General features: G+C 64.1%; 60 protein-coding genes and 3 tRNA genes (1 of these 63 cut by a window edge). 34 read left to right on the plus strand and 29 right to left on the minus strand.

Annotated elements, in window-relative coordinates; all coding sequences use genetic code 11:
• Positions 1-93: 93 nt before the first annotated feature.
• The 11 genes from OO12_RS08160 to OO12_RS08210 form a co-directional block, all read right to left on the minus strand.
• Positions 94-1,416 carry a bifunctional folylpolyglutamate synthase/dihydrofolate synthase gene (locus tag OO12_RS08160; protein WP_034158191.1) on the minus strand — a complete coding sequence of 441 codons (1,323 nt, stop codon included), beginning with the start codon at positions 1,414-1,416 and terminating at the stop codon, positions 94-96.
• A 37-nt stretch (positions 1,417-1,453) separates the two neighbouring features.
• Positions 1,454-2,311 (minus strand): acetyl-CoA carboxylase, carboxyltransferase subunit beta, encoded by an 858-nt coding sequence (gene accD, locus OO12_RS08165; protein ID WP_034158192.1) that lies wholly within the window; start codon positions 2,309-2,311, stop codon positions 1,454-1,456.
• A complete protein-coding gene (gene trpA, locus OO12_RS08170) occupies positions 2,308-3,108 on the minus strand; it encodes a tryptophan synthase subunit alpha (protein WP_034158193.1) in 801 nt (266 codons plus the stop codon). The genes accD and trpA overlap by 4 nt, the downstream gene beginning before the upstream one ends.
• 199 nt (positions 3,109-3,307) lie before the next feature.
• Complete coding sequence (trpB, locus tag OO12_RS08175; RefSeq protein WP_443024557.1) at positions 3,308-4,531, minus strand: tryptophan synthase subunit beta; 1,224 nt, start codon at positions 4,529-4,531, stop codon at positions 3,308-3,310.
• Between the two features lie 62 nt (positions 4,532-4,593).
• Positions 4,594-5,232: a phosphoribosylanthranilate isomerase gene (locus tag OO12_RS08180; RefSeq protein WP_034158195.1), complete on the minus strand. Its 639-nt coding sequence runs from the start codon at positions 5,230-5,232 to the stop codon at positions 4,594-4,596.
• Positions 5,233-5,333: 101 nt separating this feature from the next.
• Positions 5,334-6,008: an orotidine-5'-phosphate decarboxylase gene (gene pyrF, locus OO12_RS08185; RefSeq protein ID WP_034158196.1), complete on the minus strand. Its 675-nt coding sequence runs from the start codon at positions 6,006-6,008 to the stop codon at positions 5,334-5,336.
• The gene (locus tag OO12_RS08190) at positions 6,005-6,367 is read right to left on the minus strand and encodes a lipopolysaccharide assembly protein LapA domain-containing protein (protein ID WP_034158197.1); all 363 of its coding nucleotides are present in this window, start codon (positions 6,365-6,367) and stop codon (positions 6,005-6,007) included. Before OO12_RS08190 ends, pyrF begins: the two co-directional genes overlap by 4 nt.
• A gap of 38 nt (positions 6,368-6,405) precedes the next feature.
• Complete coding sequence (locus OO12_RS08195; protein ID WP_034158198.1) at positions 6,406-8,700, minus strand: patatin-like protein; 2,295 nt, start codon at positions 8,698-8,700, stop codon at positions 6,406-6,408.
• Positions 8,700-9,395 (minus strand): endonuclease/exonuclease/phosphatase family protein, encoded by a 696-nt coding sequence (locus OO12_RS08200; RefSeq protein ID WP_034158199.1) that lies wholly within the window; start codon positions 9,393-9,395, stop codon positions 8,700-8,702. The genes OO12_RS08195 and OO12_RS08200 overlap by 1 nt, the downstream gene beginning before the upstream one ends.
• A gap of 404 nt (positions 9,396-9,799) precedes the next feature.
• Complete coding sequence (locus OO12_RS08205; protein WP_034158200.1) at positions 9,800-10,117, minus strand: hypothetical protein; 318 nt, start codon at positions 10,115-10,117, stop codon at positions 9,800-9,802.
• A 205-nt stretch (positions 10,118-10,322) separates the two neighbouring features.
• The gene (locus OO12_RS08210) at positions 10,323-11,390 is read right to left on the minus strand and encodes a LysR family transcriptional regulator (protein ID WP_235364714.1); all 1,068 of its coding nucleotides are present in this window, start codon (positions 11,388-11,390) and stop codon (positions 10,323-10,325) included.
• Between OO12_RS08210 and OO12_RS08215 the strand changes: the two genes are divergently transcribed.
• Positions 11,364-12,350 carry an amidohydrolase family protein gene (locus OO12_RS08215; RefSeq protein WP_034158202.1) on the plus strand — a complete coding sequence of 329 codons (987 nt, stop codon included), beginning with the start codon at positions 11,364-11,366 and terminating at the stop codon, positions 12,348-12,350. The genes OO12_RS08210 and OO12_RS08215 overlap by 27 nt on opposite strands.
• A 131-nt stretch (positions 12,351-12,481) precedes the next feature.
• Here the strand turns inward: OO12_RS08215 and OO12_RS08220 are convergent.
• From OO12_RS08220 to OO12_RS08240, 5 genes are all read right to left on the minus strand, one after another.
• A tRNA-Thr gene (locus OO12_RS08220) sits at positions 12,482-12,557 on the minus strand.
• 49 nt (positions 12,558-12,606) lie between these two features.
• Positions 12,607-13,467, minus strand: a complete 861-nt coding sequence (locus OO12_RS08225) for a hypothetical protein (protein ID WP_034158243.1) — start codon at positions 13,465-13,467, stop codon at positions 12,607-12,609.
• Positions 13,457-13,807 (minus strand): hypothetical protein, encoded by a 351-nt coding sequence (locus OO12_RS08230; RefSeq protein ID WP_034158203.1) that lies wholly within the window; start codon positions 13,805-13,807, stop codon positions 13,457-13,459. Before OO12_RS08230 ends, OO12_RS08225 begins: the two co-directional genes overlap by 11 nt.
• Entirely contained in the window at positions 13,804-14,172 is a 369-nt protein-coding gene (locus OO12_RS08235; RefSeq protein ID WP_034158204.1) for an MmcQ/YjbR family DNA-binding protein, read from the minus strand. Before OO12_RS08235 ends, OO12_RS08230 begins: the two co-directional genes overlap by 4 nt.
• The gene (locus OO12_RS08240; protein ID WP_034158205.1) at positions 14,169-15,497 is read right to left on the minus strand and encodes a replication-associated recombination protein A; all 1,329 of its coding nucleotides are present in this window, start codon (positions 15,495-15,497) and stop codon (positions 14,169-14,171) included. Before OO12_RS08240 ends, OO12_RS08235 begins: the two co-directional genes overlap by 4 nt.
• A 269-nt stretch (positions 15,498-15,766) precedes the next feature.
• Here OO12_RS08240 and OO12_RS08245 point away from each other — a divergent pair, with 269 nt between their 5' ends.
• Positions 15,767-16,372 carry a PadR family transcriptional regulator gene (locus OO12_RS08245; RefSeq protein WP_052215674.1) on the plus strand — a complete coding sequence of 202 codons (606 nt, stop codon included), beginning with the start codon at positions 15,767-15,769 and terminating at the stop codon, positions 16,370-16,372.
• Positions 16,369-16,686, plus strand: a complete 318-nt coding sequence (locus OO12_RS08250) for a DUF2218 domain-containing protein (RefSeq protein ID WP_034158207.1) — start codon at positions 16,369-16,371, stop codon at positions 16,684-16,686. The genes OO12_RS08245 and OO12_RS08250 overlap by 4 nt, the downstream gene beginning before the upstream one ends.
• 21 nt (positions 16,687-16,707) lie before the next feature.
• Here OO12_RS08250 and OO12_RS08255 read toward each other — a convergent pair whose 3' ends face one another.
• Positions 16,708-17,856 carry a glycosyltransferase family 4 protein gene (locus tag OO12_RS08255; protein WP_034158244.1) on the minus strand — a complete coding sequence of 383 codons (1,149 nt, stop codon included), beginning with the start codon at positions 17,854-17,856 and terminating at the stop codon, positions 16,708-16,710.
• Between the two features lie 61 nt (positions 17,857-17,917).
• Here OO12_RS08255 and OO12_RS08260 point away from each other — a divergent pair, with 61 nt between their 5' ends.
• From OO12_RS08260 to OO12_RS08295, 9 genes are all read left to right on the plus strand, one after another.
• A complete protein-coding gene (locus tag OO12_RS08260) occupies positions 17,918-18,622 on the plus strand; it encodes a glutathione S-transferase N-terminal domain-containing protein (protein ID WP_034158208.1) in 705 nt (234 codons plus the stop codon).
• A gap of 104 nt (positions 18,623-18,726) precedes the next feature.
• Positions 18,727-20,100, plus strand: coding sequence for a DNA repair protein RadA (gene radA, locus OO12_RS08265; RefSeq protein WP_034158209.1), 1,374 nt, complete (start codon positions 18,727-18,729; stop codon positions 20,098-20,100).
• A complete protein-coding gene (locus OO12_RS28485) occupies positions 20,093-20,266 on the plus strand; it encodes a hypothetical protein (RefSeq protein WP_160296763.1) in 174 nt (57 codons plus the stop codon). Before radA ends, OO12_RS28485 begins: the two co-directional genes overlap by 8 nt.
• Positions 20,266-20,838: a CvpA family protein gene (locus OO12_RS08270; RefSeq protein WP_034158210.1), complete on the plus strand. Its 573-nt coding sequence runs from the start codon at positions 20,266-20,268 to the stop codon at positions 20,836-20,838. The genes OO12_RS28485 and OO12_RS08270 overlap by 1 nt, the downstream gene beginning before the upstream one ends.
• Positions 20,835-21,269, plus strand: coding sequence for an iron-sulfur cluster assembly scaffold protein (locus OO12_RS08275; RefSeq protein ID WP_034158211.1), 435 nt, complete (start codon positions 20,835-20,837; stop codon positions 21,267-21,269). The genes OO12_RS08270 and OO12_RS08275 overlap by 4 nt, the downstream gene beginning before the upstream one ends.
• Positions 21,269-23,035 carry a cation:proton antiporter domain-containing protein gene (locus OO12_RS08280; protein WP_034158212.1) on the plus strand — a complete coding sequence of 589 codons (1,767 nt, stop codon included), beginning with the start codon at positions 21,269-21,271 and terminating at the stop codon, positions 23,033-23,035. Before OO12_RS08275 ends, OO12_RS08280 begins: the two co-directional genes overlap by 1 nt.
• Positions 23,032-23,409, plus strand: coding sequence for a diacylglycerol kinase (locus OO12_RS08285; protein ID WP_034158213.1), 378 nt, complete (start codon positions 23,032-23,034; stop codon positions 23,407-23,409). Before OO12_RS08280 ends, OO12_RS08285 begins: the two co-directional genes overlap by 4 nt.
• Positions 23,385-23,912, plus strand: a complete 528-nt coding sequence (locus OO12_RS08290) for a hypothetical protein (protein WP_152616322.1) — start codon at positions 23,385-23,387, stop codon at positions 23,910-23,912. The genes OO12_RS08285 and OO12_RS08290 overlap by 25 nt, the downstream gene beginning before the upstream one ends.
• Positions 23,909-24,250 carry a DUF423 domain-containing protein gene (locus OO12_RS08295; RefSeq protein WP_034158215.1) on the plus strand — a complete coding sequence of 114 codons (342 nt, stop codon included), beginning with the start codon at positions 23,909-23,911 and terminating at the stop codon, positions 24,248-24,250. Before OO12_RS08290 ends, OO12_RS08295 begins: the two co-directional genes overlap by 4 nt.
• Positions 24,251-24,279: 29 nt before the next feature.
• Here the strand turns inward: OO12_RS08295 and OO12_RS08300 are convergent, their stop codons facing one another.
• Genes OO12_RS08300 through OO12_RS08310 form a run of 3 tightly spaced genes read right to left on the minus strand, consistent with a single transcriptional unit; the run spans position 24,280 to position 26,435 of the window.
• Positions 24,280-24,753 (minus strand): nuclear transport factor 2 family protein, encoded by a 474-nt coding sequence (locus OO12_RS08300; RefSeq protein ID WP_034158216.1) that lies wholly within the window; start codon positions 24,751-24,753, stop codon positions 24,280-24,282.
• A 33-nt stretch (positions 24,754-24,786) separates the two neighbouring features.
• On the minus strand, positions 24,787-25,899 hold the full coding sequence (gene aroB, locus OO12_RS08305; protein WP_034158217.1) for a 3-dehydroquinate synthase: 1,113 nt from the start codon (positions 25,897-25,899) through the stop codon (positions 24,787-24,789).
• Positions 25,896-26,435, minus strand: a complete 540-nt coding sequence (locus OO12_RS08310) for a shikimate kinase (RefSeq protein WP_034158218.1) — start codon at positions 26,433-26,435, stop codon at positions 25,896-25,898. Before OO12_RS08310 ends, aroB begins: the two co-directional genes overlap by 4 nt.
• 98 nt (positions 26,436-26,533) lie before the next feature.
• Here OO12_RS08310 and OO12_RS28900 point away from each other — a divergent pair, with 98 nt between their 5' ends.
• The 4 genes from OO12_RS28900 to OO12_RS08325 all read left to right on the plus strand — a co-directional run bounded on the left by OO12_RS28900 (position 26,534) and on the right by OO12_RS08325 (position 30,407).
• Entirely contained in the window at positions 26,534-26,671 is a 138-nt protein-coding gene (locus OO12_RS28900; RefSeq protein WP_200887416.1) for a hypothetical protein, read from the plus strand.
• A gap of 25 nt (positions 26,672-26,696) precedes the next feature.
• Positions 26,697-28,478 (plus strand): hypothetical protein, encoded by a 1,782-nt coding sequence (locus tag OO12_RS08315; protein WP_235364722.1) that lies wholly within the window; start codon positions 26,697-26,699, stop codon positions 28,476-28,478.
• Positions 28,479-28,549: 71 nt separating this feature from the next.
• Positions 28,550-29,446 carry a tyrosine-type recombinase/integrase gene (locus OO12_RS08320; RefSeq protein ID WP_235364723.1) on the plus strand — a complete coding sequence of 299 codons (897 nt, stop codon included), beginning with the start codon at positions 28,550-28,552 and terminating at the stop codon, positions 29,444-29,446.
• A 13-nt stretch (positions 29,447-29,459) separates the two neighbouring features.
• Positions 29,460-30,407, plus strand: a complete 948-nt coding sequence (locus OO12_RS08325) for an acetyl-CoA carboxylase carboxyltransferase subunit alpha (protein WP_034158220.1) — start codon at positions 29,460-29,462, stop codon at positions 30,405-30,407.
• Positions 30,408-30,507: 100 nt separating this feature from the next.
• Here OO12_RS08325 and OO12_RS08330 read toward each other — a convergent pair whose 3' ends face one another.
• Both OO12_RS08330 and OO12_RS08335 read right to left on the minus strand, forming a co-directional pair.
• Entirely contained in the window at positions 30,508-30,675 is a 168-nt protein-coding gene (locus OO12_RS08330) for a Flp family type IVb pilin (RefSeq protein WP_034158221.1), read from the minus strand.
• 142 nt (positions 30,676-30,817) lie between these two features.
• Complete coding sequence (locus OO12_RS08335) at positions 30,818-31,006, minus strand: Flp family type IVb pilin (protein WP_235364716.1); 189 nt, start codon at positions 31,004-31,006, stop codon at positions 30,818-30,820.
• Between the two features lie 55 nt (positions 31,007-31,061).
• Here OO12_RS08335 and OO12_RS08340 point away from each other — a divergent pair, with 55 nt between their 5' ends.
• Together OO12_RS08340 and OO12_RS08345 are read left to right on the plus strand one after the other, a co-directional pair.
• The gene (locus OO12_RS08340) at positions 31,062-31,490 is read left to right on the plus strand and encodes a (deoxy)nucleoside triphosphate pyrophosphohydrolase (RefSeq protein ID WP_034158222.1); all 429 of its coding nucleotides are present in this window, start codon (positions 31,062-31,064) and stop codon (positions 31,488-31,490) included.
• A gap of 62 nt (positions 31,491-31,552) precedes the next feature.
• Positions 31,553-32,707, plus strand: coding sequence for a sterol desaturase family protein (locus OO12_RS08345; protein WP_034158223.1), 1,155 nt, complete (start codon positions 31,553-31,555; stop codon positions 32,705-32,707).
• A 109-nt stretch (positions 32,708-32,816) separates the two neighbouring features.
• Here the strand turns inward: OO12_RS08345 and OO12_RS08350 are convergent, their stop codons facing one another.
• Together OO12_RS08350 and OO12_RS08355 are read right to left on the minus strand one after the other, a co-directional pair.
• Positions 32,817-33,554: a pentapeptide repeat-containing protein gene (locus OO12_RS08350; RefSeq protein WP_034158224.1), complete on the minus strand. Its 738-nt coding sequence runs from the start codon at positions 33,552-33,554 to the stop codon at positions 32,817-32,819.
• Between the two features lie 96 nt (positions 33,555-33,650).
• A tRNA-Cys gene (locus OO12_RS08355) sits at positions 33,651-33,724 on the minus strand.
• 186 nt (positions 33,725-33,910) lie between these two features.
• Here OO12_RS08355 and OO12_RS08360 point away from each other — a divergent pair.
• The 13 genes from OO12_RS08360 to OO12_RS08415 all read left to right on the plus strand — a co-directional run bounded on the left by OO12_RS08360 (position 33,911) and on the right by OO12_RS08415 (position 48,670).
• On the plus strand, positions 33,911-34,579 hold the full coding sequence (locus tag OO12_RS08360; protein ID WP_052215670.1) for a protein-L-isoaspartate O-methyltransferase family protein: 669 nt from the start codon (positions 33,911-33,913) through the stop codon (positions 34,577-34,579).
• Positions 34,580-34,594: 15 nt separating this feature from the next.
• Complete coding sequence (locus tag OO12_RS08365) at positions 34,595-36,088, plus strand: TolC family outer membrane protein (protein ID WP_034158248.1); 1,494 nt, start codon at positions 34,595-34,597, stop codon at positions 36,086-36,088.
• A gap of 40 nt (positions 36,089-36,128) precedes the next feature.
• The gene (locus OO12_RS08370; protein WP_034158225.1) at positions 36,129-36,596 is read left to right on the plus strand and encodes a DUF2497 domain-containing protein; all 468 of its coding nucleotides are present in this window, start codon (positions 36,129-36,131) and stop codon (positions 36,594-36,596) included.
• A gap of 276 nt (positions 36,597-36,872) precedes the next feature.
• Positions 36,873-38,918 (plus strand): S9 family peptidase, encoded by a 2,046-nt coding sequence (locus OO12_RS08375; protein WP_034158226.1) that lies wholly within the window; start codon positions 36,873-36,875, stop codon positions 38,916-38,918.
• 49 nt (positions 38,919-38,967) lie between these two features.
• Complete coding sequence (locus OO12_RS08380) at positions 38,968-39,177, plus strand: hypothetical protein (RefSeq protein ID WP_152616324.1); 210 nt, start codon at positions 38,968-38,970, stop codon at positions 39,175-39,177.
• Positions 39,149-39,487, plus strand: coding sequence for a hypothetical protein (locus OO12_RS29090; protein ID WP_235364717.1), 339 nt, complete (start codon positions 39,149-39,151; stop codon positions 39,485-39,487). The genes OO12_RS08380 and OO12_RS29090 overlap by 29 nt, the downstream gene beginning before the upstream one ends.
• Positions 39,484-39,789 carry a hypothetical protein gene (locus tag OO12_RS29095; RefSeq protein ID WP_235364718.1) on the plus strand — a complete coding sequence of 102 codons (306 nt, stop codon included), beginning with the start codon at positions 39,484-39,486 and terminating at the stop codon, positions 39,787-39,789. The genes OO12_RS29090 and OO12_RS29095 overlap by 4 nt, the downstream gene beginning before the upstream one ends.
• A 53-nt stretch (positions 39,790-39,842) precedes the next feature.
• Positions 39,843-42,533 carry a valine--tRNA ligase gene (locus OO12_RS08390; protein ID WP_034158228.1) on the plus strand — a complete coding sequence of 897 codons (2,691 nt, stop codon included), beginning with the start codon at positions 39,843-39,845 and terminating at the stop codon, positions 42,531-42,533.
• Positions 42,533-43,981: an MATE family efflux transporter gene (locus OO12_RS08395; RefSeq protein WP_235364719.1), complete on the plus strand. Its 1,449-nt coding sequence runs from the start codon at positions 42,533-42,535 to the stop codon at positions 43,979-43,981. The genes OO12_RS08390 and OO12_RS08395 overlap by 1 nt, the downstream gene beginning before the upstream one ends.
• A 411-nt stretch (positions 43,982-44,392) precedes the next feature.
• The gene (gene hemB, locus OO12_RS08400; protein WP_034158230.1) at positions 44,393-45,385 is read left to right on the plus strand and encodes a porphobilinogen synthase; all 993 of its coding nucleotides are present in this window, start codon (positions 44,393-44,395) and stop codon (positions 45,383-45,385) included.
• Complete coding sequence (locus tag OO12_RS08405) at positions 45,382-45,918, plus strand: GNAT family N-acetyltransferase (protein WP_034158231.1); 537 nt, start codon at positions 45,382-45,384, stop codon at positions 45,916-45,918. The genes hemB and OO12_RS08405 overlap by 4 nt, the downstream gene beginning before the upstream one ends.
• The gene (locus OO12_RS08410; protein ID WP_034158232.1) at positions 45,915-46,445 is read left to right on the plus strand and encodes a GNAT family N-acetyltransferase; all 531 of its coding nucleotides are present in this window, start codon (positions 45,915-45,917) and stop codon (positions 46,443-46,445) included. Before OO12_RS08405 ends, OO12_RS08410 begins: the two co-directional genes overlap by 4 nt.
• Complete coding sequence (locus OO12_RS08415; protein WP_034158233.1) at positions 46,445-48,670, plus strand: spermidine synthase; 2,226 nt, start codon at positions 46,445-46,447, stop codon at positions 48,668-48,670. Before OO12_RS08410 ends, OO12_RS08415 begins: the two co-directional genes overlap by 1 nt.
• Here OO12_RS08415 and OO12_RS08420 read toward each other — a convergent pair whose 3' ends face one another.
• Positions 48,671-49,216 carry a hypothetical protein gene (locus OO12_RS08420; RefSeq protein ID WP_034158234.1) on the minus strand — a complete coding sequence of 182 codons (546 nt, stop codon included), beginning with the start codon at positions 49,214-49,216 and terminating at the stop codon, positions 48,671-48,673.
• 85 nt (positions 49,217-49,301) lie between these two features.
• Here OO12_RS08420 and OO12_RS08425 point away from each other — a divergent pair.
• The 3 genes from OO12_RS08425 (at position 49,302) to OO12_RS08435 (ending at position 50,393) form a co-directional block, all read left to right on the plus strand.
• A tRNA-Arg gene (locus tag OO12_RS08425) sits at positions 49,302-49,378 on the plus strand.
• Positions 49,379-49,388: 10 nt separating this feature from the next.
• Complete coding sequence (locus OO12_RS28490; protein WP_160296765.1) at positions 49,389-49,670, plus strand: hypothetical protein; 282 nt, start codon at positions 49,389-49,391, stop codon at positions 49,668-49,670.
• A gap of 204 nt (positions 49,671-49,874) precedes the next feature.
• Positions 49,875-50,393, plus strand: coding sequence for a DUF3617 domain-containing protein (locus OO12_RS08435; RefSeq protein ID WP_052215671.1), 519 nt, complete (start codon positions 49,875-49,877; stop codon positions 50,391-50,393).
• 71 nt (positions 50,394-50,464) lie between these two features.
• Here OO12_RS08435 and OO12_RS08440 read toward each other — a convergent pair whose 3' ends face one another.
• From OO12_RS08440 to cysN, 4 genes are all read right to left on the minus strand, one after another.
• Positions 50,465-52,123 carry an FAD-dependent oxidoreductase gene (locus OO12_RS08440; protein ID WP_200887417.1) on the minus strand — a complete coding sequence of 553 codons (1,659 nt, stop codon included), beginning with the start codon at positions 52,121-52,123 and terminating at the stop codon, positions 50,465-50,467.
• Positions 52,123-53,091 carry a magnesium/cobalt transporter CorA gene (gene corA, locus OO12_RS08445; protein WP_034158250.1) on the minus strand — a complete coding sequence of 323 codons (969 nt, stop codon included), beginning with the start codon at positions 53,089-53,091 and terminating at the stop codon, positions 52,123-52,125. The genes OO12_RS08440 and corA overlap by 1 nt, the downstream gene beginning before the upstream one ends.
• A gap of 88 nt (positions 53,092-53,179) precedes the next feature.
• The gene (locus OO12_RS08450) at positions 53,180-53,944 is read right to left on the minus strand and encodes a 3'(2'),5'-bisphosphate nucleotidase CysQ (protein ID WP_235364720.1); all 765 of its coding nucleotides are present in this window, start codon (positions 53,942-53,944) and stop codon (positions 53,180-53,182) included.
• Positions 53,941-54,019, minus strand: the 3' portion of a protein-coding gene (gene cysN, locus OO12_RS08455) for a sulfate adenylyltransferase subunit CysN (protein ID WP_082006422.1). The gene runs 1,964 nt beyond the window's last position; 79 of the gene's 2,043 nt are visible here — the last part of the coding sequence; its start codon lies off the right edge, out of view; its stop codon occupies positions 53,941-53,943. Before cysN ends, OO12_RS08450 begins: the two co-directional genes overlap by 4 nt.

The following is a 54,019-nucleotide window of genomic DNA, read 5'->3' on the forward strand; positions in this document are numbered from 1 at the left end:
GGGGTCGACATCGGGGCGGGGGTCATTGGACGACTCCGTTGAGAACCCGATGATCGTCGCGTGTCCGTTATTGCAAGTCAATAGCAATAAGAGCTAATCCGGTGCTTCATCGTTTGCGGCGAGCACTTCACCGGAAAGGTAAAGCGAGCCGAGGATTAGGACGGTACGCGGACCCTCGGATTCGCCGGCGATCGCGGTCAGTGCGGCAACAGGACCTGACGCGACAAAGGCGGGAATGTTCATGCCGCGCGCGAGGGCGGCAAGCTCTTGCGGCGCGTGGCACTCGTGATCGGGCACAGGCACTGCGTAGAGCGACGCAATGAACTCCCGGATCGGGGCGAGCAGTCCTTCCGGGTCCTTATTGGCGAGCATGCCGAGAACAAGCTGGATGCCCGGTCCGGTCCCGACGATCTCGCGAAGCGCCGCTGCGACGGCGATACCCGCCGCCGGATTATGACCCCCGTCGAGCCAGAGCTGGCTGCCGTGCGGCAACAGCGCTGTCAGCGGCCCCTGGCCCAGGCGTTGCATGCGCGCGGGCCAGCGCGCTGCACCCGCTGCGTCCCGATACGCTTCGGACGGGATCGGCAACGCGCGCTGATGGCGCAGCATCGCGATGGCAAGGGCCAGGTTTTCTGGTTGATGTGGTCCGGTCAGCGCGGGGAGCGGCGTCTCGATCCGGCCGGCTTCGTCCTGATAGGTAAAATGCGGGCCAGCGACGCTGAACCGCCAGGTTCCGCCGGCGGGCGATACTGGCGCGCCGGCTGCACGCGCGACGCTTGCGACGCGCTCCGCGATCGAGGTCGGATAGCGCATGGTGACGAGCGGCACGCCAGCCTTGGCGATGCCCGCTTTCTCGCCGGCAATCTCCTCGGCGGTGTTGCCGAGAAAGGATTGATGATCGACGCCGAGTTGCGCAATGCCGGTCGCGACGGGGGTGGCGATGACATTGGTCGCGTCGAGCCGCCCGCCCAACCCGACCTCGATGATGCAGGCATGGGCGGGTGTGCGTGAAAAGGCCAGAAAGGCGGCGGCGGTGGTGACTTCGAAGAAGCTCGCACCGATGCCGTCGGCATGGTCGAGCACTTCGCTCAACAAAGCGGCAAGCGCATCGTCATCGATCAGGCGTCCGGCAATACGAATGCGTTCATTGAAGCGGACGAGATGCGGGCTGGTATAGACATGAGCGGTCAGCCCGGCCGCCTCGATCGTCGCGCGCAGAAACGCGCAGGTCGACCCCTTGCCGTTGGTGCCGGCGACATGGAACACCGGCGGCAACCGGTCCTGAGGATTGCCGACGCGCGCGAGCAACTCGGTAATGCGGCCAAGGCCGAGAATGTCGGCCCCGGGGGAAAGCGACCAAAGGCGGTCGAGCTGGGTCTGCACCGCCGGAGAGGCGGAGATCGCGTGGTCGGGCATCAATTCCCCTCCGGCAGTGACAAGATTGGGTCGAAGGCTAGGCGGCCTTTTTCACACAGAGATAGTCGATCACGCCGGCAAGCGTTTCGCGCAGATCCTTGCGGTGCTTCACCATGTCGAGCATCCCATGCTCGAGCAGATATTCGGCACGCTGGAACCCTTCGGGCAATTTTTCCCGGATCGTCTGCTCGATCACGCGCTGTCCGGCGAATCCGATCAGCGCACCGGGCTCGGCGATCTGGATGTCGCCGAGCATCGCATAGCTGGCGGTGACGCCCCCGGTGGTCGGGTCGGTCAGCACGACGATGTACGGCAGGCCGGCATCGTGGAGCATCGCGATCGCGACCGTCGCGCGCGGCATCTGCATCAGGCTGAGAATACCCTCCTGCATGCGCGCGCCACCGGCGGCGGTGAAGATGATATAGGGGCAATTATCCTCGATCGCGTTCTCGACGCCGCGCACGAACGCCTCGCCGACCGCCAGGCCCATCGACCCGCCCATGAAGGCGAAGTCCTGCACCCCGACCACCGCCTTGTGACCACGGATCGTACCGCGCGCGTTGATCAGCGCATCGCCCTCGGAGGTCGCCACGCGCGCTGCCTTGATACGATCGACATAACGCTTGGTGTCGCGGAACTTCAGCGGATCATCCTGCACCTTGGGCAGCGGGATGATGGTATAGCTGCCCTCATCGAAGACATAGGAAAAGCGCGTGATCGGCCCGATGCGATCATGATGGTCGCAATGCGGGCAGACATGGAGATTCTCCTCCAGTTCCTTGACGAACGTCATCGTCCCGCATCCCTTGCACTTGTGCCAGAGATTGTCGGGCGTGTCCTTCTTGGCCGGGACGACGAACGAGAGCGCGTTGCGGACGTTGGTCAGCCAGCTCATATGAGTTCCTTCCGTGCGGCGCGGATCGCCGTCGACAGACTTTCTATATAGGCGCGAACCGGGCCGGGTGCAGCCTCGCCATGTTGCGCAATGAGATCGACGATCGCCGAACCGACCACGACGCCGTCCGCCACTTTCGCGATGGCGGCGGCCTGTTCGGGCGTGCGGATGCCGAAGCCGACCGCGACGGGCAGGTCGGTCGAGGCCTTCAGCCGGGCGACCGCTTCGTCGATCGACACCTGTGCTGCCTGTTGCAGGCCGGTGATGCCGGCGACCGAGACGTAATAGAGAAAACCGCTTGCGCCATCGAGCACGGTCGGCAAGCGCGCCACGTCGGTGGTGGGGGTGGCAAGGCGGATCGGATCGATCCCGGCGGCGCGTAGCGCCGGGCCCAATTCCTCATCCTCCTCGGGCGGAATATCGACGCAGATCACGCCATCGACGCCCGCATCCTTTGCCGCGGCAGCGAACCAGTCGGCGCCGCGGATGGTCATCGGATTGGCATAGCCCATCAGCACCAGCGGCGTTTCCGGATGGCGTGTGCGAAACGCCTTGGCGATGGCGAGGATATCGGCGGTCCTGGTGCCGGCACCCAGGCTGCGCAGATTCGCGGCCTGAATCGCCGGGCCATCGGCCATCGGGTCGGTGAACGGCATGCCGAGCTCGATCACGTCCGCACCGCCCGCGACCAGCGCGTCGAGGATCGCGCCCGTGGCGGCCGGCGTCGGGTCGCCGGCAGTAACGAAGGTGATCAGGGCGGGATGGCCCTTGGCGAAGGCAGTTGAGAGGCGGGTCATTCGGCCCACCCCAGCATCGGCTTTGGCCAAATTCGGGCAAAAAGCCTAGGTCCGAAGAAGGCGAGCGCAGCGCTGACCCCCGCTATCAAATAGGAACGATTGTCCGGAGACAAGTTTGTCATCGCTGCGATGACCCTGACTGCCGTCACAGCTAAAGTCAGAGCAGCAAGCCAAAAGCCTATTAGAGCAAGTGTGCGCTTCACATCGACACTCCCAGCGCTTCGGCGACGGTGAAGATGTCCTTGTCGCCACGTCCGCACAGGTTCGCCAGGATGATCTGGTCGCGATCCATTTCGCGCGCGCGTTTCGCGACGGTGGCAATGGCATGGGACGGTTCGAGCGCCGGGATGATACCTTCGGTCCGGCACAGCAACTGGAATGCGTCGAGCGCCTCGACGTCGGTCGCGCTGGTATATTCCACGCGGCCGATCGAGTGCAGCCAGCTATGTTCCGGGCCGATGCCGGGATAGTCGAGACCGGCCGAGATCGAATGCGCCTCGGTGATCTGGCCGTCCTCATCCTGCAGCAGATAGGTCTTGTTGCCGTGCAGGATGCCCGGTGCGCCGCCGGCGAGCGATGCGGCATGCTCCTTGTCGAGGCCATGCCCGGCCGCTTCGACGCCGAGCATCTTGACCTCGGCATCGTCGAGGAACGGGTGGAACAGGCCGATCGCATTGGATCCGCCGCCGATCGCCGCGACCAGCAGGTCGGGCAAGCGGTTGATCCGCTTGAGCATCTGTTCGCGCGCCTCGCGGCCGATCACGCTCTGGAAATCGCGCACCAGCTCGGGATAGGGATGTGGGCCGGCAGCGGTGCCAATGATGTAGAACGTGTCGTGGACGTTCGCGACCCAGTCGCGCATCGCCTCGTTCATCGCATCCTTGAGCGTATGTGCGCCGCTCTTCACCGGGCGGACTTCGGCGCCGAGCAGCTTCATGCGGAACACATTCGGCGCCTGACGCTCGACGTCCTTCGCGCCCATATAAATGACGCAGGGCAGGCCGAAGCGGGCGCAGACGGTGGCGGTGGCGACGCCGTGCTGGCCGGCGCCGGTCTCCGCGATGATCCGGGTCTTGCCCATGCGCATCGCCAGCAGGATCTGCCCGACACAATTATTGATCTTGTGCGCGCCGGTGTGATTCAACTCGTCGCGCTTGAACCAGATCTGCGCGCCTTTGCCGTCGGGCGCGGCCTCGCGCAGCGCCTCGGTCAGGCGTTCGGCGTGATAGAGCGGACTCGGCCGGCCGACATAATGTTCGAGCAGGTCGTCGAACTGTGCCGCAAAGGCCGGGTCAGCCTTGGCCGCGCGGTACGCCTTGTCGAGATCGAGCACGAGCGGCATCAGCGTTTCCGCGACATAGCGGCCGCCAAAGTCACCGAAATGGCCGCGTTCGTCGGGCTGAGCCCTGAACGAGTTGGGCATGGGAGTATGAGAAGCGTTCATCGTCGCGCGCTTTACCACCCTCTCCGGTCGTGTCGAGCGCGTTAGAGCGCAGCGACCGCCTTCAGGAAGGCGGCGATCTTCGTCTCATCCTTGACGCCGGGCGCGCTTTCCACGCCGGACGAGACATCGACCAGCGTCGCTCGCGTGCGGCGGATCGCTTCGGCGACATTGTCGGGGTCGAGACCGCCGGATAGCGCCCAGGGCATCGGGTGCCTGAATCCTTCAAGCAACGCCCAGTCGAAGCGCACACCCATCCCGCCGGGCAGTGCCGCGCCGTCCGGCGTCCTGGCATCGTACAGGATGCGATCCGCCGCGGCCGTATAGCTTGGCGCGACGTCCAGATCGGCACGAGTCTTCACCGCGACCGCAGCCCATAGTTCGAGCCCGGTGCGCGCCTTGATCGCGGCGACGCGGGTCGGGCTGGTCTTGTGGAGTTGCAGCGTGTCGAGCCGGCCGGCGTCGATCGCGGATTCGACCAGCGCATTATCCGGGTCGACGAACACGCCGACTCGCGTGACATGGTCGGGCACGCGTGCGGCAAGCTGGGCGGCGCGCTCACGCGACAAATGGCGCGGTGAGGGCGGGAAGAACACGAAGCCGACATGGCTCGCGCCGCCCTTGATGGCAGCGTCGAGAGTTTCGGGCGTCGACAGGCCGCAGATTTTGGCGGTGATGGGCATGGTTGCTCTTTACCGCCTCCCGCGCAAAGGCGGGAATAGCGCTTGAGGTTGGCGGTATAGAAGAAAAAGAAGCGAGATCCGTGCCGGCGCGAGAACAGCAGTCAGAGCGTCGCGCCAATATCGCGCGCTGCCTGGTCGGGGTCTTCGGCTTGAGTGATTGGCCGTCCGACCACCAGGATCGAGGCGCCGGCATCGATCGCCTCGCGCGGCGTGACGACGCGTTTCTGATCGCCGATGCTGCCATTGGCCGGGCGCACCCCGGGAACGACGAAGAAGCCCTTGGGCCAGAGCGCCTTGGCCGCGGCAACTTCGGCACCCGAGCAGACCACGCCGTCGACACCCGCCGACATGGCGAGTTCGGTCAGGCGCAGCACCTGTTCATGCGGGTCGCCGACACAGCCGATCGATGTCAGGTCGGCGCCGTCGAGGCTGGTCAATGTGGTCACCGCGACAACCTTGGTCCCGGTTGGCGCGGCTGCCTTGGCATCCTCGAGCATCGCGCGGCCGCCGGCGGCGTGGACGGTGAGAATCGCGGGTTCGAGCGGGCGCAGCGCCATGATCGCCTTGGCCACGGTATTGGGGATGTCATGGAATTTCAGATCGAGAAAGATCGGCAGATCGAGTTCGGCCATTTCGCGCACGCCGGCGCGGCCATTGGCCATGAAGAACTCCAGGCCGAGCTTGATGCCGCCGACATGGTGGCGGATCCGCGTGGCGAGAGCATGAGCCTTCGCCATGTCTGGCGTGTCGAGCGCGGCGAAGATGCGGTTGCTCATGCGACACCCGGCGGGACGGCGGTGGGAACGGCGGCAGGCGGTACCGAGGGTGCTGGCAATGGCGGCTCCGGATCGGGGGTAAGGGCTGGCGGGGGCGGCGCGGCGGTCGCGTCGCGCAGGTCGGTCATCGCGCGCTGCGAGGTCGAAAGCCGGTTGCGCAGGCGCCAGAGTATGGTGCGGTAATAGGCCATGGCCGGCACGAAGCCGATCAGGAAAGTGACGAACAACAGCAGCGGTAAATTCACTTCGGCAACCAGACCGCCCCACAGCTTGAGCGACACCGTCGTCCAGTTTCCGATCGTGAACAGCGCCGCGATGAAGGCGAGCAGGCACCAGAAGAGGATTTTCAGGAATTGCATATGCCCACGCTAACGCGGGCATCGGCTCTTGACCAGTGTCAGCCGACTTCGCGGCGCAAAGTCTCGATCAGCGCCGGGATCGCGGTCAGTTTGGGTGCTTCCTCGTCGAGGATGGCATGGAAGGTGGCGCGCTTGATCGCGGCGATGCGGCCCGGTTTGAGACGATTTGCCTCGGGCAGCGAAGAAACGACGATATCGATCACGCGCTCGGCGCCGTGGAGGCGGCCCCAGAGATAGTCGTTCTCGCGGTAAGCGCGGCTGAAAAAGGCACCGAACGCATTGAACTGGATGCCCTTCAGCGTGGCCTCCGCTCCGCCGCCGCGGATCGATTTGGCGTCGTCGGGCGCAATGCGATCGACCTTGACCGGGTCGAACTCGTCCAGCCCTTCGCCTTGCAGCAGCGGCAGGGTCGCGACATCGAAATAGGGGAAACCGAGATAGGTCAGCAACATTGGCCGCTTCACTTCGCGCTGCAGGCCGGCAAACGCATCGGCCAGCCGCTGTTCGGTCTCCTCGTCGAGCGTCTTGAGATCGAGCGACGCGGCGAGCTTGTCGAGCAACGGGCCGGCATCGCCGCGCAATTGCCGCACGTCGCGGCGCAGCGCGACATGACGTTCGGTGCGCTTGACGTCGAGATAGGCCGACAGCGAAATATAGATCGCCTCGCGCAATTGCCCGATGTCGGCCTCGGCATTCTCTTCTTCGAGCGCGGTCAGGCGGCGTGCCATCAGGCGCAACCGGCGGATGCGGAAGCCAAGATCATAGGTGCGCAGGAAATCGATCGTCGTCTTGCTTGCGCCGTCGCTGAACGATGGCGTCATGTCGTCGAATCCGCGTTCGCGCACGGCGGTGGCGATATGCTCGCGGATCGTCGCCCAGCGCTGCGGTCCGGGCTCACTGCCGACATGGTAAAGCATGTCGGTGATCGCCTCGACCACGCCGGTGATCTTGAGATGGCCATAAGCGACATAGCCGTAACCGGCCTTGCTTGCAGCGGCAGCCTGAGCGCGCCGCCGCCAAGCGCCGAGGCGTGACGGCGTCGGCGAATCGAGGAAGAGCGTGTAGTCGAACAGCGATTCGACCTGTGCCTCGACTTCAGGACGGATCGCCTCGACGATCATGCGCATGCGTTCGATCCGGCGCGAGCGGCCCTCGATCGCTTCGAGATTGTCGCGGATCGGTTGCTGGCGGGGCAATTCCGAAACCGCCCCGAGAATGGTCTGGAAAAAACTGGGCGCGGCCTGCGCCTTGGCGCCAAGGTTGAGCTTCATGCCGGGCGAGGGGTCGATATAGACGAAGCGGCGGTCGATCTGGCGCCGCGCGGGGCGTTCGCGCAACGCGTCGATCGCAGGTTTGAACGGGGCGTTGGCGAGGACCGATCCATCGATCAGCACAGCCTGCTCCTCCGCGCCGATCGCCGCCTGGCGCGGCAGGATGCGCTTGAGGAATTCCTTGCGGCTGGGCCAGTCGACGCCGCGTTTCTTGAGGACGCGGTCCATTTCCTTGACCGTGAAGGGCGGAAAGGCGCCGGGAAAGCTCGATGTGGCACGGCCGGCAAAGGCGAGCTCGGCCGGGTGCGCGAGGGTTTCGCCGGCGATGCCGTGATCGGTGAAGTTCACGATCAGACGATGCTCGGTCTCCATCACCTCGGCTGGTGAATTGAGACTCAGGCGTTCGGGATGGCCGCGGAAATCGGTGACGGTGACGAACAAGTCGAGCGGCTGGCCGATCGGCAGCAAGCGGTCGCCCTTGGGGCCTTTTTCCATCGCGTCGAGCGCATCGAGGATCAGATTGGTGAACCGCTCGCCGCCAAAGGGTGGGGCGAACCAGCGCGAGCGGATGAAGTGCGACAATTTCGCGCGAACTTCGTCGCGCGCGCCGGCCTCGACTGTTTCGTCGATCTTGTCGCCGCTGCGCCGCCCCGCCATCCAGGCGATCGGCAGCGCCCAGACCTTGGTCAACTTCGATGCCGGTGCGGCATCCTCCGCGATCAGCGCCTCGACATCGGCGGAATCGAGCCAGAGCTGAGTCAGTGGCTCGAGGCTTTGTCCGGTGGTGATCGCCTGGGCGAGGAACACGCCGTTGAGACCGCCCGCACTGGCGCCGGCGATGATGTCGACCAGCACGCGCAGGCGAATCCCGGTTTCGTCCTCGATTTCCTGCAGCAGGGCGCGATAGATGCCCTCGCTGCCACTGGCGGGGGCCCGGCCGTCAAGGAATGAACGGCTGGCGCGGGCGAGCCGCCAGATCTCCTTGGAGATGCCGTGCATGTACACCGCAAGGCTGATGCCGCCATAGCAGATCAGGGCAAGGCGGAGTTCCTTCTCGCGCATCAGGCGGGCTCGATCACGGCCCAGATCGGCAGATGATCCGAGGCCTTGCGCGCCGATGCGCTGTGATGGACGCCGCAATCGACGATGCGCAGGTCGCGCGACACCATGATCTTATCGAGCCGGCCGACCGGGCGGCGGGCATGGAAGCTCGGCCCGGTCGCGGCAAAGGTGAAGTGGTGCGCGAAATCGCGCAGGCAGCCCGACCCGGCACTCCAGTCGTTGAGATCGCCCATCATGATCGTCGGTCGTTTCGTGACGCAGGAGTCGACATGGGTCAGGATGGCATGCGCCTGACGCCGACGCCACAGGCCTGACAGGTCGAGATGCATCCCGACGAGCCGAATCGGCGCGCCATCGACCCGCACATCCGCCATCACTGCCCCGCGCGGTTCGAGCGTGGGCAAGTGAATCGCCTCGCAATCCATCACCAGCGCCTCCTTGCGCACCAGCAAGCCATTGCCATGCCAGCCCATGCTCACCGCGCGAATGCCGAACGGGACCGCTTTCCACGGACTATGTTCCTCGAGCAGATGCGTGCCGATCACCGCGGCCTTGCCGCCGAAACGACGGTCGCATTCCTGCAGCGCAACCACATCGGCATCGATTTCGCGCAGCACATCCAGAATGCGTTCGGGGCTGCGGCGGCGGTCGGTGCCCACCCCTTTGCGCATATTATAGCTGGCGACCTTGATCATGCGCGTGGGTAACGCCGCCCTTCGAAAATGGTGCCCCGGTCGGACGAAACCGGAACCGGGTGCTGCCGCCCCTCTTTCCCCGGTTGACCGCCTAAATCAAGCGGTCGCGCTTTCGGGAAAGCGGAATAGCGATCGGGATGGTGCATGCGAGCCGGGTTACGGCGCGATGGGAAAGTTTTCGGCCTGGCGTGAGCGCTGCGTTCAACTGCGCTGCGTGGGGATACCCTTGTTCATTAACCGAGTCGCCAGCCCAATCGCAGGAAAATCACAGCTGTTTTCCGCTTCGGTCAGCGCGAAAGGCCGGAAGAATTGGTTCGCTCTCGGTCCGGTTATCGGAAAGCATATGCGCATAGCCGTCGTTGAACGTGCCGACCACCGCGCCTGCCTTGCCGGTCAGGTGAAGCTCAGCTGTCAATCGAATGAGGGTTGTTGTTGCCTTTGACCATCCAGACGAGTCCCACAATCGCCAGCCCGATGAAAATACCCGTGGTAGCGCCGAGTATATAGTCCGGAACCTGGAGGGTCCGCAGCGCAGGCAATAATATGGCCGGCATGATTGCAGACAGCACGACAATCGGCAGGAAACGAGCTTTAGGGTTCTTCCGCATCGCATCACCTCTACGGCGCTTCCTTTCCAGTGTCTCACTCTTGCAGATCACACGCAAGGTCTGCTTTCGGAACGGATGACCCGCGATCATCAGAGCATCGAGTGCGATTGACATGCCCGATCTTGCGTGACGATTGAATCGCCATTGGCGACCATGTCGTGAGGGCGAGCGGGGAGATATGTTACACCGCAATGTAACATATTCCTTTCCACCGACGCTTCGGGGTGTGTCGATATTATCGATTATATATCAGATAGTTAATATGAAGTGCTTGCTCTGGTTATCAATCGCCGCCCCGGGTCGCGATTTGACCGGTGACCTATGTCCGGGCTTCTTTCCGGCAGATTGCCATGAGCGTTTGGCGTAGCCAGCGATGTGCCGGATCGGCATCCAGCCGCGGATGCCACATCGCGCTGATCGCCAATTCCGGCGTCGCCACGGGCAAGTCAAACCCCTGAAGACCCCGCGCCGTCATCTCCCCGTCGCGAAGGCAGGTGCGTGGCACGAGCGCGATCAGGTCCGAGCGACGTGCGATGTCCAGGGCGTCCGGGAAGCTTGGCACGATCACGACGATCTCACGCCGCAAGCCCATTTCGCGAAGGGCGTCGTCCACCGGACCTGTCGATGCGCCCCGACGCGATGTGACGACGTGCCCGCACGCGGCATAAAGCTGCGGCGTCACCGGATGTTCAAGCAAAGGATGGCGCAGGCGTGCCGCACCGATGAAGTGGTCGCGGAAGAGAAGCTGACTGCGCATCTCGGGTGCGGACGTGCCCGTTGTGCCGATCTCCAGGTCGATCCTGCCGTCGCGCAACGGCGCCACCTCCTTATCGGGCTTGGGGGCGAAGCGAAGGCGGACATGTGGCGCCGCCTTGGTAATTGCCGCGACCAGCGCTGCGGCAAACAGCGCCACGAACCCTTCATTGGCGCGGATCGTGAACGTCCGCTCCAGTAAAGCCGGGTCCATATGATCCGTAACCGGCGCAAGTACCTCGCGCGCTTCCCGGGCGAGCATGTGAACGCGCCCGGCCAATTGTTCCGCATAGGGCGTCGGCACAAGTGAACGCCCAGCCTGGACCAGCAGCGGGTCACCTGTTGCCGATCGAAGTCGCGTCAGCGTCCGGCTTGTCGCGGAAACGCTAAGGCCGAGGCGTCTGGCGGCAATCGTCACGCTGCGTTCGGTGAGCAGGATGTCGAGTGCCGGGAGCAGATTCAGATCGATGGGAGGCATGCGTAACAATAGCATGGTCGTCACCCGACATATAGCGTTGGACGCAATCATGCTTTGCATGCCGCGCGTCTGGCGCATTTCTGGACTCACGCCCACATCCGAAAAAGGAATTGGCGAAAGGTACACGGCATGAAGCTGATCGGCATCGAGGAGCATTATCTGACGGCGGACGTGCGCTGCGCGTGGGATGCGATGGGGCTGGCCGCAACGGATCCCAGCGCCGGGGTTCATTCGGCCGAGATAGAGCGGCGCCTGCTTGATCTCACCGGTGAACGGATCGCCCTCATGGACGAGACGGGCCTTGATGTTCAGGTCCTGTCGTTGACCACGCCCGCGCTGCATGATCTCGGGCCGGAAAGCGTTGACCTGGCGCGCCGCGCCAATGATGCCGTGGCCGAAGCCATTGTTCGATGGCCCCACCGGCTCCAGGCGCTGGCCACGCTGCCGGTCGCCATGCCCGATGAGGCGGCGCTGGAGCTGGAGCGCTGCGTCCGGACGCTCGGCTTCAAGGGAGCGATGCTGTCCGGCCGGGTCGGCGATCGAAACCTCGATCATGCGGACTTCTTCCCCATCTTCAGCAATGCGGAGGCACTCAAGGTGCCGGTCCTGCTTCACCCCCGCACACCCGCCAGCGCGGTGCGGTCCGTTTATTATTCCGGCTTTGCGCCCGAGGTGGATGCCGCGTTCGCCATGTACGGCCTTGGCTGGCACTATGACGCCGGCATTCAGTTCCTCCGCCTCTTGCTTGCCGGCACATTCGATCGCTTGCCGGACCTGCAGGTGATCCTGGGCCACTGGGGCGAAGTCGTGCTGTTCTATGCCGAACGCCTCGCGGCCATGGACCGGGTGTCGGGGCTGAAGCATCCAGTCGCGACCTATTTGCGCCGCAACCTTTATGTGACCGCCAGCGGCATGTTCCTGCCCGGCTATCTGGCGCAAGCCGCCGCCATCGTCGGGGCTGATCGGCTGCTCTTCTCGACGGACTTTCCTTACCAGTATCGCCCGGGCGGCGATGCGCGGCGGTTCCTGGCGGAATGTGGGCTGGACGATGTCGACAAGCCCGACTTCGCCCATGGCAACTGGCTTCGGCTGATCCAGGGGAGCACGGCGGATTAGGTTTCATCCTGCCCGAAACCGACAGGCGGCCCGGGCGGAGCGATGGTATGGATGGCCGCCAAACGCGCAAGAATCATCGCAAGCGAAGGGCTGGCGGCTTGCGTCCCGGGGTTCAGACTTTGAATCGGGAATGGTGCCGGTTGCAGGAATCGAACCCGCGACATCCAGTTTACAAAACTGGCGCTCTACCAACTGAGCTAAACCGGCCTACCCCGGAGGCTTGGCCCCCGACTTGTCGTGTTCGGCGCTAAATGCGTCAGGACACGCCGAAGGTCCAGCCCTCTGTGCGCGCAATTTCGCGAGTCATCGCAATTGGTCGCCACAGCGCGTCGCGATGCACATTGGCGCGGAGCCAGGCGGCGGTGAGGATCGCGTCGGTTGCGTGGTCGGTATAGCGGGCGAGCGGGACGTGCGGCTTCGATCCGGTTGCCGCCAGAGCCGTATCGAGTGCGGACGCGTCGCGCAGCTTGCTCAGGCCCTTGCGAAGTCCCGAGGCGCGAGCGGCGATCGCGGTGTAGATCTCGACGATGCACGCGCCCGTTGCCGGAACGGGATCGAGCGGCCAGACGGGAATCGCCGCGCCCAGATGATGCAGCAATCGCATTCCAGCAAAGCTTGCCTTGGCGACCTGCGCCGCGCCGATCGCATCGTACACGGTGGTCGGTTTGCCGCCGCCATTGGCCTTGTGATGCGCCTCGACGCGGCGGAGGTGCATGAAGTCCGCCTTGGTTCCATCGGCCGCGCCGAGATAGAAATGCGTGCCGCGACGGGTTTCGAGGAACGATGCGGCGCCAAGGTCGGCATCGGGGCTCTGGGCGTCGACATAGGCCCAGAAATCGCGTGGATTGGTGGTGACGGATTCGCCGGGCAGATAAGCGCCGCGCTCGAGAAAGGGCGGCGAGAAGCTGAAGTCGAACCCGACCAGTAGCGGTGCGTCGGCGCGGGCGCGAAGCCAGTCGAGAATTTCGGTGCGCGACCAGGCCTTGCCTGGCGGATCGACGATGACCGGCGCGGTATCGCCCGTCTCGCACAGCGCCAGTGCGATACCCGGATGGCTGCTGCCTTTGGCGCCCGACCAGTCGATCGCGACGAAACGGGTGAAATGATCAGGGGCGATCGCCACCACGCTCCGCCCGTTGCGCTTTCGTGGCGCGATCCCACCAGGCGCGTTCGATCAGCGTTTTCAGCCGGTCCGGATCGGCCGCGTCGGCTCGCACCAATACCGTCGGCCAGCCTTCATATTGCGGCGTCTGCCAGAAACAGTCGGGATCGGTTTCCTTCAATACCTCGATTTCCCCGCGCGTGGCGCGCAGCACGAAGCTGTCGGGCGCACGACCTTGCGAGACAAGCTGTTGTCCGCGAATTTGTGGCGAGGTCGATCCCTTCGCGCCGGCGCCCATCGCGACACCGGGAAGCGACACCGCAAAGGCAACCGCGTCGTCCCAGCCAAAGCTCATTGTTTCGCCCTGTTTGATTTTGCCCTGGGGCGCGGCTTCACCTTGGGCCTTGCAGCGGCCCAGTCGCGCGCACGTTCGATCATCGCATGGACCCGCTCGGGGTCGCTGCTGTCGTAGCGCACCAGCAGGCCGGGCCAGCCATGATAATGCGGCGTTTGCCAGAAAGTGTCTGGATCGGTCTCGATCAGCACCTCCTTGGTATCCTGATCGATCGCCAGCACGAAGGAGTCCGCCTCGCGGCCGGTATGGATGAAGGCGCGCCCGTTGGAGACGATCTTGACCGCCGGACTGCCATAGCTGGTCGACATTTCGGTATCGGGCAGGCCGAGCGCGAAGGCGGTGACGCTTTCCCAGTCGAGGCTCATCGTTCGCCCTCCCTGGGTCCGTTGTCCTTCATCTCCCGCCACCACGCCATGCGCTCGGCAATGCGCTTTTCCATGCCGCGATCGGTCGGTTCGTAAAAGGTCTGCGGGCTCATTTCCTCGGGCCAGTAATTCGCGCCCGAAAAGCCGCCCTCGGTGTCATGGTCATAGGCGTAGCCCTTGCCGTAGCCGATATCCTTCATCAGCCTGGTCGGCGCGTTGAGGATATTCTGCGGCGGCATCAGCGAGCCGGTCTCCTTCGCACTGCGCCACGCCGCCTTTTGCGCCACATAGGCGGCGTTCGATTTGGGTGCGGTGGCGCAATAAAGGCACGCCTGGGCTATGGCGAGCTCGCCTTCCGGGCTGCCGAGGAAATCATAGGCGTCCTTGGCGGCGAGGCACTGCACCAGCGCATTGGGATCGGCGAGCCCGATATCTTCGCTGGCGAAGCGGGTGATGCGGCGCAGGACGTAGAGTGGCTCCTCGCCGGCGGTCAGCATGCGCGCGAGATAATAGAGCGACGCTTGCGGGTCCGACCCACGCAGCGATTTATGCAGTGCGGAGATCAGGTTGTAATGCCCTTCGCGATCCTTGTCATAGACCGCAACGCGGCGCTGCAGGAACGCGGACAGCCCGGCCGGATCGAGCGGTTCGGGCAACTCGACCGAGAATAATGTCTCCGCCTGATTGAGCAGGAAACGGCCGTCGCCATCGGCGCTGGCGATCATCGCCTCGCGGGCCGGGGGCGTGAGGGGCAGGGGGCGGTCCTCGACCTGTTCCGCGCGGTCGAGCAGCTTGCCCAGCGCCGCCGCATCGAGACGGCGGAGGATCAGCACTTGCGCACGGCTGAGCACCGCGGCGTTGAGTTCGAAGGACGGGTTTTCGGTCGTTGCCCCGACCAGAGTGACGGTGCCATCCTCGACATAAGGCAGAAAACCATCCTGCTGCGCGCGGTTGAAGCGATGGATTTCGTCCACGAACAACAAGGTGCGTTTGCCGATCTTCGCGTGCTCGCGCGCCTCGGCAAAAGCCTTTTTGAGATCGGCCACGCCCGAAAACACGGCGCTGATCGCGACGAAGCGTAAATCGACCGCATCGGCAAGCAGTCGCGCGATCGTCGTCTTGCCGGTGCCCGGCGGCCCCCACAGGATCATCGATGACAGGCGGCCGGCCGCGACCATCCGCCCGATCGCGCCTTCTGGACCGGTGATATGTTCCTGCCCGACGACATCTCCGAGCGTGCGCGGGCGCAGCCGGTCGGCGAGCGGCGCATTTTCCGCGATCGTTTCGCGGGCAGGGGGATCAAACGTCGCGAACAGGTCGGCCATGTGCGCCAAGATAGGAGCGTACGCGCGCGCTAACCACCCCGTTCGACACTGGGCCTCTTCCCCGGCGAAGGCCGGGGCCCAGTCGCGATGCAGAAGGGAACCGGCGTTGTGCTCCGTTACTTCGGCCGTCCCAACTGGACCCCGGCCTTCGCCGGGGAAGCGAGGAAGTGAGATGCGAGTCTCAAGCGGCGAAATTTTTTCGCCCTCCCTATTGTCTAAACTGTTTCAAGATATATCTTAGCGCCATCATGACATATGAGAGGTATATGATGTTCAATACACAAAGAGGCGGCTGCCATGGCCGTATGGGCGGCCATCACATGGGTCCGCGCGGCGGTTCGCGCCGCTGGGGTCCGTTCGAGGTCCGCTGGGAAGTCAGCGATGAAGGTCGCGGTGGTCGAGGCCGGGGCCGCGGACGGATGTTCGATGGCGGCGAGCTCAGGCTCGTACTGCTCAAGCTGATCGCCGATCAGCCGCGTCACGGCTATGACCTGATCCGCGAGATCGAGGAACTGACCGGTGGCGCTTATGCACCCAGCCCGGGCGTGGTCTATCCGACCATCACCCTGTTGTCCGACATGGGTTTGATCGAGGAACAGGTCGCCGAGGGCGCCAAGAAGCTGTTCGCGGTGACCGAAGCCGGGACCGCGCATCTCACGGAAAACCGGGAACAGGTCGACGCCCTGTTCGCGCGGCTCGCCGAAGTCGGCGCACAGCGTGAGCGGACTGACGTCGCCCCGGTACGCCGCGCGATGCACAATCTTCGCTCGGTTCTGCAGCATCGGCTGATGCGCGAGGATATCGAGGGCGATACGCAACATGAGATCGCGGCATTGCTCGACGAGGTCGCGCAGAAGATCGAGCGGCTGAAATGAGCGCGGTAGCGGCTGTCGCTGCGGTTCCGACCGCGAACGGGAGCCGCTACCTCCAGCAATTGTGCAAGCATTGGCAGCATAATCTGGAGGTGGCGTTCACCCCTGAGCATGGCACCGTGGTGTTCCCGAAGAACGCGCGCGGCGCCGACTGGCCCGGCGACGGGCTGGTGACGTTCGATGCCGGCGCCGAGGCGCTGGAGGTGCGGATCGATGCAAGTTCGCCCGCACAGCTCAACGGCTTGAAGGATGCGGTTGCGCGCCATCTCGACCGCTTCGCGTTTCGCGAGGCGCCGCTGGCGTTCGACTGGCGATAATCTCACCCGCCGCACGCGGCGTTAAAGTCCCCGGCGTGCCATGACCTCGAGATAGGTATCGATCATCGTCTGGTTGATCGCGTCCCACTCATAGGCCGCCGCCTTGGCATGGCCCGTCGCGCCCGCAGCGCGGCGGGCCTCGTCATTCTGGACCAGCCGCGCGATCGCGTCGGCATAGGCATTCACGTCGCGTGGCGGCACGAGATAGCCGTTCACGCCCTCCTCGATCAGGTCGATGGCGCCAGTTGCCCGCGCCGCCACCACCGGAACCCCGACTGCCATAGCCTCCAGCGTGACATTGCCGAAGGTCTCGGTCACCGAGGGATTGAACAGCACATCCATCGACGCCACCGCGCGACCAAGGTCGTCGCCGCGCTGGAAGCCGGCAAAGGCCGCATCGGGCACGCGTTCCGCGAACCATGCCCGTGCCGGGCCGTCGCCGATGACCAGCACGCGGTGTTTCACGCCGCGTTCGCGCAGCGTCGTCACGACGTCGGCGAAAATATCCAGGCCCTTTTCCAGCACGAGCCGGCCGAGAAAGCCGATCGCGACTTCGTCATCGGCAATGCCGAGCGACCGGCGCCATGCCAGGTCGCGCGCGCCGGGCCGGAAGCGCTGATGATCCACCCCGCGCGACCAGATCGAAACCGGCGTTGTCACCCCCCATTGGCGGATCAGCGATGCCATCGACTGGCTCGGCGTCACCACCTGGTCGAAACGATTGTAGAAGCGGGTGAGCAAGCGGATCATGACCGGTTCAAGGAAACCGAGGCCATAATAGCGGGCATAGGTTTCGAACCGCGTGTGCAGCGAGGCGATGGCGGGAATATCGTGCTGGCGCGCATAGGTCACCGCACGATGACCAAGGACTTCCGGGGCGGACACATGAATCAAATTCGGCGCGAATTCGGCGAGGTCACGATGCACGCTGGCCGGCAGACCGCGGGCGATCTTGTATTCGGCTCGTCCGGGCAATTTCAGCGACGGTACGCTGACCAGGTCACCGGTCGCGGGAAAGGCTGGTTTGCGGCTGGTCGGCGAATAGACGCGGACTGTAATCCCTTGTTTCAGCAGATACCCGACAAGCACGTTCAGCGCCTGATTGGCGCCGTCGCGGGTGTAATTATAGTTGCCGCTGAAGAGGGCGACGCGGAGGTCGGTGGCCTGCATGATCGGCGGGCCATAGCGAAGCCGGGGCCGCATGACTATCTCCCCGGCGAAGGAGAGCTTCATGACCGATCTTGCCGATTTTCCGATCACGACCCGCTGGCCGGCGCAACACCCCGACCGCATCCAGCTTTACGGCCTGCCGACGCCCAATGGCGTCAAGGTATCGATCATGCTGGAGGAGACAGGGTTGCCCTATGAACCGCACCTCGTCGACATCGGCAAGAATGAGAGCTGGACCCCGGAATTCCTCTCGCTCAACCCCAATGGCAAGATTCCCGCCATCATCGATCCCGACGGTCCGGGCGGCAAACCGATCGGCCTGTTCGAATCCGGCGCGATCCTGATCTATCTCGCCGAGAAGAGCGGCAAATTCCTCTCCGCCGACCCGGCCACGCGTTACGAAACCATCGCCTGGCTGATGTGGCAGATGGGCGGGCTGGGTCCGATGTTCGGGCAGCTCGGCTTCTTCCATAAATTCGCCGGGCGCGAGTTTGAGGATAAGCGCCCGCGCGACCGCTATGCGGCGGAATCGAAGCGGTTGCTTGGCGTGCTCGAACAACGCCTCGAAGGGCGGAATTGGATCATGGGTGACGCGTACAGCATTGCCGATATCGCGACGCTTGGCTGGGTCAGGAACCTGATCGGCTTTTACGAGGCCGGCGAGATCGTGGAGTTTGCCACGTTGAAGAATGTGCCGGCGTGGCTGGAACGCGGCCTGGCGCGGCCAGCGGTGGAGAAGGGGCTGGCGATTCCGGCGCGGGGTTGAGCCTGGCTCAATTATAGTGCGGCACTCTCTTATTCCCTTCCCTTTTTGGGGAGGGGAATAAGTTGCCTGTTCCCCTCTCGTTCCGGTTCCGCTAAGAGGCGCGCATGGCAAAACCTCAGAAGCGCTATGTCTGTCAGGCCTGTGGCTCGGTCTCGCATCGCTGGGCCGGGCAATGCGCCGATTGCGCGGAATGGAACACGCTGGTCGAGGAAGCCGGCGGCACCGTCACGCCGTTCCAGGCCAAGCATAATCTCCAGTCGGGCGGGCGGGCGTTCCAGCTGGTCGGGCTCGATGCCGAGATCGCCTTGCCCGAGCGGATGCCGAGCGGGATCGCCGAACTGGACCGCGCCTTGGGTGGCGGGTTCGTCGAAGGGTCGGCGACATTGATCGGCGGCGACCCGGGAATCGGCAAGTCCACCTTGCTGTTGCAGGCGGCGGCAAAGATGGCGCTTGCCGGATTGCCGGTGGTTTACGTCTCGGGTGAGGAAGCGGCGGATCAGGTGCGGTTGCGCGCGCGCCGGCTCGGGCTTGGCAATGCGCCGCTGCAGCTCGCCGCGGCGACATCGACGCGCGACATCCTGACGACGTTGGGGCAGGGGCGGCCGCCCGCGCTGCTGGTGATCGATTCGATCCAGACGATGCATTCCGACCTGATCGAAGGCGCGCCGGGCACGGTCAGTCAGGTGCGCGCGTCGGCGCAGGAACTGATCCGTTTCGCCAAGGAACGCGGCACCGCGGTGGTGCTGGTCGGGCATGTGACGAAGGATGGCAGCATCGCCGGGCCGCGCGTGCTCGAGCATATGGTCGATACGGTGTTGAGTTTCGAGGGTGAGCGCAGCCATCAATATCGCATCCTGCGCGCGATCAAGAATCGCTTCGGCGGCACGGACGAGATCGGGGTGTTTGCGATGGTCGCCGAAGGGCTGGCCGAAATATCCAACCCCTCCGCGCTATTCCTGACGCAGCGTGACGAAGGCGTGACGGGGACGACCGTGTTCCCGGCGTTGGAAGGAACGCGACCGGTGCTGGTCGAGATTCAGGCGCTGGTCGTGCGCCTCGCCTCGGGCGCGACGCCGCGCCGGGCCGTGGTCGGATGGGATTCGGGCCGTCTCGCCATGGTGCTGGCGGTGCTTGAGGCGCGCTGTGGGCTGAGCTTTTCGACGTCGGAAGTCTATCTCAACATCGCCGGCGGTTATCGCGTGCAGGATCCGGCCGCCGATATGGCGGTCGCCGCGGCATTGGTTTCGGCGCTGAGCGAGCGGCCGGTGCCGGTGGATGCGGTCGCGTTTGGCGAGATCGCGCTGTCGGGCGAAATCCGGCCGGTCGCGCATGGCGCGCTCCGGCTGAAAGAGGCGAGCAAGCTGGGGTTCGAACGCGCGCTGGTTCCCGCCGCGATGACCGAGGACAAGAGCGGCCTGAAGCTTGCCGGGTTCAAGACGCTCGGCGCTTTCGTCGATCATATGCTCGGGCGTGGGTAGCGCCGACCGGCTCCGCGCTCTATCTCCGTCACTCCGGGACACCACCCCGCCGTTCGTTTCGAGCGACGTCGAGAAACAGGCCGCAGATGTTGCGCCGGATTTCCTGACCTTGCCCGACGCGACGGATCGGGGGTGGGACGCGCGCAAGGGCATGAAGGCATTTTGATGGGACTGACCGCACTCGACATCCTGGTGCTGATCGCGGTGATCGGTTCGGCGGGCCTGGGGCTGATGCGCGGCTTCGTGACTGAAGTGCTGTCGCTGTTCGCCTGGGTGGCGATCGTGTTCGCGCTGAAGCTCTTTCACATGCCGGTCTCCGCGATCCTCTCGCCGATGGTCGGCACGGCGTCGGGCGCGGCGGTGCTGGCCTTCGCGATCATTTCCGGCGTGACCTATTTTGCCGGCCGCATGGTGGCCAATGCGATCGGCAACCGGACGCGGACTTCGGTGCTTGGCCCGGTCGATCGCGCGCTCGGCTTCGGCTTCGGCGCGATCAAGGGCCTGATCCTGGCCAGCCTGGTCTTCCTGCTCGTGGTGCTGGTGACCGATACGATGAGCGGTGGCCCGTCGCGGCGCCCGCTCTGGCTGACCGATTCCCGCACTTATCCGTTGCTCAACAAGACCAGCGCCAGCATCGCCGATTTCGTCGACCGGCGGCGCAAGGGCGAGCCGGTCTTCGGGGCGGACAACAGCATGACCGGGAGCGAGGCTAATATGACCGAGAGAGCGCGGCGATGAACGCGCCGCTCTACAATACCGAAATCCTGCGGCTGGCCGCGACCATTCCTTATCAGGAGCGGCTGAGCGATCCGATGGGATCGTCGGAGAAGCGCTCGCCGGTATGCGGCAGCCGGGTCACGGTCGATATCAATCTCGACGCCCGGGGCCGGGTCAGCGAAGTCGGCATGCTGGTCCGGGCCTGCGCCCTGGGCCAGGCATCGTCGTCGCTGCTCGCGGCGGACATCGCCGGCAAGACGCCCGAGCAACTGGCCGAGGCGCGTGATGCGCTGACCGCATGGCTGGCGGGCGAAGGGCCATTGCCGGACTGGACCGGCCTCGACCTGTTCGTCCCGGCCTTGCCGCACAGCGCGCGGCACGCCTCGATCCGCCTTGCCTTCGAAGCCGCGGCCGAAGCGGCCGCGCAGGCCGACCTTGGGGTGGTGCGCTGATGGAGCACGGCCCCTCCCTGCTTCGCGACGGCGTGATGATGCTCGGCTTCGGCCTGGTCTTCGTGCTGATCTTCCGGCGCTTCGGCCTCGGCGCCACGCTCGGCTATCTCGTCGCCGGTGCGGTGGTCGGGCCGCAACTGCTTGGCCTGGTCGGCGGGGCCGAATCGAAGATGGGCATTGCCGAACTCGGCATCACGTTGCTGCTGTTCATCGTCGGACTGGAGCTGAACCCGTCGCGGCTCTGGCGGATGAAGCAGGAGATTTTCGGGCTTGGCGCGCTGCAGGTCGTGTTGTGCGGCCTCGCTATTTCGGGCGTGGTATGGGTCGCGACGCGCTCGTCATTCGCCGCGACGCTCGCGCTTGGCTTGCCGCTCGCTTTGTCGTCGACCGCTCAGGTCCTGCCGATGCTGCAATCGGCCGGACGTATGCGCACGCCGTTCGGCGAGCGCGCCTTTTCGATCCTGCTGTTCCAGGATTTGTCGATCGTGCCGTTGATCACGATCATCGCGGTGATGTCGCGCAACCCCGCGGACGCCAATGGCCCGCCGGGCTGGCTGCTGTTCATCTATACCTTGATCGCGATTGCCGGGCTGATCCTTGCCGGACGTTTCCTGTTGCGTCCGCTGTTCCGCATCATCGGCAATATGGGTGAGCGTGAGATGTTCGTCTTTGCCGGACTGTTCACGGTCATCGCCAGTGCGGCAGTGATGGAATCGCTTGGCCTGTCGACCGCGCTCGGTGCGTTCGTCGCCGGCGTGATGCTGGCGGATTCGCCTTATCGTCATGAACTGGAGGCTGATGTCGAGCCATTCCGCTCGATCCTGCTCGGCCTGTTCTTCCTGACCATCGGCATGCTGCTCGACTTGCATGCGATTGCCGAGCGGCCATTGTTCGTCGCCGGGATGGCGCTCGCGCTGATCGCGACCAAGGCCGCGATCATCATGAGCATCGGATTGTTGTTCAAGATGCGCTGGCGCGAGGCATTGGCGCTGGGCCTGTTGCTCAGCCAGGGCGGCGAATTCGCGTTCGTCCTGTTCGCGCAGGCGCAGAATGCGCTGCTGATCGCGCCCGAAGCGGCAAGCCTGTTCGGCGCGATTGTCACCTTGTCGATGGCGACGACGCCGTTCCTGATGCGCATAACGCAGCGCATCCGGACCGAACCCGTTCGCCTGGAGGATCGCGAGGGGCCGACGTCGGACGGCGCCAATGCGCTGATCGTCGGCTATGGGCGGTTCGGCCAGACGGTCGGGCAAATGCTGGTGGCGCAGGGCATCCCGGTGACGCTGATCGACATGGATATCGAAATGATCGACGTTGCCGGGAATTTTGGCGCCAAGGTCTATTATGGCGACGGCACGCGCATGGATCTGCTGCGCCAGGCCGGCGCGGCGGAAGCCGAACTGATCATGTTCTGCATCGACAATGATCAGATCGGCCCCGACCTGGTCGAGGCGGTGCATGAGGCGTTCCCCAAGGCGGAGATTTTCGTGCGCGCCTATGATCGTCGCGCCCTGGTCAAGCTGAGGGATGCTCCGACCGCGGGCGTGGTGCGCGAAGTGATGGAATCCGCGGTCAAGATGGCCAGATTGGCGATGCGCAGCCTGGGCATCGAGGAAGAAGAGATCACCCGGACTGAGGACCACTACCGCGCTCGCGACAAGGAACGATTGAAGGCGCAATATGAAAGCGGCGACGTTCGCGCCGCGCGCGACCGTATCATCACGCAGGATGCCCGGAGCGGCATCGGCGAGTCCGGCGCGAAATGAAGAATCGCCCGCTGCGCGACCGGCTCGGTTTTGCCGTGGCGGGCTGGCAGGCGGCATGGCGGCGCGAGCGCAGCTTCCGGACTCAAGGCTGTCTCGCGGCCCTGGCGATCGTCGCGCTGCTGATCCTGCGCCCGTCGCCGGTCTGGTGGGCCTTGGTCGCGGTGACGAGCGCGCTGGTGCTGGCGCTCGAGCTGATCAATTCGGCGGTCGAAACGGTGATCGACCGGCTTCACCCGGAGATCCATCCCGAGATCAAGGCGGCGAAGGACATGCTGGCGGGAGCCGTGCTGGCGATCAGCGTCGCGGCGCTGGCGGTGGCGCTGGCGCTGGTCATTGCGCAAGCCTCGGCATGGCTATCGACCTTGGCGCTATGAGAGTGGGCGGGCTGATCGTGGCGACAGTCTTGTCGGCTTGCCTGGCCGGACCGGTCTGGGCTGGGAGCGGTGAGGGCGCCGCAAGGGCATTTCGCCACGTCGATTCCCGCACGATCAAGTCCGCTCGGCTGATCTTGTCCGAAATCTGGCCGGCCAGCGACATCGTTCGGGATGATGATGGGGATTATTACGCGAAGCGGAGCGAAGGTGTCGTTGCCGACCGTCCCGAAAAGACGTGCTGGCTAAAGCGCAAACAGATCGTTGCCGCGATCGCCGCGTTGAAGCGGGCACGACCACGCCGTGGCGATTGCAAGGGAATCGAGGCGGACATCGCGATCCATTTTCGCACGGGAGCCGGAAAGGAAATCGTCGCGGTGATCGGCGACCCGAACAAGGCGCTTGGCGGGGCCACGCTGATCTTCTTCGATGGTCGGCTGGCAGTGCTGCAACGTTCCGATAGAGACCAGATCAAACGCGTTGCGGCGCAAGCGGGGTGTGGATGACACAGATATTGATGATCTTCGCGGCGCTGTCGGGCGCGCTTGCGGTCGGGGCCGGCGCGTTCGGTGCGCATGGCGCGACCGGTGCCGCGGCGGAGTGGCTGAAGACGGGCGGGCAGTATCAGCTGATCCATGCCGTGGCCGCGCTTGCCGTGCTGCGCCTGGACGCGAAAGGGCCGGCCAGCCTGTTCCTGATTGGCGGCGCGATCTTCGCCGTCTCGCTCTATCTTATGGCGCTGGGCCTGCCGCGCTGGCTTGGCGCGGTCACACCCATTGGTGGCGCGCTGCTGATTATTGGATGGTTGTGGCTGGCCTGGATCGCGCTGCGCACGCCTGGCTGAGCCCGCCGAAGCAAAGGCGATGATGGTGTTCAGTCATGGTTTGTGAAGAACTCGCTCGCGATTTTCCACCGGCCATCGACCTTGAGCAGCTGAAGCGTTTTCCAGCCCCAGTTTGAGCCTTGAGACGATGTGTTCACGAACACGAGCGACACATTGGCCAACGGCCCGTCCTGCTGGATGTGGATGTCCTGGAAGCGCTGCGTGAATTTCGGCCCTTCGAACACTCCCTTGCGGAAATCGTCATAGTGCCGGGTGCTCTGTTCAGTGGTCCCGGCCTTTATCGCCGAGCTGGCGGACGAAAACGGAATGGCCTTGTTCAGCAGTAGCGATTCGAACAGCGCCTGATCTTTGGTCGATACCGCTTTGGTATAGCTGTCGAGCAACGTCTCGATTGCTGCCTTGTCCGTACCAGTGCTGTCAAAACTGGCGGGAACGGGGGTAGCGGAAACCGTCGATGCGATCGCCGAGATCAGCACCAAAAACGAAACAAGCACACCCTTCATCACGACATCCTCGCCATATGCGCTGGGTCGAACTCAGGCAGCGGCCATCTCGCGCTGCTCGTCGAGAAAGCGCGTTACGTCCGCCAGCTCGACTGACTTGTCGACAAAGGTCTTCCCGATGCCGCGCGCGAGCAGGAAGGGCAGGGTGCCGGCGTCCATTTTCTTGTCATGCAGCATGTGCGCGACCAGCGTTGTCCCATCGGCATTGATGTTCGCCGCCGGCGCGCTGTCGGGCAAGCCGATGGCGCGCAGATGGGCGGTGACACGCGCGACGTCCTGACCCGTACACAGGCCGCGCCGCGCCGAATAACCAAAGGCCAGCGCCATGCCTGCGGCGACGCCCTCGCCGTGCAACAGCCTGTCGGAAAAACCCGCCTCCGCCTCCAGCGCATGACCGAAGGTATGGCCGAGGTTGAGCAATGCCCGCTTGCCGGTCGTTTCATATTCGTCCTCGGCAACGATGCGTGCCTTGGCGGCGATGCTGTGGGCGATCGCATAAGTTCGGGCGTCGGCATCGCCCGCGAGCAAGGCGGCGGCATTGGCTTCGCACCATTCGAAGAACTCGAAATCGTCGATCAGGCCATATTTCACCACTTCGGCATAACCGGCGCGAACCTGGCGCAGCGGCAGCGTGTCGAGCGTGGTCGGATCGACCAGTACCAGTGCAGGCTGATGGAACGCGCCGACCAGATTCTTGCCGGCACGCGAATTGATCGCGGTCTTGCCGCCGACCGACGAATCGACCTGGGCAAGCAATGTTGTCGGGATTTGCACGAAGCCGCAGCCGCGCTTGACGATGCTGCACGCAAAGCCGACCAGATCGCCGATCACGCCGCCGCCAAGCGCGATGACATGATCGCCGCGCTCGATGCCGAGATCGAGCAGGCGATCGGTCAGCAATTCCAGCGTCGCCCAGCTCTTGCTGCCTTCGCCGGGAGGAAGGATGATCGCTTCGCTCGCGACGCCCGCAGCGCTCAGCGACGCTTGCAGCGTGGCGAGATGCGGCCGGACATTCTCGTCGGTGACGATCGCCATGGTGCGTCCGCGCGACAGCGGCGCGAGATGCTCGCCGGCCCGGGCGAGCAAGCCATTCTCGACGATCACCTTATAGCTTCGCGCACCCAGCTCGACGGTGATGATGCTCATGTGCCGAGGGCTTTCAGGATGGCGTTGACGGTAACTTCGTGCGGCGCGTGGTGGCTCGGCACGCGGATCGGCGCCATCGCGTAGAACGGGTTGCGCACCTTGGCGAGTTCGATCAGCACGTCGCGCGGATTGCGCCCGCGCAGCAGCGGACGGGAATCGCGCCGCTGTACGCGATCGGCCAGCACATCGGCATTGGCGTCGAGCCAGATCGCGATCGTCTGGTCGAGAATCAGCGCGCGTGTTTCGTCATTGATAAAGGCGCCGCCGCCGGTGGCGATGATCTTTGGCGTGCCATCGATCAGCCGTGCGATGACGCGGCGTTCACCGTCGCGGAAGTGCGCTTCACCGAATTTCTCGAAGATGTCGGCGACCGACATTCCGGCTGCGGTCTCGATTTCCGTGTCGGCATCGACGAAGGGCAAGCGCATGCGCGCGGCGAGCCGGCGGCCGACGGTCGATTTGCCTGCACCCATCAGGCCGACGAGAACGATGGGCAGGCCGGTCCAGGGCTCAGGAGGCGAGTGGCTTTGCAACATTGCGCCGGGGCTATACAGCGACCCCGCGTCTGCGGCAAAAGGTCGCTGCGCCCGGATTGTAATTCGTTTTCACCCATTGGTTTTCACAGGGTTTTTTCATGTCCCGCTTGATGGTTACGCTCATCGTCGTTCTTGTCGTGCTGGTCGGCGGACTATTTTTGCTCGCCGGAAGCGCCAAGGAAAAGGCGCCGGTTCGGGTCGAGAAGGTGGTTCCGCTTGCGAATCTCTCGAACTAGCGCTTCGCTCGGCGCAATTGCGGTGATGTTGCTCGGCGCGGGAATCCCCGCGCTGGGTCAGGACAAGCCTGAATCGCTGCTGCCGCCCGGGTTCAACGAACCGGTCACGACGCCCGCGCCGACGGCTCCCCCACGCCCACGTCCGACAACGGCTGTGCCGGTGCCGCGCCCGACGGCCTCCGGGGCGGTTTCCGCGCCGGCGTTGCCGGACTCGCCCGACGCACCGGATGTTCCGGTTACGGCGGCGACGCCGCCCGTCGTGGATCCCACGCTGCCGCAAGTCACGACGAGCGTTCGCTATGAGATGCCGGACTATGCGCGGCGATCGCTGGCCAGTGTCGGCGCCGCCGGCCCGGCAGAGGGCGCGCTTGGGCCGACCGCGTTCCGTGGCGCCGATGGGCTCTATCTCGAAAATCTGATGCGGCGCCTGGATGGGCCGATCGCCTCGCGCTGGCTGTCGATCGGCTTGCGCCGCGCGATTGTAGCGCGAATCGACACGCCGGCGCGCGTCAATGGCGCCGATTTCGCTGCCGAGCGCGCCTGGCTGCTGGTTCGGATGGGCGAATCGGTTGCGGCACGCGCGCTCGTGCAGAATGTCGATTCGGACAATTACACGCCCAAACTCTATCAGGCGGCAATGCAGGCGGCGCTGGCGACCGGCGACCCCGGCGGGCTCTGCACACTTGCCGATGAGGGCGCCAGGGTCGCGCGCGAACGCGCCTGGCTGCTTGCGCCGGGCATTTGCGCCGGGCTGGCCGGATTGCCGGCCAAGGCGACCCCGGCGCTCAACGCCGCGGAGAAAGCGGGCGTTGCGCGCGGCATCGACATGCTGCTCGCGAAGAAGGTCGCCGGCTCCGGCTCGCGGGGACGCCAGGCGATCACGATCGAGTGGGACAGTGTCTCGCAACTGACGGCGTTTCGCTATGGCCTGGCCACGGCGACGGGAACCGTGATTCCCGACAGCTTGCTGAAGACCGCCGCACCGCATGTGCAGTCGTGGCGTGCCTTGTCGCCGATGCTCGATACGCGCAGCCGTATCGCGCCGGCGGAGTATGCCGCGGCACGGGGTGTGCTGTCGAATGCGGCTTTGGTCGATCTCTATGGCGCGCTCGATGGCGGGGACGATCAGTCGATCGCCGAGATCGCAGTCGCCCGCGATCTCCGCACCGCCTATAATGGCGCGACCCGGGCCGAGCGGATGACCGCGTTGCGCAGCTTGTGGGACGAACCCAAGACCGCCGATGGCCGCTTCGCGCGACTGATATTGACCGCACGGGCGGTGGCGCGGCTGCCGCTCGATACGGTGGATGCCGATGTCGACCGGGTCGTCGCGTCGATGTTGACCGCCGGGCTGGACAGTTTTGCGCAACGCTGGCGGAGCCGTGCGGAGAAGGGCAGCGATGCCTGGGCGATGCTGGTGCTGGCCGAACCCGACGCGCCAAGGGCTTACAGCTATGGCGATGTCAGCGCTTATTCCGGCAAGAATGACGGCAGCGGCCTGAAACGGCGGATGTTCTTTGCCGGCATGGCGGGGCTGGGCAAGATTCCCACCGGCGATATCGAGGGTGGTGCCCGCTCGCTTGAGGTATCGATCGGCACTGAGAATAGCTGGACCCGGGCGATCGACCGCGCCGCGCGGCAGAACCAGCCGGGTCTGGTGCTCCTGCTTGCGGCGATCGGCATGCAAACCAGTGATTGGCACGGGGTTCCGCCCGAAGTCCTGTTCCGGACGGTCAGTGCGCTACGGGCCGTGGGCCTGGACGGCGAAGCGCGGATGATCGCCGCCGAGGCGATCGCCCGGCTTTGACCATGCCGGCGGACCGGTCGCTGTCGGATAAGGGTTTGGCCGATAGGGATTTGGTCGAGCGGTTCCTGGAAATGATGGCGGCTGAGGCGGGGGCGGCGAAGAATACCGTCGCCGCCTATCGCAGCGACCTGATGCTGGCCTCCGAGTATCTCGAATACCGGCTGACCACGGCATCGACCGCTGATCTGGGCCGGTTGGGTGAGCATTGGCTGACGCTGTCGCGTTCCAGTGTGGCGCGCAAATCGGCGGCGTTGCGTCGATTCTATGCCTTTCTCGCCGATGAAGGGCACCGGGCTGACGATCCGGGGGCGGCGTTGCCCCGTCCGGGCGCGCAGCGCGCGCTGCCCAAAACGCTCGGGCACGGCGATGTCGATCGGCTGTTCGCCGCGATCGCCGCCAGGATCGCGCGCGATCCGCCTGATCCGAACGACTTGCGGCTGCTGGCGCTGGTCGAACTGCTTTATGGGTCGGGCTTGCGCGCGACCGAACTGGTGTCGTTGCCGCGGAACGCCATCGCCCCCGACCGGCCCTATCTGATTCTGCGCGGCAAGGGCGGGCGTGAACGACTGGTGCCGATTTCCGACCGGGCGCGGGCGGCGGTGGCGGTGTGGCGCGATCTGGTCGCCACCGATCGCGCATGGCTATTCCCCTCGGGCAAGAGCCATTTGTCGCGTGTGCGGCTTTATCAGCTGTTGAAGGCGCTGGCCGCCGAAGCGGGCATCCCGCCGGATCGCGTCAGCCCGCACGTCCTGCGTCACGCCTTTGCCACTCATTTGCTTGAAGGCGGTGCGGATTTGCGCGCGCTGCAATCGATGCTTGGCCATGCCGACATCGCCACGACCGAGATTTATACCCATGTCGACAGCGCGCGACTGGTCGAACTGGTCAACAGCCGCCACCCGTTGACCGATGCGAAGCACCGCGCCGACGCGAAGGAGCGCGTTGACGTGAAAGGGCAGGGGGCTTAACCGACGCGACCTGATGGCAAGCTTCCTCGATTTCGAAAAACCGATCGCCGACCTGCAAGGGCGGATCGATGAACTGCGTGAGACCGCTGCCGATGGCACGGTCGATATCGATGCCGAAGTGGCGCGATTGCAGGCCAAATCCGACAAGGCGCTGCGCGATACCTATGCGCGGCTGACACCATGGCAGAAGACGCAAGTCGCGCGGCATGGCGAACGGCCGCATTTCCTGACCTATGTCGCGGGGTTGTTCGACGATTTCATGCCGCTCGCGGGCGATCGTGCGTTTGGCGATGATCAGGCGATTCTCGGCGGCTTTGCGCAATTCCGCGGGCAGCGCGTGATGGTCATCGGCCATGAAAAGGGCGACGATACCGCCAGCCGGCTGCGGCATAATTTCGGCATGGGCAAACCCGAGGGCTATCGCAAGGCGATCCGCCTGATGCAGTTGGCCGATCGATTCGGCCTGCCGGTCGTCACCCTGGTCGATACGTCGGGCGCTTTCCCGGGCGTCCAGGCCGAGGAACGCGGCCAGGCCGAAGCGATCGCGCGCTCGACCGAGCAATGCCTGGCGCTGGGCGTGCCGATGGTCGCGGCGATCGTCGGTGAAGGTGGCTCGGGCGGCGCGATCGCGCTCGCGGCGGCCAACAAGGTGCTGATGTTCGAACATGCCGTCTATTCGGTGATTTCACCCGAAGGCTGCGCGTCGATCCTGTGGCGCACCGCCGACAAGGCTGCCGATGCGGCCGAGGCGATGAAGGTGACGGCGCAGGACCTGAAGGGGCTTGGCGTGATCGATATGATCGTGCCGGAGCCGCTGGGCGGTGCGCATCGCGATCCGGCAATGGCGATCGCGGCGCTCGGCGATGCGATCGGCAGCGCATTGGGTGAATTGAGCGGACTCGATCCCAAGCAGCTACGTCAGGCGCGTCGCGAAAAGTTTCTCGCCATGGGGCGGCTTTGAGAATCGGAACAATACAGCGTTAACCATCTTGTCGATGGCGATAAGAAAAAGGCGGCAAAACCGGAGTTTCGCCGCCAAATTCTTACAAGTTGTTGAAAGCTTAGGTAGCCTTCATGTTCGACGACACGTTGGTGAACGTGGTCTTCAGCTGGTTGCCCAGGCCCTGCATTGCGGCGATTGCTGCGACTGCGATCAGCGCTGCAATCAGGCCGTATTCAATGGCGGTCGCGCCCTTGCTGTTCTTGATGAAATTGCGAATCTTCTTCATTTCCGGTCTCCAGTTAGCAAGCTTCAGTTACCCGGCTGAACCGGAGGACCGGGACAGCAAAGACAGGTTTAGGAGCGCTAGGTTGATGAAAGTTTAAGCCGGACCGAAAAAACGTATCGAAAACCCGATGGCGGGGAACTTTTTAGTTTCCCGCGCGTGCATTTTCCATTTTCGTGTTCACATTGCCCCACATCGACGTGGTGGTGTTGGCAACCTCGATAAAGGCGGCGATCATCGTGATGACGACGAGTGCGGCAATCAGGCCGTATTCGATGGCTGTGCCACCCCTACGATCTCCCGCGAGCCTTTTGATCATCCTCATCATCGTCATGCGGGTTCGCCTGAGCCATAAATATGACTTCAAACTAGGACAAGAGAGTTAACCAATGGCGAACGCCGTCACAAAAACTGCGGGATCGGATCTATTTCCTGTGGTTGCCGCAGCCTTGATCGATGGCGCGGGTCGGGTCCTGGTGCAACGACGTCCGCCGGGGAAGATGATGGCCGGGCTGTGGGAGTTCCCCGGCGGCAAGCTCGAGCCGGGGGAAACGCCCGAGGCCGCGCTGATCCGCGAACTGGAAGAGGAACTCGGCATCATCGTTTCGCCGGCGGCGATTGCCCCCGCGGCCTTTGCCAGCGAAGCATTGGGCGAGCGGCATCTGCTGCTGCTATTGTATATCTGTCGCGACTGGAGTGGCGCGCCGCGCGCGCTGGACGCGACGGCGATCGACTGGGTCGCACCGGCTGACCTTCATGCGCTGGCCATGCCGCCCGCCGACCTGCCATTGATCGGCCTGCTTGAGCGACTGATCTGACATGATGGCTTTTCCCCGCGCGCATGGGATATGACCGGACACAGCGAAAAGGGGAGCGGGCAATGAAGCGGGGACTGGTCGGCAATTTGCTGCGCGATCTCGAGGCGCCGATCGAGGCGCGGGGTTTCGGTACCGGCTGGTTCGCGGGGTTCTTCGCGCTGGTCTTCGCCGTGGCCGGGCTATGCTTCGTCGCGGCGCTGCGCTGGCCGGAATGGTTCGCAATGCCGCAGCTGGAGCTGGTCCGCGGGCTGAGCGGCTTTCGCGCCTTTGTCCATATCACGTTGCTGGCGGCCTATGGCCTGGCGCTGCTCAGCCTGTTGCTCCGGCCGCGCAAGGCGCTTGGTGCCACCGCGCTGATCATCGCGCTGCTCGCCACCCTGCTTGGCGGCGCGGCGGTCCAGCCCAGTGAAAGTCACAATTGGGGGATCTTTTTCGGAATTGATTTCTTCGCGCTGAACATGATCGCGACGGGGTTGATGTTCGCGCCGATCGAACGGATCTTCCCGCATCGCAGCAACCAGCGCCTGTTTCGCACCGAATGGCGCGAGGATTTGTTCTATTATCTCGTCAGCTCGATGATGGTGCAACTGATCACCTTCCTCGCGCTGGCGCCATCGACCTTCATCATGGCTTCGACGAGCAATTTCGGTCAGTTCCGCGCCTGGGTCGGCGGCTTGCCCTGGCTGGTGCAGTTCGCTGCGGCGATGTTCCTCACCGACCTGACGCAATATTGGTTTCACCGCGCCTTTCACCGTTGGCCCTTCCTATGGGGTTTCCATGCCGTGCATCATTCGGCCAGGTCGATGGACTGGCTGGCGGGATCGCGGATGCACTTTGTCGAAATCATCCTGCTGCGCGGGGTAACCTCGCTGCCGCTGCTGACCTTCGGCTTCGCGCCGTCGGTGATGCAGGCCTATGTCGCGATGGTTTATATCTACGCCTCGCTGGTGCACGCCAATCTGCGTGGTGATTTTGACCGGCTCGGCCAGTTCCTCGTCACGCCGCGCTTCCACCATTGGCATCACGGGATCGAGGATGTCGCGATCGACAAGAATTTCGCGATCCACTTCCCCTGGCTCGACCGGCTGTTCGGCACGCATCATTTCCCCAAGGGTGAATGGCCCACGGGTTATGGCGTGGTGGAGGAGGTGCCGCGCGGTTATCGCGCGCAATTCGCCTATCCGTTCCGCAACCTGTTCAAGCGGAAATCGGGCTAATCGACCGCCTTCGGCAATTTCAGGAAGTCGACATCCGACCAGCGATCGGCGGGATTCTTCGATCGGTTCATCAGCGCCGGGCTCGGCCGTTTGAGTCCGTCTCCATCGTTCATTCGGGACAGACGTCCACACCCATTGCGGTCAGCAATTGAGATGCCTGATCCATGGACACCTTTATCTCGTTGAAGCTTGCCAGCTCAGTCAGGTTCATACCCGTCAGGTCCGCTCCCCGAACATCGGCGCGGGCGAACCTGGCGCCGGCAATGAGCGCCTGCCCGAAATCGCAACCGCGCAGATCGGCGCCTTCGAAGTCGGCATCGAAAAGGACCGCCTCCCGAAATCGACTGTTGCTGAGATCACAGTCGGGCATGCGCAGCCCGGCGAGGTCGGCCAGTTCGAGATTGCAGCCCCTGATGGCGCCTGCCCATCTGAGGATCTTCTTCCCGAAGCTGCGCGCGAAATCGACATTCTTGAATGTCGCGCCGCGCAGATTGCAGGTTTCCATTTCCAGGGCATGAAGGTCCGACCGTTCGAACGCCGCGAACGAAAGGTCGCAGCGGTGAAAACGGGCCTGCCCCAGTCGCGAAAAGGCAAATTGCGCGCCGACATGGCCCTGATCGTCCGCGAAGGTGCATTGTTCGAAAATGGCATCGCGGAAATCCGCGCTGGCGAACCGGCAACGGATGATGCGGCATTTCGAAAAACGGGCGTCCTCGAAGCGCGTGCCCGACATGTTGCGATCGGCAATGGTGCAGTCTTCGAAAACCGCGCCGGAGAGATCAAGGTCGCTGAGCTCGGTGTCCGACAGATCGGCGCCGCGCAGAACTGCTCCGGGTTCGAATCTCATCGCCGCCTGTCGCTCGCTCCGGTCTGGCCTCGGGGCATCTCGCCATGCCCGTGCTGTTGGTCAGGGGGTCTTATGCGACCGCCTGAAACCGGCTGTTGGAGGCCCGACCGGGAATCGAACCCGGGTGCGAGGATTTGCAGTCCTCTACGTCACCACTCCGCCATCGGGCCCCGATGCGAGGGGCGCGAAATGCACAGGGGGCGGGGTGCCTGTCAACCGCCACTGTGAACATCGGCGAGAAAATCAGCCACAGCGGCTGCAACGCTCGCTTGGCGCGGAGCCTGTCGCGCGATACAAGCCCGCCAGAGAAACAAGTGTATTGCGCGACTAAAACAGTTGTGCGACAAGGTGGCACAATGAAACTGACGGCAACCGATTCCGACCGCTTCGTAACCATGCGCCATGCGATGGTGGCAAGCCAGTTGCGCACCAACGCGGTGAGCGACCCGCGCGTGGTCGCGGCGATGGCGCGTGTCCCGCGCGAAGCATTCCTGCCGGTTGAGGCGCAGGCGATCGCTTATCGCGATACCGCGCTGCCGTTGGGACAGGGGCGTTTCCAGAATGTGCCGATCGCGACCGGGCGGTTGCTGACCGAAGCCTATCTGCTGCCCGCCGACAAGGTGCTGCTGATCGGCGCGGCCGGCGGCTACACCGCCGCGGTGCTGGCCGAGATGGTCGCTTCGGTGGTCGCCGTGGAAAATGATGCCGCGCTTGCCGGGCTGGCGCGCGAGGCGCTGGCCGACACGGCAAAGGTGACCGTGGTCGAAGGGCCGCTTGAGGCCGGGCATGCCGATGGCGCCCCCTATGATGTGCTGATGATCGACGGCGCGGTCGAACAGCTTCCCGAATCGCTGGTCGCGCAGCTGCGCGATGGCGGGCGCGTCGTCGCCGGAATCGCCGATCGCGGCATCACTCGGCTGGCATCGGGCCGCAAGAGCGAGGGCGGTTTCGCGCTGCTCGATTTCGCCGATATCGATTGTGTTCCGCTGCCTGGTTTTGCCCGGGCCAAGACCTTCACCTTCTGAAAGATGCCGCTGACTATGCGTCGGACCTATTTTCTCGTCGGAACCGCCATGACGCTGATCGCCGCACCCGCGGCGGCGGAGACGCTGCGCGACGCGCTGGCCAAGGCCTATAATACCAATCCGACGCTGTCGGGAGAGCGTGCGCGAGTCCGGTCGGAAGATGAGAATGTGCCGATTGCACGCTCTCAGGGCCTGCCGTCACTGGATGTTACGGGCGGCTATTCCGAAAACGTCCTGAAAGCCTCCAACAACTTTGTGTCGCCGGACCGACAGCTCGTCGCGACGCCGAATTTTTCGGTGCCGATTTTCAGCGGCGGCGCGGTGCGGAATTCCGTCGCTGCGGCGAAAACGCGGGTCGAGGCAAATCAGCTTGGGCTGCGCGGCACCGAATCGTCGCTCTTCACTGCCGTGGTCGGCGCTTACATGGATGTGATTCGCGATGCGGCGATCGTTTCGCTCAATCAGCAGAATGTGAAGGTGCTCGACGTCAATCTGCAGGCAAGCCGCGATCGCTTCCAGGTTGGCGATCTGACCCGCACTGACGTCGCGCAGTCCGAAGCGCGACTGGCGCTTGCGCGCAGCCAGTTGCAGACCGCCCAATCCAAGCTGATTTCGAGCCGCGAAAACTATATTCGCCTGGTTGGAGATGCGCCGGGTACGCTGGAACAGCCGCCCGCGATTCCGGATACGCCGGCCAATGCCGAAGGCGCCGTCGATATCGCGCTGGAGCGGAATCCGACTCTGCTCGCCGCGAAAAAGGCGCGCGATGCCACCAAATTCGATGTCGATGCGGCGCGCGCGGGCAGGCTGCCGAAGCTCAGCGTCAATGTTGGCGGCAATTATTATAACTATTTTGGGTCATTGGGTGGCGGGCCGCTTGCCACTCAATCGGGTAAATCCGCCACGGTCGGTGTTGGCGTCAGCGTTCCGCTATACCAGGGCGGGCGCCCGGCGGCACAGATTCGTCAATCGCAGGAGCGCCGCGGCCAGGCGATCGAACAGGCTACCGAGGCTGAGCGTACGGTCGTCGCCAATACCCGGTCCGCCTATGCGGTATGGAAATCATCGGAGGAGGTCATCGCCTCGTCCGAGGTTGCGGTAAATGCGAACAAATTGTCGCTGGAAGGCGTTCGCGCCGAAAACAGCGTCGGTAACCGCACCATTCTCGACATTCTCAACGCAGAACAGGAATTGCTCAACTCGCAAGTCACTCTGGTGACGGCGCGACGTGATTCTTATGTCGCGCGCTTCGCGCTGCAAGCCGCGATGGGCCGTGCCGAGGCGCGCGACCTCGGTCTTGATGGCGGCGCGCTGTACGATCCGGTCACCAACTACAAGCGCGTGAGCGGAAAATGGTCCGACTGGGGTTCGGCGCCCGATGTGCAGGCGGTGGGTACGAGCACCCGCCAGACTCCGGCGCAGACCTCCGAGGTCACTGGCCAGCTCGACCCGATTCTCGACGCGCCGGTTGACAGGGGTACCGCAAATCCCGCAGGTGAGCCGAAGTAGGACCGCTCCAAACGCGGTCGCTCGGGTTTAAGGGTTGCCGATGGGGGATGTCAGCGCCGAACCGTCGATGGAGGACATCCTCTCGTCGATCAAACGCATCATCGCCGAAGAGGGCGACGCTGCCGCATCCGCACGCGGCGTGCGCAAGCCGGTAGGCGCTCCAGTGCCGCTGCCCAGCACCGCTACCGACGATTTCGGCCATGGCGCGATTCTCGAACTGAGCGATCCGTTCCAGGCGGCCGACGAGGAAGCGCCGGTGGCGGAATTTCCCCCTGCACCGATCGAACCGATCCTGTCGCCGCACACCACTGCGGCCAGCCGCAGTCCGCTCGAAGCCTTGTCGCGCATGGTGATCAAGCCGGAGGTGGCTGGCTCGGACACACTCGAAGGCATGGTGCGGGAGATGATCCGTCCGATGCTGCGCGACTGGCTCGATTCGCATCTGCCCGCGATGGTCGAGACGATGGTCGCGCGTGAGATTGCGCGGATCACGGGACAGCCTCGCTAGGCAGTCGCTTGCGCCGCGGGCGACATGGTATCGCAACGCTCCCAATGATCGACCGTGGCGCGCGCCACCGCTGAACCGTCGCGTGAAATCCATCGAGCGCTGGCGGAGAGTCGGCAAAGCATTGCGCGCCTTCGCGCGGGTTGCCGAGTGGCGAGAAAGCGGATGAACTGCCCGCGCCAGGACCTGTTTTCAGGATATGAATGATGGCGCAGTGTCGCCCAATGGCCACGGTCGGGCCGTTGCTCAGGCGGCGTCATCTGCTCTATCGTTGCGACCATGAAGATGATCCTGTCCGCGAGCCTGATCGCGATCGCCGCAGCCTCCAACCCAGCCGCTGCCCGCCAACTCACCATCGACGATGTCACGATGCTGTCGCGCGTGTCGTCGCCCGACGTGTCGGCCAATGGTCATTGGCTGGTCTGGCAACAGCGCGAGACCGATCTCGCCGCCGACAAGGGGCGCTTCGATTTGTGGCGGCTCGACCTGACGAAGAAGAATGCCAAACCAGAAAAGCTTGTCGCCGAGGCTGATGTCAACGAAACCGGCCCGCAAATCTCCGCTGACGGCTCAACGGTCTATTTCCAGTCCGACAAGGGTGGCGACGATGCGATCTGGTCGGTCGCGATCACGGGCGGCGAACCGCGCAAGCTGACCGGCTTCCAGGGCGGATTCGGCGGCTTCAAGGTTGCACCGACCGGGGACAAGATCCTGGTCTGGGCCGATCGCAGGCCCGGTGCGCCGAGCCTCGCGCCGGCCATGGTCAAGAAGGACCCGAACGCCGGCGCGGCGCGGACGTATGACCAGATGTTCGTGCGGCACTGGGACACATGGTCAGACGGCAGCCGTTCGCAATTGTTCGTGCTCCCGCTCAATGCCGATGGCGCCAGCGGTGACGGTGTGGCGATCGGCGGAACGCTGGTCGGCGATGCGCCGTCCAAGCCATTTGGCGGCGGTGAGGAAGTATCGTGGAGCCCTGACGGCAAGACCGTCTATTTCGCGCTGCGAGAGGCGGGGCGGATAGAGTCCATGTCGACCAACCTCGATATCTTCGCTGTTCCCGCCGATGGCTCAGCGGCGCCGGTCAACCTGACCGACGCCAATGACGGCATGGACAATCTGCCGACCGTCTCGCCCGATGGCCGCAGCCTGGCCTATTTCGCCATGAAGCGTCCCGGCTATGAGGCCGATCGCCAGGTGCTGATGCTGCGCGATCTCGCGACCGGGCAGGTCCGTGCGCTGACAGAGGCCTGGGACCGCTCGGTCGGCTCGATCGCCTGGGCGGCGAATGGCAAGACCATTTACGTTACCGCCGACGATACGCAGGAAACCCCGGCCTTTGCGGTCGATACGGCGAGCGGCAAAGTCACGCGCCTGACGCAATTGGGGCATGTGTCGGGTGTTGTGCCGACCGCCAAGGGCATTGTCTTTGCGCTGAACAGCCTGACCGCGCCGGACGATTTCTGGTTACTCTCGGGCAAGAAGACCACGCGGCTGACGGCGGTCAATGCCGGCAAGCTTGCCGGGATCGATATGCCCGACGTCTCGCGCTTCAGCTTCGCCGGCGCGAATAACGACACGGTATGGGGCTATGCGGTGAAGCCCGCCGGCCTCACGGCGGGTGCGAAGGTGCCGGTCGCCTTCATGGTCCATGGCGGACCGCAGGGGTCGAGCAACAATAGCTGGTCGTACCGCTGGAATCCGGCGGTGTTCGCCGGCGCCGGTTACGGGCTGGTCGCGGTCGATTTCCACGGCTCGACCGGTTACGGTCAGGCCTTCACCGATGCGATCCGCAACAATTGGGGCGGCTGGCCGCTGCAGGATCTGCAAAAGGGCCTTGACGCCGCGACGACCAAATTCGGTTGGCTCGACGGCAACAATGCCTGCGCGCTGGGCGCATCCTATGGCGGCTATATGATGAACTGGATCGAGGGGCAGTGGCCCGATCGTTTCAAGTGCATCGTCCAGCATGACGGCGTGTTCGACGCCCGCGCCATGGCGTACGAGACCGAGGAATTGTGGTTCGACGAGTGGGAACATGGCGGCAAGGCCTATTTCGAGGATCCCGCCGCATATGAAAAATGGAACCCGGTCAATTTCGTCGACAAATGGAAGACCCCGATGCTGGTGATTACCGGTGAAAAGGATTTCCGCATTCCCTATACTCAGGGGCTGGCGGCCTTCACCGCACTGCAACGGCGCGCAATCCCGTCGCGGCTGGTGGTCAATCCGAACGAGAATCACTGGGTGTTGAAACCGAAGAACAGCCGCCAATGGTATGGCGAGGTGCTGGGCTGGATGGGGAAATGGACAGGGTCGAAGTAAGGCTCTCCTTGCTTCCTCTTGCTTCCTATCTAGGTCATGGAGAAATATGATGACCAAGGCCAAGCAAGTCCGTCCGAGCGATCTGCCGACCAAGCGCGTCCGGGCGCCGGATGGGTCGGTTATCCAGATGAAGGTCGTGCAAGCGGACAGCGCAACCTTCGCTGAGGATATTCTTGCCGCTTTCCGGTCCAACGTGCGGCGGATTACGAGCGATCGACGAAAGCGCGCGCGTGCCGTCGAAGACGCCGCGCAGGCCTGATAAACCCGTTTTCTGGATCGTTGCCGGGCCGAATGGCAGCGGCAAGAGTTCGCTCTATAATCGCACCGATATCGAAGGATGGGGTGGCTCGGTCTGGATCATCAACCCTGATCTGCTGACTGCCAAGATTGTCGAACAGGAAGGGCATCTGCCCGATGCTGCCAATCTCGTCGCCGTTCAGCGATCGAGGCATGGCTCGATGCATCGATCGACACCTATCAGACGATCGGTGTCGAAACCGTGCTCTCCTCACCCAAATATCGGCGGCTCGTCGATCGGGCCAAGGATCGCGGGTTCGAAGTGCGCATGATCTATGTCGTCCTCGACTCGGGTGACCTGCAGCTTCGCCGCATTCGTAATCGCGTAGCGGACGGAGGGCATGATGTGCCCGCCGATAAAGTGGCGTCGCGCCGAATCAGATCGTTCGAACAACTTGCCTGGTTTATCAACCGCGTGGACGAATGCCTCATATTCGACAATTCGACGGGGCAGCCGGCGCTGGTCGCTGCCCTCGCGCCGCGCGGGCAAATGACGGTTTTCGAAAAGCTTCCGCCGGACTTGGAACACGCTCTTCGCGCCGATGTGCCTGCGCTATTCCCGGATCGGCAATAGCGGCCTGAATGAAGGTGGCAGCGGTGCGATCATGTCGCTAAAGCCGCCACATCATGACCGAACTTCCCAAAACCTTCGACCCCGCCGAAATCGAATCCCGCTGGTACGCCCATTGGGAGAGTGAAGGCCTGTTCCGCCCCGATCGCCCCGGTGCGGAGCCCTGGACGATCGTCAACCCGCCGCCCAATGTGACGGGCAATCTGCACATCGGCCATGCGCTCGACAACACGTTGCAGGACATCCTCGCGCGCCACGCCCGGTTGAAGGGCAAGGATGCGCTCTGGGTGGTCGGCACCGACCATGCCGGCATCGCCACGCAGATGGTGGTGGAGCGCAACATGGCGCTGCACCAGCAGAAGCGCACCGACTTCACGCGCGAACAATTCGTCGAGAAGGTCTGGGAGTGGAAGGCGGAAAGCGGCGGGATCATCACCCAGCAGCTGCGCCGCCTCGGCTGCTCGATGGACTGGAAGAACGAACGCTTCACCATGGATGAGGGCTTCAGCAAGGCCGTGCTCAAGGTGTTCGTCGATCTCCATAACCAGGGCTTGCTGTACCGCGACAAGCGCTTGGTGAACTGGGATCCGGGTCTTGGCACCGCGATCAGCGATCTTGAGGTCGAGACGCGCGAGATCAACGGCCAGTTCTGGCATTTGCGCTATCCGCTCGAGGACGGGTCGGGTTTCATCTCGGTTGCGACGACGCGCCCGGAAACGATGCTCGCCGACATGGCGGTCGCGGTGAACCCGACCGACGAACGCTATACCGCACTGATCGGCAAGAACGTCAGGCTGCCGATCACGGGTCGCCTCATCCCGATCGTCGCCGACGAGCATGCCGATCCCGAACTGGGCTCGGGCGCGGTGAAGATCACACCGGGTCACGACTTCAACGATTTCGAAGTGGGCAAGCGCGCAGGGTTCAAGGCCGGCGACATGCTCAACATGCTTGATGCCAAGGCACAGGTGACACAGACGTCCGACGGGCTGATTCCGGCCGAACTGATCGGTCTGACCACGGCGGAAGCACGCAAGGAAGTCGTCGCGCGGCTGAAGGCGGGCGGCTTTCTCGTGCCGCACATCGACAAGGAAGGGGCGGAGCACGATTCCGAACCGCGCACGATCCAGACGCCTTATGGCGATCGCTCGGGCGTGGTGATCGAGCCGTGGCTGACCGACCAATGGTATGTCGACGCGGCGACGCTCGCCCAGCCGGCGATCGAGGCGGTCAAGTCGGGCGCTATCAAGGTCGTGCCCAAGACCTGGGAAAAGACCTTCTTCAACTGGATGGAGAATATCCAGCCCTGGTGCGTGTCTCGCCAGCTCTGGTGGGGACACCGTATCCCGGCATGGTTCGCCGAGGATGGCCGTATTTTCGTCGCCGAGAATGAGGCGGGCGCGCAAGCGCTGGCGGGCGAGGGTGTTGCGCTGACTCAGGACAGCGACGTGCTCGACACCTGGTTCTCGTCAGCGTTGTGGCCCTTCGCGACGATGGGGTGGCCCGAGAATGGTGACCCGACCCTGCATGGCCGTTATCCCAATGACGTGCTGATCTCCGGCTTCGACATCCTGTTCTTCTGGGATGCGCGGATGATGATGCAGGGGATGCACTTCATGAAGGACGTGCCGTTCCGCACGCTTTACCTGCACGGTCTCGTCCGTGCGGCCGATGGCGCCAAGATGTCCAAGTCGAAAGGTAATACCGTCGATCCGCTCGGGCTGATCGACCAGTATGGCGCCGATGCGCTGCGCTTCTTCATGGCGGCGATGGAAAGCCAGGGCCGCGACATCAAGATGGATGAGAAGCGGGTCGAGGGCTATCGCAACTTCGCGACCAAGCTGTGGAACGCGGCGCGCTTCTGCCAGTCGAACGGCATCGGCGCGAGCAAGACGCTCGAAGCGCCCGAAGCGAAGCTTGCGGTCAATCGCTGGATCATCGCCGAGACGATCCAGACGGTGCAGGCGGTCGATATCGCGCTGGCCGATTACCGCTTCGATGGTGCGGCCAATGCGATCTATCAGTTCGGCTGGAGCCGATTCTGCGACTGGTACATCGAGCTGATCAAGCCAGTGCTCGGGACGATGGATGCACCCGCAACCGGTGCCGAGGCTGACGAGACTCGTGCGGTGGCCGGCTGGGTGCTCGACCAGCTGCTTGTCCTTCTTCACCCGTTCATGCCCTTTATCACCGAAGAGCTTTGGTCGAAGCTCGGCGCGCGCGACACCGATCTGATCGTTGCCAGATGGCCGATGGCCGATGCGCGCTCGATCGACCCGGCGGCGAGCAAGGAAATCGACTGGCTGATCCGTCTGGTCAGTGAAGTTCGCGCGGCGCGCAACGAACTCAACATCGCGCCCGGTGCTCGGATGAAGGTGCATGTGCGTGACGGCGGCGTGGCGACGATCGACCGGCTTGCCCGGCAAAAGGCCGTGCTCGGCCGTCTCGCCCGGGTCGATTATGTCGAGGCGGAGCCGACCGCCGGTGGTGCGATCCAGATCGTCGTCGACGAAGCGACCTATATCCTGCCGCTGGAGGGCGTGATCGATCTCGACACCGAACGCGCCCGCCTGACCAAGGCGATCACGGCGGCGGAGAAGGAACGCGATGCGCTGGCGGGACGGCTCGGCAATGCGAGCTTTGTCGAACGCGCCAAGCCCGAAGCGGTGGAAAAGGCCCAGGCCGACCATGCCGAGAAATCGGCCGAAGCCGAACGGCTGACGGCGGCATTGGGGCGACTGGGTTAGTGGCGACACGCCCCGGCCAACGTGACCTGACGACGGGGCCGATTCGCCGTACGTTGCTGCTCTTCGCGCTGCCCACGCTCGCGTCGAACATCCTGCAGACGCTCAACGGCGCGATCAATTCGATCTGGGTCGGGCGTTTTCTGGGGGAGGGCGCGCTTGCCGCAACCTCCAACGCCAACATCATCATGTTCCTGACCTTCGGCGCGGTGTTCGGGTTCGGCATGGCGGCGACGATCCTGATCGGCCAGAGCGTCGGTCGGCGCGATATCGAGGGCGCGCGGCGTGCGTTCGGCTCGGCGGTCGGCCTGGTTGTTGGCGGTGCGGTGGTGATCGCCGCGCTCGGTTGGGTCTTCGCGCCCGACATCCTTCACTTGCTCGCCACGCCGAGCGGCGCGATGCAATTGGCGCTCGATTATCTGCGCGTCATCTTCCTTGGCTTGCCCGCGTCGATGCTGCTTGTCTTGCTCAGCATGGGGCTACGCGGGTCGGGCGATTCGATGACGCCGCTCTGGTTCATGGCGCTGACCGCGCTGCTCGACACGGTGCTCAACCCATTGCTGATCATCGGCGTGGGGCCGTTCCCGGCACTGGGTATCGCCGGCTCCGCGCTGGCGACGCTGACGGCCAACCTGATCTCGGTCATTGCCCTGCTCTTCTATATCTATCGGCGCGATCTGCCGATCCGGTTGCGCGGGCCGGAACTGCGCTTCCTGCTCCCCGAGGCCGCACTGGTGCGCACGATTGTCGGCAAGGGCCTGCCGATGGGCGCGCAGATGTTGGTGATGTCGACCGCCGGCCTGGCCATGGTCGGGCTGGTCAACCGGCTCGGCGTGGATACCGCTGCGGCCTATGGCGTGACGCAGCAGCTCTGGGGTTTCATTCAGATGCCCGCGCTGGCGATCGGCGCGGCGGTCAGTGCGATGGCGGCGCAGAATATCGGTGCGGGCCGTTGGGACCGGGTGTCGAGCATCACCAATGCCGGCTTGCTGACCAATTTCCTGCTGACCGGGGCGATGGTCGCTGCGGTGATCCTGTTCGACCGGCCGGTCATGGCGCTGTTCCTTGGCGATCATAGTCCCGCCATGCCGATCGCGCGCCATATTCAATTGATCGCAAGCTGGAACTTCGTCCTGTTCGGCATGACCATGGTGTTGTTTTCGACCGTGCGCGCGAATGGCGCGGTATGGGCGCCCCTGCTGTCGCTGATCGTTGCACTTTACCCGGTGCGGATCGGCTTTGCGGTTCTGGCCAAACCCCATCTGGGTGCGGATGCGCTATGGTGGAGTTTTCCGATCGGCTCGTCCGTTACGCTACTGCTGGCGTTCCTCTATTACCGCTATGGCGGCTGGCGTCGCGGAGTCCTGGCCGTGCCGCCGGATCCGGAAGAAACCGGCGAACAGGCGCATGCCACGACCGAGCCGGCCGGGCGGCAACATCCCACGGGCTGAATCCCGATCGATTCAATCGCGGTACCGGGCGGTCCATCATGGAGTCGGCGATAGGCTGATCGGGCCCCGTCCGCTCTTTCACATGACAAGTAAAAAGACGCCGTGCCGGCCATGCTGTTCCGGGCCAAACGCATGCTGTTATCGTGCTGTTTTCATGCTGTTATTCAATAACAGCATATTTTCGCATAACATGTTGGAATAGTGTGATTAAAAACGGGGAAAAATCCAACATAACAGCGGGGAAAAATTTCTGCCTCGATAACAGCATGGAACAGCAAGCGACTCGGCGGGCACGAGGAGTGGGCAATCACCATGACCGGCCGGTAGGCGAGATCTTCATTGGCTGAATTCGGCGACTTGTCTGGTCCGTAACGCTTGCGCGACCATGCGCGATCCACCACAAGTCGCGCCATGTCCGCTCAATACCCAGCACTCCGCTTGCGCCGTACCCGCGCTTCCGCCTGGAGCCGCCGGCTCCACGCCGAAACGATCCTCACCCCCGCCGATCTGATCTGGCCGCTGTTCATCGCCGAAGGGCAGGGGGTGGAGGAGCCGATCCCGTCCTTGCCGGGCGTGTCACGCTGGTCGGTAGACGGGATCGTCGCACGGGCACGCGAAGCACGCGAGCTCGGGATCGCCTGTGTCGCGCTGTTTCCGAATACGCCGCCAGCATTGCGCACCGATGACGGCCGCGAAGCGCTCAATCCCGACAATCTGATGTGCCGCGCGATCCGCGCGATCAAGGATGCGGTGCCCGATATCGGTGTGCTGACCGATGTCGCGCTCGACCCCTATACCGCGCATGGCCATGACGGGTTGGTCGACGACTCCGGCTATGTCATGAACGACGCGACGGCGAAGGTGCTGGTCGGTCAGTCGCTCAATCAGGCGGCGGCGGGCGCGGACATTATCGCGCCGTCCGACATGATGGATGGCCGCATCGGCCTGATCCGTGACGCCTTGGAAGGCGATGGCCATCACAACGTCCAGATCATGTCCTACGCCGCCAAATATGCCAGCGCCTTTTATGGCCCGTTCCGCGACGCGGTCGGCTCGCGCGGACTGCTGAAGGGCGACAAGAAGACCTATCAGATGGATTCGGCCAACGCCGAGGAGGCACTGCGCGAAGTCGCGCTCGACCTGGCCGAGGGTGCGGACAGCGTGATGGTCAAGCCGGGCCTGCCGTATCTCGATATCATCCTGCGGGTGAAGGCGGAGTTCCAGATACCCGTCTTCGCCTATCAGGTGTCGGGCGAGTATGCGATGATCGAGGCGGCCGTCGCGGCCGGTGCGGGCGAGCGCGACCCGCTGGTGCTCGAAACATTGATGGCGTTCAAGCGTGCGGGCTGCTCCGGCGTGCTGACTTATCACGCGGCGCATGCCGCGCGGCTGTTGCGCGCATGATTGAAACCGAGCGGCTGATCCTGCGTTGGCCCGTGCCCGCCGACCGCGCCGCGCTGCACGCGATGTGGGCCGACCCCGCGGTGATGATCGACCTTGGCCCGATCAAGTCGCCGTCCGACAGCGATGCGGCGATTGCGCGCCATGCCGGATATCGTGACAGTCACGGCCTGGGCTTCTGGACCGTCGAACTGCGGCAGGACGGCAGTGTGATCGGTTTTTGCGGCCTGAAGCCCGGCGCGGAGAACACGCCGGCTGAAGGCGAAATCGAGATCGGCTGGATGCTGGCCCAGCCCTGGTGGGGCAAGGGCTATGCGCGTGAGGCGGCGGCGGCGAGCCTCGACTGGGCCTGGAGCAGGCAGGCGGCGCCCCGAGTCGTCGCGATCACCGCTGCCCGGAACCTGGCGAGCCAGCGGCTGATGGAGCGTCTGGGAATGACGAAACGCCCCGGAGATTTCCTTCATCCCATATTTGCTGATGACGACCCGTTGCGTCACAGCGTGATTTTTTCGATCGACCACCCGGCAATCGCATGATCACGACTGAACGCCTGATCCTGCGCCGCTGGCGCAGCGACGATGTCGCGCCGTTCCACGCCATGGGCCAGGATCCGGAGGTGATGCGCTACCTCGGGCCGATCCAGTCGCGTGATGACGTCGTCGCGGCGATCGGGCGCCACAATGCCTTGCAGGATCGGGTGGGGCATTGCTTCTGGGCGCTGCAGCGGCGCGAGGATGGCGCCTTTCTCGGCTTTTGCGGGGTCAAGCTCGGCCCGCCCGGCACGCCGATCGCCGATCAGCTTGAAATCGGCTGGCGGCTGGCGCGCCCGTTCTGGGGTCTGGGTTACGCCAGGGAGGCAGCCCAGGCGAGCCTGGATTGGGTCTGGGCCCATCTCGACGCGGCGGACGTCGCGGCGATGACGGTGCCCGCCAATATCGCCAGTTGGGGCCTGATGGAGCGTCTCGGCATGACGCGCATGGTGGATGAGGATTTCGACCACCCCGCATTGGCTGAGGGCGATCCGCTCCGGCATCACATTCTGTACAGGATCTATCGACCCTGATGGCAATTTCGGCGTTACCCGCCCGCTTTGCGCGGCCTCTGTTCGTGATCGCGATCCTGGCCGGGTCGTTCCTCTTGTTCCTCGTCCAGCCAATGATCGCGCGCATGGCGTTGCCCCGCCTCGGTGGTGCGCCGGCGGTGTGGAATTCGGCGATGCTGGTCTATCAGGCATTGCTGCTTGGCGGTTATGCCTATGCGCACTGGCTCGGCCGCGTCAGCCCGCGCAAACAGGCGGCGATCCATCTGGCGGTGCTGGTCGTTGCGGCGCTGTGGCTGCCGATCGGGCTGATGTCGATGCAGTTGCCGGCCGACGCACAACCCGCGATCTGGGTGCCTTGGTTGCTTGGCGCGTCGATCGGGCCGCTATTCTTCGCAGTCTCGGCGCAGGCCCCGCTGCTGCAGCGCTGGTTCAGCATTTCGAGCAAGGGCGGCGATCCCTATGCGCTTTACGCAGCATCGAACTTTGGCAGCTTTGGCGGGTTGATCGTTTACCCGCTGATCGTCGAACCCGAGCTGGCGCTGCGGGGGCAGAGCGCGCTGTGGAGTGCGGGTTACATACTCGTCGTGATCCTGGTCGCGGCTTGTGCCTTCACCTTGCCGAAAAGGGCCGTGGCGCTCACCGAGGAAGCGGTCGCGCCCAGCACGCCGCCGACACGCCGGCGCGTCGCGTTGTGGATCGCGCTGGCGCTGGTGCCATCCGGGCTGATGCTCGCCACCTCGACCTATATCACCACCGATGTTGTCGCGATGCCACTGCTCTGGGTCATGCCGCTTGGTCTGTATCTGTTGAGCTTCACCATCGCTTTTGCCGGCAATCGCGCGCTTGCCGACCTGCTGACCCGGATCGCGCCGGTCACGATCCTGCTGTTCGGTGGCGTGATGGTCGGCGGGTATCAGGAACGGCCTTACCTCAACGCCGGGCTTGCGTTGATGCTGTTGTTCATGACCTCGGTCGCGCTGCATACTGCAATGTACCGGTTGCGGCCGGCACCCGATCGGCTGACCGGTTTCTATCTCGCCATGTCGGTCGGCGGCGTGCTGGGGGGTGTGTTTGCCGCGTTGATCGCGCCCCTGGTGTTCGACTGGACCTATGAATATCCGTTGTTGATCCTCGCCGCGGGCGCCTTGGTGCCGCAGTCTTTTCTGATCGATCCGGTTCGGCGCCTCTGGCACGGCACGGCGCAGCGGCACCGTATCGCGATCCTGACGATCGCACTGACCATGGCGCTATTGGTGCTGGCGGTGATCAACAACGCCGCTGGTGGTGGTCCCGACGGCAAGCCGACGCCGCCTTTCGTGTTCCTCATCATCGTCGCGCTCGGGCTGATCGTTACTGGCGTGCGGACGGCGTTCGTCATTGTCCTGGCCGGGGCACTGATCGCCTTTGGCGGGTATCGCTCGATCGTGATCTCGCTGGAGCCCGGCGCGCGCGTCCGGAGCTATTTTGGTGTCTATACGGTGCGCGGCAACCCGACGACCCAGCAGCTCGCGCACGGCACCACGGTTCATGGTACGCAGCTGATCGGCAGCGAGCGGCGCGAGCGCACGCCGACCGCTTATTATATCCGCCAGTCAGGCGTCGGACAGGCGATGATGGCGCTGCCGGTCCTGTATGGCGACAAGGCGCGGGTCGGCGTTGTCGGGCTGGGGGCGGGCACATTGGCCTGTTACGCCCAACCGGGTCAGGATTGGCGTTTCTACGAGATCGATCCCGTCGTCGTCCATATCGCACGCGACACCGGCCAGTTCAGCTTCCTCTCGCGCTGCCTGCCGAACCCGAAGATCGTGATCGGCGATGCGCGACTCAACCTTCTCGCCGAACCGACCGGTGGGCTGGATATCCTTGCGCTCGACGCTTTCTCGTCGGATTCGGTGCCGATGCATTTGATGACGCGTGAAGCGTTCGACACCTATGGCCGCGTGCTGGCCCATGACGGTGTACTGCTGGTTCACATCTCGAACCGCTTCCTCAACCTCGAGCCCGTCGTATCATCGGCCGCGGTTGCGGGAGGATGGAGTGCCGCAAAGCTGGTCTATTTCCCGGGCGCGGGCGCTGACCAGGCGGAAAGCGCCTCAGCCTGGATCGCCCTGTCGCGCGATCCGGGCACCATCGCCACGCTGAAGAGGCGCGATGCCGCCTGGGCGCCGGTGCCGCGCTACCCGCGCTTCACACCGTGGAGCGACGATTATTCGACGATCCTGCCGTTGCTCAAAGGCTTGCGCTGATTATCGGGCTTCGGGCAGCGATGTCTGCAGCGTTGCGATCCGTGCCGTCTGCACATCCAGTTCTTTCTGCGTCGCGGTCCGCGCGGCTTCCAGACTCGGATAGGGCGGTTTGCCGTCCGCTGCCCGAGTCATTGCTGCGTCGTCGAGGTCGGACAGCGCCGACACGGTCGAGGCGCGGTACACGTCGAGGTCAGCCAGCGCGCTTTGCGCTTCGATCCAACGATCGCTGCCCACCGGTTGTCCCTGAGCGGCCTTTGACAGCGAATCGGCCTTGGTTGCCGCGATGGCGAAATCCTTTTGCGTGCTGTCGATCGTCGCGCTGATTCCGGCAACGCGCTTGTCGAGCGCCGAATCGGCTTCGACCATGACGGGTGCGATCTCGGGTTCGGCATCGCTGCGCGATTCGATCGGGCGAGGCAGCAGCGAGGGGTAGGGCCCCTTGCTGCGCTCGCCACACCCCGTGACAATCAGGGCGGAACCCGCGAGCAGGGCCAGGCGGGCAAGCCGCCGTACGAGGGAGCGAGCGGGAGTTTGGCGGTGCGTCATCGCCTATCGCTCTATGCGTCGCATCAAGCATGCGCAACGCACTTGCGCCCTGCGCATCACGCCTCTATGAGCCCCCTTCCAGTGCGCACCCGTAGCTCAGCTGGATAGAGCATCAGACTACGAATCTGAGGGTCGGGCGTTCGAATCGCTCCGGGTGCGCCAATTTTTCCAAATGATCGAATCACCCCTTTGGGGGCCCCAACATGTTGCGCATGCTGCCTGTGTCATGCGCGGTGTGAGCGGCCATGTGCTGTTCGGGGCGCCGCTTGGGCTGGTCGCGATGCCTGCTCCGGGCCGCGCTCGTCCGCTGGCGGTCGATGACCGGCAAGGTCAGTGCGGCACATTTCAGCATTTCAGGCCACTTTTGAAAAAATATATAAATTATCGAACAAATAATCTCATTGGCCCATTCGTTTCTTTCAAGAAACAAATAAAGATAAACCCCGAATACTGAACTGATGTTGAGAGATATACTGATGTAATGAGAATGTATGTGATGATATATTTGTCCGCAGTGGGTCATCGGGCTCGGCTTGTGGCCAATCTTGACGATAATCTTGATCCATTGAATGACATGCCCGCGTGCTGAAAAGCTCCGGTGAACCGGGGCGGCCGCAAGGGCTGGCCCCCGCCGGTCCGTCAACAGGAGCAAATGTCTATGCGTACCAATTCATTGTCGGCCTGCGCGATCGCCGGCCTCTTCCTGCTCGGCGCCTGTTCAGGCGGCAACAAGGCGAACGATACCGCCAGCAAGGATGGCGGCGCGCCCGCAGCGCCTGCTGCCGCGGCGGCGGTCAAAATGCCCAAGGCAGGCCTGTGGGAGATCAAGACCACATCGATGGGGGTTACGGTACCGGCGGTGAAGGGATGCGTGGGTGAGACCAAGCCCGGCGAGAATCCCTTCATGGCGAAGCAGCCCGGCATGAACTGCGCGAAGAACAATGTGACCTCCACTGCCGGCGGTTATGACATCGATGCCGAGTGCACGATGAACGGCATGACCGTCGCGACCAAGGGCAGCGTGACGGGCGATATGTCGAGCGCTTACAAGGTCGAGATGACCTCGAAGATGAGCGGCGCCAACCTGCCGGCCGCAGCGCAGCAGGAAACCAAGATGGTCATGGACGCGACCTATCAGGGCGCTTGCCCGGCGACCGTGCAGCCCAAGGCAGGCTGAGTGCGAAAGGGAGGGGAAGGGCAGTCCTTCTCCTCCCGAACGGCCGGCGCGGGAGTCGGTCATCCCCTCGGTCAGCGCTGAGCCAGATATTGGTGGATCTGGGCGACTACCGCCGCTCCTTCACCAATCGCGCCGCCGACGCGCTTGACCGATCCCGCCCGGACATCGCCGATCGCGAAGACCCCCGGGACACTCGTCTGTAGCGTCAACGCATCCTGGCCGGTTGCGACAAAGCCTTTTTCATCCGGCAGCACGGCGCAGGCGCCAAGCCATTCGGTCGCCGGATCGGCGCCGACGAACATGAAGACATTGCGAATCGGTGCCTCAGTGGTTTCCCCCGAATCGCGATTCTTCCATGTCACCCGTTCCAGTCCGGCGGTGCCGCCATCGAGATCCACGACTTCGGTCCGGTTCATCAGTTCGATTCGCGGATTGGCGGCAATACGATCGATCAGATAGCGTGACATGGTGGCGGCAAGCCCGTCACCGCGCACCATCATCCGCACCTTGGCGGCATGGCCGGCAAGATAGACTGCCGCTTGCCCTGCGGAGTTCCCGCCGCCGACCAGGACGATTTCCTGCCGGCTGCAGAACTGCGCTTCGACCGGTGAGGCCCAGTACCATACGCCGCGCCCCTCGAACTCTTCGAGCCGGGTCAGGGCGGGGCGACGATAACGTGCGCCTGAGGCAATGACGGCGCTGCGTGCGCGATAGACGCGGCCGTCATCGATATGCAGCCGGTGAATGCCATTGGCGTCGCTGCATTCGAGCGTGGTGACGCATGCCGGAATGGCGATCTCGGCACCGAATTTCTGCGCCTGCACGAAGCCGCGTGCGGTCAGCGCCAAGCCAGTGATGCCGGTCGGAAAGCCGAAATAATTCTCGATCCGCGCACTCGCCCCGGCCTGCCCACCAAAGCCGCGCGAATCGAGCACCAGCACCGACAGGCCTTCCGATGCGGCATAGACCGCGCTGGCGAGGCCTGCCGGCCCGGCACCGACGATCGCCACGTCATAGACGCATTGGTCGTCGGGCTTGCCGATCATGCCCATCGCGATCGCCATATCCGTGTCGGACGGCGCCCGGAGGACTGTGCCGTCGGGCAGGATCGCCAGTGGCCAATCCGTCGCGGCGGGATGGAGGTGCGCGACGATGTCGGCTGCTTCCTCGTCGCTCGCCGGGTCGAGCGAGCGGAAGGGCAGGCCGTTGCGGCGCAGGAAGCCAGCAATCCTCACGCGGCCGGGATCATCCCCAGGCGCAATCAATATCGGCCCGCCCGCCGCCGCGTCGATCAGGCTGGTCCGGCGCAGGATCAGGGCACGCATGATGCGCTCGCCCAGATCGGCTTCGGCGACGATCAGCGCGCGCAGGTCGACCGGTTTGAGGATCAGCGATTCGACCGGCTCGGCGGCGTCCGCATCGACCAGGGCAGGGCGGCCCGACAGGCTGGAAATCTCGCCGATCAGCGACCCGGGCCCGTGTTCGGTGATCGGGCTGACATTGCCGGCGCCATCGTGCTGGACGATCGACACGCGCCCTGACAATATTACGGTCAGGCCGATGCCGCGATCGCCGGTCGCAAAGAGCCGCTCGCCCGTCGCATAGGATCGCCGCCCGCCGAAACGGGCGACACGGGCAATATCCTCGGCCGAAAGAATGGGAAACATCTGTTCCCGGCGCTGGACCGGTGGAAAGGGGGCGGGCGGAGCGGCGTCAGGCTCTTCGGGCATCACAGCCATTTGACGCGCCGGAACCGGATATAGAGCGCGCTGCACAAGGTCAGGATCACCCCTATGATGACGAAATAGCCATATCGGGTCTTGAGCTCCGGCATATATTCGAAGTTCATCCCGTAAATACCGGCGATCGCCGTCGGTACGGCGAGGATTGCTGCCCAGGCCGCGAGCTGGCGGGTGATTGCCCCCTGGCGTTGCTGTTCGAGCAGGGTGCTGACCTCAAACACCGATGTCAGCACGTCGCGCAGACCACCGACCATATTCTCGACTCGCCTGACATGGTCGAGCACGTCCTTGAAATAAGGCTTTGTTTCGACATCGATGCACGGCACGTCGAGGTTGAATAATTTGCTCGTCACCTCGCCCATCGGGCCGATCACGCGCTGGAACCGGATCACTTCCCGACGCAGCGTGAACAGGCGCTTGGTGTCGTCATAGGACAGCGAGGCGTCCATCGTCTGGGTCTCGATCTCGAGCACTTCCTCCTCGATCGTCTCGACGATCGGCAGATAGCCATCGACAATGAAGTCGAGAATGGCGTGCAGGACATAATCGACGCCGTGGCGCAGCAGCCCAGGTGCGGCCTCGAGATGCGCACGCAGGCCGCTATGCGCCCGGGCGGAGCCGTGGCGGACGGTGATGATGTGATTGGGGCCGACGAAGATCGCCGTTTCGCCATAATCGATATGGTCGTCGTTCAGATGCGCGGTGCGCGCGACGACGAACAGCTGGTCGCCATAAACGTCGATCTTGGGCAATTGATGCTTGTTCTGGGCATCCTCGACCGCCAGCGGGTGCAGGCCGAATTTCTCCTGCAGGGTTTCCAGCTCAGCATTGGTCGGCTCATGCAGGCCGATCCACACAAACTCCTTCTTGTCGCCATGGCACGGCGTCGGCTCATCGATCTCGATTGGCCGGATGCGCTGGCCATCGTGGTAGAGATAGGCGGCGATTACGCTCACGGGCACCTCATTCGACGTCTCGGTGCGCCGGAGGTAGCAAAGCGCGTGCGAAACGTCGCGCTCCGAAATGCGCTCAACCGCGCACCTGTCAGCCGCCCGGCGACAGGCCGGCCTCCTGGATTGCCGCCAGAACCCGGTCGGCCAGTTCCTCGCGGCAGATCAGCAGGTCGGGCAGGAGCGGATCGACGCAATTATAGACCAGGGTACTGCCGTCGATGCGCGAGGCGTGCAGCCCGGCGGCAAGGGCGACCGCGACCGGCGCGCAATTGTCCCATTCATACTGGCCGCCGGCATGGAGGTAGATGTCGGCGCGACCCTCGACCACCGCCATCGCCTTGGCGCCGGCCGAGCCCATCGGGATCATCTCTGCATCGAGCGCAGCGGCGACAGCGAGCGCGATTTGCGGCGGGCGCGAGCGGCTGACCACCATGCGCGGGCGAGTGCCGAGCGGCGGGTATTCGGGCGGCGCGTCGTCAGTCACGAAAACCTTGTGCGCGGCGGGAAGGGCGACCGCGCCGGTGACCGGCACGCCATCGATCGCCAGGCCGATATGCACCGCCCAATCGTCGCGCTCCTCGGAGAATTCGCGCGTGCCGTCGAGCGGATCGACCACCCAGACGCGCCGCGCCGAACAGCGTGCGCGGTCGTCAGCGGCTTCCTCGGACAGGATGAAGTCGTCGGGCCGCGCGGTGCGCAGATGCGCAATGATCGCGGCATTGGCGCGCTCGTCACCGCGCTTGCCCAGCGTCGCGCCCGAGCAATCCCCGGTCGCGCACAATGTGCGGAGCAAGTCGCCCGCCTCCAGCGCCACGGCGCGCGCGAGTTCTGCATCGGTTTGAGCAATCTGGGTCAAAGGTCCGGACTCCATACGCCCATGATATGCTCAACGATCCGCTCGGCCGCCGCTTCCGGTGATTCGCGCGTCGTA

This window comes from Sphingomonas sp. ERG5 (assembly GCF_000803065.1).
Classification (GTDB): Bacteria; Pseudomonadota; Alphaproteobacteria; order Sphingomonadales; family Sphingomonadaceae; genus Sphingomonas.

Excerpts from the sequence above, each read along its gene's own strand:
- OO12_RS08375 (WP_034158226.1), top strand. The coding sequence starts at position 36,873 with ATGAAGATGATCCTGTCCGCGAGCCTGATCGCGATCGCCGCAGCCTCC.
- OO12_RS08285 (WP_034158213.1), top strand. The coding sequence starts at position 23,032 with ATGAAGAATCGCCCGCTGCGCGACCGGCTCGGTTTTGCCGTGGCGGGC.
- OO12_RS08310 (WP_034158218.1), bottom strand. The coding sequence starts at position 26,435 with ATGTTGCAAAGCCACTCGCCTCCTGAGCCCTGGACCGGCCTGCCCATC.
- OO12_RS08370 (WP_034158225.1), top strand. The coding sequence starts at position 36,129 with ATGGGGGATGTCAGCGCCGAACCGTCGATGGAGGACATCCTCTCGTCG.
- OO12_RS08410 (WP_034158232.1), top strand. The coding sequence starts at position 45,915 with ATGATCACGACTGAACGCCTGATCCTGCGCCGCTGGCGCAGCGACGAT.
- OO12_RS08325 (WP_034158220.1), top strand. The coding sequence starts at position 29,460 with ATGGCAAGCTTCCTCGATTTCGAAAAACCGATCGCCGACCTGCAAGGG.
- OO12_RS08180 (WP_034158195.1), bottom strand. The coding sequence starts at position 5,232 with ATGCCCATCACCGCCAAAATCTGCGGCCTGTCGACGCCCGAAACTCTC.
- OO12_RS08160 (WP_034158191.1), bottom strand. The coding sequence starts at position 1,416 with ATGCCCGACCACGCGATCTCCGCCTCTCCGGCGGTGCAGACCCAGCTC.
- OO12_RS08255 (WP_034158244.1), bottom strand. The coding sequence starts at position 17,856 with ATGCAGGCCACCGACCTCCGCGTCGCCCTCTTCAGCGGCAACTATAAT.
- OO12_RS08320 (WP_235364723.1), top strand. The coding sequence starts at position 28,550 with ATGATGGCGGCTGAGGCGGGGGCGGCGAAGAATACCGTCGCCGCCTAT.
- OO12_RS08340 (WP_034158222.1), top strand. The coding sequence starts at position 31,062 with ATGGCGAACGCCGTCACAAAAACTGCGGGATCGGATCTATTTCCTGTG.
- OO12_RS08380 (WP_152616324.1), top strand. The coding sequence starts at position 38,968 with ATGACCAAGGCCAAGCAAGTCCGTCCGAGCGATCTGCCGACCAAGCGC.
- OO12_RS08345 (WP_034158223.1), top strand. The coding sequence starts at position 31,553 with ATGAAGCGGGGACTGGTCGGCAATTTGCTGCGCGATCTCGAGGCGCCG.
- OO12_RS08240 (WP_034158205.1), bottom strand. The coding sequence starts at position 15,497 with ATGGCCGACCTGTTCGCGACGTTTGATCCCCCTGCCCGCGAAACGATC.
- OO12_RS08390 (WP_034158228.1), top strand. The coding sequence starts at position 39,843 with ATGACCGAACTTCCCAAAACCTTCGACCCCGCCGAAATCGAATCCCGC.
- OO12_RS08200 (WP_034158199.1), bottom strand. The coding sequence starts at position 9,395 with ATGATCAAGGTCGCCAGCTATAATATGCGCAAAGGGGTGGGCACCGAC.
- trpA (WP_034158193.1), bottom strand. The coding sequence starts at position 3,108 with ATGACCCGCCTCTCAACTGCCTTCGCCAAGGGCCATCCCGCCCTGATC.
- OO12_RS08235 (WP_034158204.1), bottom strand. The coding sequence starts at position 14,172 with ATGAGCCTCGACTGGGAAAGCGTCACCGCCTTCGCGCTCGGCCTGCCC.
- OO12_RS08210 (WP_235364714.1), bottom strand. The coding sequence starts at position 11,390 with ATGCTCCTCGATGCCGATCAGCTTCATGCCGTGTACCTTTCGCCAATT.
- OO12_RS08215 (WP_034158202.1), top strand. The coding sequence starts at position 11,364 with ATGAAGCTGATCGGCATCGAGGAGCATTATCTGACGGCGGACGTGCGC.
- OO12_RS08315 (WP_235364722.1), top strand. The coding sequence starts at position 26,697 with ATGTTGCTCGGCGCGGGAATCCCCGCGCTGGGTCAGGACAAGCCTGAA.
- OO12_RS28900 (WP_200887416.1), top strand. The coding sequence starts at position 26,534 with ATGTCCCGCTTGATGGTTACGCTCATCGTCGTTCTTGTCGTGCTGGTC.
- OO12_RS08245 (WP_052215674.1), top strand. The coding sequence starts at position 15,767 with ATGTTCAATACACAAAGAGGCGGCTGCCATGGCCGTATGGGCGGCCAT.
- OO12_RS08275 (WP_034158211.1), top strand. The coding sequence starts at position 20,835 with ATGAACGCGCCGCTCTACAATACCGAAATCCTGCGGCTGGCCGCGACC.
- OO12_RS08330 (WP_034158221.1), bottom strand. The coding sequence starts at position 30,675 with ATGAAGAAGATTCGCAATTTCATCAAGAACAGCAAGGGCGCGACCGCC.
- OO12_RS08190 (WP_034158197.1), bottom strand. The coding sequence starts at position 6,367 with ATGCAATTCCTGAAAATCCTCTTCTGGTGCCTGCTCGCCTTCATCGCG.
- OO12_RS08230 (WP_034158203.1), bottom strand. The coding sequence starts at position 13,807 with ATGAGCTTTGGCTGGGACGACGCGGTTGCCTTTGCGGTGTCGCTTCCC.
- hemB (WP_034158230.1), top strand. The coding sequence starts at position 44,393 with ATGTCCGCTCAATACCCAGCACTCCGCTTGCGCCGTACCCGCGCTTCC.
- OO12_RS08405 (WP_034158231.1), top strand. The coding sequence starts at position 45,382 with ATGATTGAAACCGAGCGGCTGATCCTGCGTTGGCCCGTGCCCGCCGAC.
- OO12_RS08280 (WP_034158212.1), top strand. The coding sequence starts at position 21,269 with ATGGAGCACGGCCCCTCCCTGCTTCGCGACGGCGTGATGATGCTCGGC.
- OO12_RS08195 (WP_034158198.1), bottom strand. The coding sequence starts at position 8,700 with ATGCGCGAGAAGGAACTCCGCCTTGCCCTGATCTGCTATGGCGGCATC.
- OO12_RS08300 (WP_034158216.1), bottom strand. The coding sequence starts at position 24,753 with ATGAAGGGTGTGCTTGTTTCGTTTTTGGTGCTGATCTCGGCGATCGCA.
- trpB (WP_443024557.1), bottom strand. The coding sequence starts at position 4,531 with ATGCCCAACTCGTTCAGGGCTCAGCCCGACGAACGCGGCCATTTCGGT.
- pyrF (WP_034158196.1), bottom strand. The coding sequence starts at position 6,008 with ATGAGCAACCGCATCTTCGCCGCGCTCGACACGCCAGACATGGCGAAG.
- OO12_RS08260 (WP_034158208.1), top strand. The coding sequence starts at position 17,918 with ATGACCGATCTTGCCGATTTTCCGATCACGACCCGCTGGCCGGCGCAA.
- OO12_RS29095 (WP_235364718.1), top strand. The coding sequence starts at position 39,484 with ATGATCTATGTCGTCCTCGACTCGGGTGACCTGCAGCTTCGCCGCATT.
- aroB (WP_034158217.1), bottom strand. The coding sequence starts at position 25,899 with ATGAGCATCATCACCGTCGAGCTGGGTGCGCGAAGCTATAAGGTGATC.
- OO12_RS08415 (WP_034158233.1), top strand. The coding sequence starts at position 46,445 with ATGGCAATTTCGGCGTTACCCGCCCGCTTTGCGCGGCCTCTGTTCGTG.
- OO12_RS08420 (WP_034158234.1), bottom strand. The coding sequence starts at position 49,216 with ATGACGCACCGCCAAACTCCCGCTCGCTCCCTCGTACGGCGGCTTGCC.
- OO12_RS08250 (WP_034158207.1), top strand. The coding sequence starts at position 16,369 with ATGAGCGCGGTAGCGGCTGTCGCTGCGGTTCCGACCGCGAACGGGAGC.
- OO12_RS08335 (WP_235364716.1), bottom strand. The coding sequence starts at position 31,006 with ATGACGATGATGAGGATGATCAAAAGGCTCGCGGGAGATCGTAGGGGT.
- radA (WP_034158209.1), top strand. The coding sequence starts at position 18,727 with ATGGCAAAACCTCAGAAGCGCTATGTCTGTCAGGCCTGTGGCTCGGTC.
- OO12_RS08365 (WP_034158248.1), top strand. The coding sequence starts at position 34,595 with ATGCGTCGGACCTATTTTCTCGTCGGAACCGCCATGACGCTGATCGCC.
- accD (WP_034158192.1), bottom strand. The coding sequence starts at position 2,311 with ATGAGCTGGCTGACCAACGTCCGCAACGCGCTCTCGTTCGTCGTCCCG.
- OO12_RS28490 (WP_160296765.1), top strand. The coding sequence starts at position 49,389 with ATGATCGAATCACCCCTTTGGGGGCCCCAACATGTTGCGCATGCTGCC.
- OO12_RS08350 (WP_034158224.1), bottom strand. The coding sequence starts at position 33,554 with ATGAGATTCGAACCCGGAGCAGTTCTGCGCGGCGCCGATCTGTCGGAC.
- OO12_RS08290 (WP_152616322.1), top strand. The coding sequence starts at position 23,385 with ATGGCTATCGACCTTGGCGCTATGAGAGTGGGCGGGCTGATCGTGGCG.
- OO12_RS08205 (WP_034158200.1), bottom strand. The coding sequence starts at position 10,117 with ATGTCAATCGCACTCGATGCTCTGATGATCGCGGGTCATCCGTTCCGA.
- OO12_RS08360 (WP_052215670.1), top strand. The coding sequence starts at position 33,911 with ATGAAACTGACGGCAACCGATTCCGACCGCTTCGTAACCATGCGCCAT.
- OO12_RS08435 (WP_052215671.1), top strand. The coding sequence starts at position 49,875 with ATGCGTACCAATTCATTGTCGGCCTGCGCGATCGCCGGCCTCTTCCTG.
- OO12_RS08295 (WP_034158215.1), top strand. The coding sequence starts at position 23,909 with ATGACACAGATATTGATGATCTTCGCGGCGCTGTCGGGCGCGCTTGCG.
- OO12_RS08270 (WP_034158210.1), top strand. The coding sequence starts at position 20,266 with ATGGGACTGACCGCACTCGACATCCTGGTGCTGATCGCGGTGATCGGT.
- OO12_RS08440 (WP_200887417.1), bottom strand. The coding sequence starts at position 52,123 with ATGCCCGAAGAGCCTGACGCCGCTCCGCCCGCCCCCTTTCCACCGGTC.